Raw genomic sequence first — 57,671 nt, 5'->3', positions numbered from 1 at the left:
CGAACGCGGGGAGCGTGCCTCTTCGCGGCGCGTCAGGGTCGATCGGCGCAGCGAGTTTGGGATCGACGGCCGGTGGAACTCCGCCTCCATCGAGGACGTGTCCGTTCATGGCGCCAGGTTGAACGTCTTCAACAAGGATCTGGAACCGGTCAAGGTCGGCTCGGAAGCGATCATACGCTTCCAGCCCTATAGCGGCGCCGACATGGTGACCCTGTCGGTCGTCGTTCGCAATATCGAGCAGATGGGCGACATTACCGCCATCGGCTGCCAATATGTTCCAAGGGGTGCTGCCGACCATCGGCTGATTGCCGACCTCGTTTTCGCCAATTCCGATCAATGGACGAAGTTCCAGCAGGCACGGCGGCGCAATCCGGGCATCATCCGCGGAACCTTCTGGTTCCTGAGCATGTCGCTCTATCAGACCAGCCGCGGCCTGATCTATCTATTCAGGGGTGTTGGCTCGGAACGCACGCAGCAGCGGCAGGATGCGAAGGCGAGAAGCTGATGAACCGCGCCCTCCCTGCCCTCCTGCTTCTCCTTGTCGCCGTTACGGCACAGGCACAGACGACGCCTTTCGACATGTCCGGCGAGCGGCCGAAGGGCGAAGCGCCGACGGCGCCTCAGATCATAACTCCGCAAACTGCCGTGCCGCAGACAGAACCGCCGAAGCCAGCGGTGCCTGCGGTCACGGTTCCTCAGACCGTTGCACCACAGACCGTCACTCCTCAAGCTGCTCCGCCTTTGATCATGACGTCGCCGGCCGTTACTCCGCAAACGGCAGCGCCCCAGGTCTCACCCCCAGTCGTCCCCGCCCAGACGACGCCGCAAGTCGCGCCGAAGGCGAAACAGACAACCGCCAGCACCGACCCATCGGCATTCCGCCGCTATGTCGTTCCCTACGCGAAGCTGCGATTGGAGGGGGAAGCCGATCGCAAGTCCTGGTCTATCTATCTGACGCCGGAGCAGGCGGCGGCGCCCGCGAAACTTACCTTTGCCTACCAGAACGCAGTGGTCGTTGCCCCCGAGGCATCGCAGCTTACGGTCCTCGTGAACGACCGTGCCGTCCATCAGCAGCAGATCGGCTCCTCGGACAACGAGTCGGATATCAGCTTCGATATTCCGCGCGGGCTGCTGCAGCCCGGCGCCAATCTATTGACCTTCGAGGCGACGCAGCGCCACCGTGTCGACTGCGACATCCCGTCGACCTACGAGCTCTGGTCCGATATCGATCCCGCAAGAACTTATCTCAGCTTCGCCAGTCGCGAAGCGGAGAAACTCTCCACCACCGACGCCATTCGCGCGATCGGTGTCGACGGCACCGGCAAGACACAGTTCAATCTTGTCGTGCCGGCATTGGCTCAACCGGGAACCACCAAACCGATCCTGCGTCTCGCGCAGGGACTAGCGCTTTTGAGCGGAATGCCGAACGAAACCTTTTCGTTCGACACGGATGCCCTACCCACATCTGGCCCCGGCAAAATGACCATCGTCGTCGGCACGCCAGCGGAACTGCAGCCCGTTTTTACCGTTCCGACCGCTGCGCAAAATGGAGCCTTGGCGACGTTTGCGACGGACCCACACAGCGGTCAGCAGCTTCTCCTCATCAGCGGCCCGTCCTGGCAGGCGATCGCATCTGCGATCGACATGGTTGTTTCGCCGACCGACCGCGACCCCGATACCCGCCGCGATCTGCTGGTAACGCAACGATGGTCCGCACCCGACGCCCCGCTTATCTACTCAGGCACCAGCCTTTCCTTCGAACAGCTGGGCGTCAGGACGACGGAATTTTCCGGGCGGCGTTTCCATACAAGCTTCAACGTGGCAATCCCGTCCGATTTCTATGCCAATGCCTATGGCGAGGCCACCATCCTGCTCGATGCGGCCTATGCCAAGGATGTAAAGCCGGGCAGTCACGTCGACGTCTATGTCAACGGCAGTATCGCCACGACCAAGCCGATCACGGTGACGGGCGGCGGCATCTTCCGGCAATTGCCCATCCGCATCACCATGCGGCATTTCAAGCCGGGTCTGAACACGATCACGCTGGAAGCCATGTTGCTGGCAGAAGAAGACACTGCCTGCGCGCCGGCAGCGACCTCAAGTACGACACCCCGCTTTGCATTGTTCGATACCAGCCAGTTCACCGTTCCGGATTTTGCCAGGATCGCACAGCGGCCCAACCTCGCAGCCCTTGCCGGCACTGGCTATCCCTACAATCGCCAAACCGAGCCGACCGCACTCTTCATCGATCGGGCAGACACGGACACGCTGTCGGCGACCGCGACGCTCCTCGGCCAGATGGCACTTGTCGCCGGCCACCCTATCGCGCTCGAACCCACCGCCTCGCCGAGTACGGTCGGGAACCGCCATGCGCTGTTCATTGGTTCCGTCTCGCAGCTGCCGTCGACGATCCTTACACAAATGAACATCTCCGCCTCGAGCCAGGTGGCCTGGCGCCCGCCCGCCCCTGGCCAAGGTGGCATACCGGAGGCTTCCGTGACCATTGCCGATTGGCGCTCCCGCATCAGCGGCGGATTGCTGCAGGGACAGATACAGAGCTTCCAGCAATGGATGCACCGCAATTTCGATATCACCTTGAGCTCGCTTCGCTTCATCCCCAGTTCGGAGCAGGTGTTCACCCCATCGAATGCCAATAGCTTCCTGATCGCCCAGGAAGCAAATCCGACCAACGACGCAACCTGGACGGTTGTCACCGCGCCAAGTGCCGGAGACCTGCGCGCCGGCGCCGAGGCAATGACCGCGCAAAATACCTGGTCGCAGATCGGCGGCCGCATCACGGTCTATTCCGGCAAGACGGGGAAGATCGATACGGTGCCCGTGAGCCGGTTCACTTTTGTCGTCTCCCAACCCTGGTCATTGACGAATTATCGGCTGATCGCCGCAAATTGGCTTTCCAGCAACATACTGTCCTACGCCTTCCTGTTCGTGGTCGGTTCGTTCCTGCTTGGCGTGAGCACGGCAAGCGTTCTTTCCAAGATCGGCAGGCGCGAATGAAACTTCGGCGCCTTGTCCTTGCGGTCTGCAGTGCTGCCATCCTGGCGGCAGCGCCGCCGGCTACCGCTCAACGCGCGGCGGTCGATCCGCAGACCTGGACCGCGTACAAAGCGAAATTTCTCGATGTGAACGGGCGCATCATCGATAACGGCAATGGCGGCATCAGTCACAGCGAGGGGCAAGGCTATGGTATGCTGCTTGCCTACCTCGCTAATAATCCGGCCGATTTCGAACAGATCTGGTATTTTACCCGCACGGAACTGCTGTTGCGCGACGACGGCCTCGCCGTCTGGAAATGGGATCCGGCCGTCACCCCGCATGTGACGGACACGAACAATGCGTCCGACGGCGATCTGTTGATTGCCTACGCGCTTGCCCTGGCGGGATCAGCCTGGAACAATAAGGATTATTTGCGGGCGGCTGCGAGCATGGCCAAGTCGATCCTGTCCCATGTCGTCATCAGTTCCGCAGGGCGGACACTGCTCATTCCTGGCGTCGAGGGCTATCAGCCGCCCGGCCGCAAGGATGGACCAGTTATCAATCCCTCCTATTGGGTCTTCGAGGCGATTCCCGTCATGGCACTGCTGGTGCCTTCCGATCGCTGGCATAAGCTCAGCGACGACGGCCTTGCCCTGCTGCGCGCCCTACAATTCGGTCCGCGCAAGCTTCCCGCCGATTGGGTCAGCCTCAAAGCGAAGCCGGAACCCGCAGGCGGCTTCGAGGCGGAATTCGGTTATAATAGCGTCAGAATCCCGCTTTACCTGGCGCGCGCAGGCATCGGCGACAAGGCGCTGCTTTCGCGTCTGCAGCAGGGCATGACCGTCGAGGAGGATGAGCCTGCAACGATCGATCTGACGACGGGTAAACCCAAGGACCTGCTCCCGGATCTGGGTTATAGAATTGTTAACGATGTTGTGGCGTGTGTGGTGAGCGGAGCGAAACTGCCTGCTTCGGTTCGGCAGTTCGCCCCATCGCTTTACTATCCGGCCACCTTGCAGCTGTTGAGCCTGGCTTTCGTCACGGAGAAACATCCGGAGTGTTTATAAAGTCCACCTTGATCATGGCTTTCATGGCCGTCGCCGTAGCGGGTTTTACGCTCGCGACGAAGGATCACGATTCGCCGGAAGATAAGATCAAGCTGGCCAAGTCGGCACGCCTTGAACCGCAGACGATGCTTGCCGCCGATAACAGCTCGGCCGGCGGCAGCTCCGGACAGCCCGTCGACTTGCAGACGCTTGCCGACCATATACAGGCGGCTGCACCGTCGGCTGTTCTCTCCGACACTCCCTCGAAGTCGGCAAATACGACTGCTGCGGATTCGATCGCCCAGGCCACTCCACAGCAGGCGCAGCCGCAATCAACGCAACCGCCAATGCCCCAGCAGGCCAACCCGGCACAAGATGCGGATAACCGGCCGAAGGTCGACGAAAGCGCGTTGCGCTATTTTGCAAGCCGTGGCGACAAGGCGCGGCTCCAGGCAGAAATCTCCCGGCTGCAGACGCTCTATCCGAACTGGACGCCGCCTGCCGATCCGCTGGCCATCCCGCAAAACAGCGACAAGCAGCTCGAAGCCATGTGGCAGCTCTATTCGGAGGGCCGCTATGCCGAGGTGCGCAAGGCCATTGCCGACCGCCAGACAACCGAATCCGGCTGGCAGCCGCCCGCCGATCTGCTGGAGCGTCTCGATATCGCGGAGGCACGCACGCGGCTCGTCAACGCATCCGATCTGAAGCAATATCAGACTGTGATCGACATCGGCGCCAGAACGCCGAGCCTGCTGACCTGCAGTGATATCGACATTCTCTGGCGTGTCGCCGAAGCTTTCATCCGCACCGATCGTGCAGCCCGCGGCGAGGATGCCTACAAATATATTCTGAAGACTTGCACCAATCCGCAGGAGAGACTTGCGACCATTCAGAAGGCGGCGGCTCTGCTGCCTTATCAGCCAATGCAGAATCTATTGCCTCTGGAAAAACCAGACGGCAATGGCGGGCGGGAATTCGATAGTATCAGGACCGATCTGGCTCGCCGTTTCGTCGCGCAGGGCAATGACGATCCCAAGCTGACTGTATCGCAAGACTATTTGTCTCAGGTGGAGCGTGTCGCCCGCAGCCAGGGCCTTGCATCCGATGATGCGCTCCTCGGTTGGTACTATCTGCGCCGCAGCGATTATCCCGACGCCGAGCAATGGTTCAAAGCCGCGCATGAGAAGGAAGATTCGGCCACGATCTCGCAGGGGCTGGCCCTGGTGCTGATTGCCGACCGCAAACCGCAGGAAGCCGAAGACGCCATGTATAAATGGCGCAACGAATCCAAGGACGCGATGGCGACCTACCTTGCGGCAACCGCCAATCTGATGGCGCTGCAGCCGCCGGCCAATCTCAGCGAAGATGTTCTCGGCCGTATCGCCGCGGAGGTCGTGAAGCAGAAGTATGTCCCGACGGCCCAGCAGTTCGGGTGGTTTGCGCGCTCGATGAACCAGCCGCAGGCCGCCGCTCGCTGGTTTGAGACGGCTTTGCGCTGGAAACCCGACGACGAGCCTTCCGCCTACGGCCTTGCCATTACGCGCAACCAGTTGAACGATCGTGTGGGCGTCGCCGAAGTCCAGAGACTGTGGGCCGGTCGCTCCCAGCGGATCGCCGTGCTCGGCGAGCCGGCGCCGCGCACGCCGACGTCAGAACCGCTGCCGTCTCCCAATCAGGCACTGCAACCTGCCCCCCAAACCTTACCGCAAACGACGATGCAGCAAGGTGGGCCGCAGAATGTGCAGCCGATGGCCTCTCAGGTCGCACCCCAGTCTCCTGTAACGCAGCCTTACGTCAACGGGCAGATCCCGGTGCAACAGATAACCCCTGCCCGCCGTGCTCCTTCCCCGAATTATGCCGAGCCGGATACGCGTGCCCGGGTGGCTACCCGCTCGACACGGCAGGCGGCGGGATGCAATACCACCGTCAATGCGCAGCTGCTGACGCCTGCCAATGCTCTTTCGCGCGGCTGGTGCCTGATGAACCTCAATCGACCGATGGAAGCAGTGGAAGCCTTTGATGTCGCCTTGAGCAACACGGATCCAAAATCGCGCGAAGAAGCAGCCTACGGACAGAGCCTTGCATATCTGCGGGCCGGCCTTGCCAATAATGCCGCCGTCGCTGCGACCAAGGCGCCGATGAACCACCAGCGCGCCGCTGAATTGCAGGTTGCCATACTGGCCGACCGCGCACTCTCGGCCTTCGAGGGCAAGCGCTATCACGAGACATTGCTCTATCTCGACCAGCGCGCACAGTTGCAGCAGGAACGCGCCGATCTGATGGTGCTGCGCGGATACTGCTACCTCAATCTGAAAATGTACGACGATGCCGAACGCATCTTCACCGCCGTCGCCGCAACAGGCAGCCGCGACGGCAGCCGTGGCTTGCGCGACCTCCAGCTTACGCTACATCCGCCGCGGGGGGAGTATTGAGGTACCAGCGAGCAAAGCCGTCACGCATCTTGCAGCAAGGATGCTCGCAACGGCATTAAAATATGCCAGATGAGGCCAAGGGAGATGCGATAGTATTTCTGAAAATGCTCTATCGGTAGCAGAGACATTATTTGTCCCTCCCAAGCACTGCTTGCGCCTGCCGTCGCCTCAACTGCGGACGCTGGAGGATTGATCGCCAACAGCTTCGGCAAATACTTCATAAAAATGATCGTTGCCCGCATCATTATGGTATGATGCAAAATCTTTGCTGCTGAACGAAGCTGCGAGAGGGTTCTTTATCGCAAGATGCAGATCGTTAACGGAAATCGGCTTGCATAATTCATAGTGAAGCCTGTTTCCGGTATCATACTGGATGCAACGGCGACCCAACACAGCACCGTCAAGCAACAAGGTCGAAAGAGAAGACACAACTGTTGAAATTCCGCCCAACAGCCTCGATACCGACAAATCGATACACCCCAGCAGGATGTCGTCCAGCACAAGTGTGTTGTCTGCTCTCAATTCAGCATATTCAGGATGCCGTTCAGACGGATGAGGTTTTATAATGAATAACTTTTCCGGATTGCTTTGAATCATCCGGCGTATGCCCGCTAAAATATGCGACCTTTCATCCTGATGCTGAGGCCATTTCAGGTTCGTTCCTAGAAGAACATATTCGCTGTAGTTCGATATATCGATACCCAACCGCCATCGGAGGACATCCGAGTTCGTTTGCAGCAACGAGTCATGAAATTTCGGCGAGCCTGCCGCTTTAAAGCGACGACTGTTCAGCGCGCTATAAGATCTGGAAATCCCGGCTACAGAATGCTCGCCGCTTCTAAACCGCTCATGTTCCGCGCCCCATGCTAAAATAGTGTCGGAGGCAAAATTGATTTCGCGATCTTGCATGGGTTCAATCCATATCCCATGCTGTAGCAACACCGTTTTAATGCCCCACAACTTTGCAGCCTCGACAACCTGCGCGTTCAATGCGTGGCTGACTGCCGCCGATGATTCGGAGCCGGAAACAAGTGTGCGGACCGACAGTAATCGCCAATCGATCTCGGCAACTGTTCGATAGATTACTACCGGAATCCCATTGCGCTCGAAGTGCCCCACGATCATTGACATTTCGTCGGATTTAAGCACGTCGCGTCGAATTAACGCGGAGCATTGCCCTCTTGGAATAATGTCTAGCAGAGGACGAAGAGCCAGAAAGTCCTGGAAATGACCGATATTTAAAGCAATAGCTTGTAAACGTCGCTCATGAAAAGCAAGTCGTTTTTCCTTTCTATAGGCAATATCGAGCACTGCGTCTATTTTTATCAAGCGGCTTTCTTTGTCGGTTGGTCGCTCTGCTTTTCGCAATAGAAGATAAGTCGGCTCTCCATCAAGCCGATCCCTGAAAATATCAGCCTGTGCCCAATGAGAGACAAGTCCTAGCAGCGGATCGTTGCTCGTGAGCGGCAGAATTCTGCGACCTTCGGAACAAAAATGCGGATCGACAATCTCGAACCCGGAAAGCTCGAACAAGTATTTCCACGTTGATAGAGGCAAGACTGTCGAGTGATACTTATTTCCGCGGCTGCTCGGGCGCGTGGACACCGACACGACAGCGAGATTTCCTATTATCGTGTGCAGGTTCCAAAGAGCATTACTGACATCCTCAATATCAATATGCTCTAAAACGTCGAGACATGTCGTAATATACTCTGCAGAACCAACCCGATCACCTATTTGATTATATAGTGTGGCTGCGGCATCTGCATCTTCAAGCGAAAGATCAAAATGAAAAGCATCTTTATCTACAGGGTCAAAATCGCATGAGAAGACCGTCATCCCCGCCGATACCGCCGACTGCTTAAGCTTTCCACTTCCAGAGCCAACATCGACCAATGAATCAATATTATTGGCCTTGCAGAGATTGAAAAAAACGCGTTCAAAATCGCTGCCATTGTAGCTGGCACTCCCAGACGACTTTCCAAAGTACTCAGGCGAGTAAAGTTTCGCATAGTCTGTTTTAGAGGCCCACATACTTTTATCCATCTGCTTGGCCGGAAATCAGCCCATCATCAATTATTTTTAGAGAACCACTCAAGCTTCAGAAGAAGGGCAAGCAAACAGATGAATAGAACCTTAAGCTGCGCGATCTGTTCCGAAGTTTATCTATTTCGGCAAGACGCGCCACTAGTATCCAATAGTAGCAACCGCTTTCCTCCCAGGCCAGGCATTTAAAGCCACCGCCACCACATGGTCAAGAACCGTGGATTATGCGCTGAGAGGGAGCGAGGCGACTAATTGGAGTTTTTAATCTTAGGCTGCCACGCGGGCGATGCCAATTGTACATATGGGTCAGTTAGGCAGATGCGGGTCTGAAGATCTCAACATCGGAGCAAGACCCATCAATCGACGCCGCCTTATCTGCAACACTCCAGCCATTCAAGGCATCTGCGCTCCAGTTGCAGTAGTAAAGACACGATAAAGCGACCGCGTTGCCGCAACAAAAAGCTGGTTCCGCTTCGGGCCACCGAACGTAAGATTAGCAACCGTCTGCGGTATCTTGATCTTGCCGATCAAAGCTCCATCGGCCGCAAAACAATGAACGCCGGCGCCGGCGCTTGTCCATATGTTGCCGTCTATGTCGGCCCGGAAGCCGTCCGGAATGCCGGTGTCGATGTTGCAGAAGACCCGGCCGTTTGCGAGTTTCTTGCCGTCCACGACGTCGAAGAGGCGAATGTGACGGGGGGCGCTGACGTCGTGGCTTGCGGCGGAGTCGGCGACATAGAGTTTCGTCTCGTCCGGTGAGAAGGCCAAGCCGTTCGGCTGACGGAAATCATCCGCCACTACGTCCAACGCCCCCGTCGACGGATCGAGGCGGTAGACGTTGCGGGTCGGCTGCTCCGGCTCCGCCTTGTAACCCTCGTAATTCGAGAGAATGCCGTAAGTCGGATCGGTAAACCAGATCGTTCCGTCCGAGCGGACGATCACGTCGTTGGGTGAGTTCAGGCGCTTGCCCTTATAGCTGTCGGCAAGCACGGTAATCGAACCGTCGATCTCCGTGCGCGTCACACGACGGCCGCCATGTTCGCAGGATATCAACCGCCCCTGACGGTCGCGCGTATTGCCATTGGCGAAATTCGAGGGTGAGCGAAAGACCGAGACATGGCCGCCCGGCACCCAGCGCAGCATGCGCTCATTGGGAATGTCGCTCCAGATCAGGCATCCGGCGTCCGCAAACCAAACTGGTCCCTCTGCCCAACGGCAATCCGAGTAAAGCTCCTCCAGGCCGGCGCTCGGGACGATCAAATTGCGGAAGCGCGTGTCGTAGATTTCGTAAAGGGAAGGAGCGTCGTTGGGCATCGCAGTTTTCCTAGGGGTCTTTTGGGAGAGAGTTCAGCGCCCGCCTGCGGGGCGCCCGCCGGCAACGAGAATGACGGCAATAATGATCAGGCCGGTCAGAACAAGCCTTGGGCCTGCGCCGAAGCCATAGGTGTTGAGCATCGAGACGACGAGAAACATGAACAGCGAGGCGCCCCAGATGCCCGGCACGTTCGAGTCACCGCCGGCAACGGCCGTGCCGCCGATGATGACGACAGCGATCGACATCAGCAGATATTCCGCGCCCATGTTGAGGGCCGCACCGCCGGAGAAGCTCGCCAGCAGATAGCCGCAGATCGAGGCCAGGATGGCGCAGAGCACATAAGTCGCAAGACGCGTTCCCTCGACGGGAATGCCGGCCATGCGCGCCGCAAACATGCTCTGGCCGATCGCCGAGATCCAGCGGCCATAGATGGTCTTTTCCAGGAGAATCCAGGCAAGCGCCGATAGCAGCAGGGCGACGATGGCGACATTCGGAATGCCGAATATTCCCGATGTCGTGAATTCGGCCAGATATTCGGGCGGCTTGATCCGCAGGCCGCGATTGCTCCAGATGGCGGTCGACTGAATGATGAAACTCATGGAGAGTGTTGCGATGATCGGCGGAATGCGCAGCAGCTTGATCAGGGCATAATTGCCGATCCCGATGCCAAGACCGATGACGACCGACACTAGCAGGCCGGGCACGATCATGCCGTCGTCGACATTCATGAGTTTAAGCGCGATCGTGCCAGCAAGCGTCATCGTCGCCGGCACGGAAAGATCGATATTGCCAGGCCCGAGCGTGATGACGAACATCTGGCCAATGCCGACGATAACAGAGAATGCCGCAAAGGTGAGTGCAGCCTGCGACAGGCCGATGGAACTGGCGCCGCCGGTAAAGAGAACGGTGATGATCCACACCGCGATTGCGGCGACAAAGGACCATATCCAGGGTTTGCGGCTGAGCACGGCAAGCGCGATCATGATTGTTTCTCCCGCTTTTCGACGCGATTGAGCAAGAGCCTGAGGGCGAGCACAATAATCAGGATTGCGCCCTGCGCGCCGATCTGCCAGTCGGGCGATATCCGCAGAAACGACAGGAAGGAGCCCGCCAGGGTCAATGTCAGCGCGCCGATGACGGCACCCACCGGCGAGACGCGGCCGCCGGTAAACTCCCCGCCGCCGAGAATGACGCCAGCGATCGACAGCAATGTGTAACGCAGCGCGATATTCGCATCCGCCGAAGTGGTCAGCCCGACCAGCGCAATGCCTGCCAACACGGCAAAGAAACCCGCCAGCGCATAGGCCGCGGCACGCAGGCTGACGACGGACCAGCCGGCACGCTGCAGCGATCGCTGATTGCCGCCGACGCCGCGGATCAATACCCCGAAGGAGGAGCGCATGACGATCAGATGGGCAAACAGCGCGATGACGATGCTGGCTATGATCGCAATGGGGATTAGCGGCGGCTTCGAAGTCATCAGCCAGCGCGCCCAATGGGGCGCGGTACCGCCCGGTGCCGGCAGCAGCAGGACCGCCAGGCCACCCCAGACGAAGCTCATGCCGAGCGTAACCACGATCGACGGCAGATCCCTGATGTAGATGACGATGCCGATTGCGGCATAGACTGCAATTGCAGCCGCCAGAATGAGGATGCCGATGAGCGGAGCAGATTGCAGATAGGTCGCCGCCACACAGGCCGTGAAGCTGACGAAGGTCCCCATCGAGAGATCGAGATCGTTGACCGACATGATCATCATCTGCGCAACCGTCGCCAAAGCAATCGGCACGGCGAGGTTGAAGAGCAGATTGAGGCCGACATAGCTCATGGCACGCGGCTGCAGATAAAAGACGGCGACGAGCAGCACGGCGAGCGATAGGGCCGGGATAAGCAGGCGGAGGGTAGCAGAAGACGGACGACTCATGCGCCCTCCCCGGCAAAGGAAGCCGCCAGCACATTTTCCTCCGTGATGTCATCTCCAACCAGCTCGGCGACGATGGCGCCGTCGCGAAAGACATAGGCGCGGTCGCAGAGCCGTATCTCGTCCATCTCGGTCGAATACCAGATAAACGTCCGGCCGGACGAAGCCTCGTCGCTCAAGATCCTGTAGACCTCCTGCTTGGTGCCGATGTCGACACCGCGCATCGGATCGTCCATCAGCACGATCGGCGCGGTCGTCGCCAAAGCGCGGGCGAACAGCACCTTCTGCTGATTGCCGCCGGACAGGGACAGAATGCCATTTGCCATCGTCGGAGTCCGGATTTCGATACGGCCTTTCCAGTCTGCACCGAGGCGATCCTCGCGCCCGCGATCAACGACCGACAGACGCGAAAAATCGCCAAGCGAGGCAATGCTGAGGTTTTTCAGGATGCTCCAAAGCGGAAACGTGCCGTTCAGGCTCCGGTCGCCGGCAACAAAAGCGATATTGCCTTGCCTGCCTGGAAACCAGTTGTGCGAAAGCGAGCGATGGAGATCGAGCAGCATGTCGGTCTGGCCATGACCAGCAAGCCCGGCAAGTCCTATCACTTCGCCCTTGCGGGCATTGAAGCCAATGCCCCTGCCCCCTCGCGCCGCCAGCGCCAGTAGAGGAGACGATGCGGCGCCTTCCTCGCCCCTGCGCGAGCGGTCCTGTTCCTTGACGACACTGCCCATTGCCTGGACCAGGCTGTGGACGGTGAAATCTTGAGCGGTGCGATCGGCGACGACGCGGCCGTCCTTCATGACCAGAATTCGGCTTGCGGTCGAAAGGATCTCGCCAAGAATATGCGAGATCAGCATGACTGCGCCGCCCGCCTGCACAAAACTGCGCACATAAGTCATCAATTGCGCGGCAAGGCCTGCATCGAGCGAGGAGGTCGGCTCATCGAGAATGACCAGCTTCGGCGTCTCGCCGACGGCACAAAAGGTGATCGCGATCTCCACCATCTGCCGCTCGGCAATCGAGAGTTCACCAACCGTCCGCATGACGTCGATCCTGTGGCCGGCGAAAATTTCGTCGAGCTTGGCGCGAACGATTGCCGCCGCCTGCCGCCGCCAGTTCCAGCCGGCAAGGCCGCGATGGACCACCCGCATGTTCTCGACGACGGTGAGATTTGGGGCGAGCGACAATTCCTGAAAAACGCAGCGAATCCCGTGGGCGCGCGCCGCATTGACGCCGTGCACGCTGTCGTCTCCCTCATAGGTGACGCTGCCCTCGTGCGGGCTGAGGCCGCCATTGATGACGTTGACGATCGTCGACTTGCCGGCGCCATTGTGGCCGACGAGCCCGATACACTCGCCGGCATGAACGGTCAGATCGGCGCCATCGAGCGCTTTTACCGCGCCGAAATGCACCTTGATGCCACGGGCGGAAACGACGGCCTGCGGGCCGGCATCCTGTCTCTTCAAAGCATTGTCTTTGGCTGCAATCATGAATCGTCCGGTTCGGGCGTTGCATCGGCAGGCGCCGCCTTTTTATCTGCGGCGCTCGTCTCTACGGCTCGTAGATATCGGTTACTTCGCCGCAGCGATGACTTTCTTGGCGTCATCGAGCGTATATTCGACATTCGCGACACCGCCCGCCTGCGTGTTGGCGAGATTGGTTTCGAGATTGTCCTGATCGATGCGCAGGAACGGAACGACCAAGTCCTTCTTCACCTCTTGGCCATCCAGGATCTGCTGGGCGACCCAGAAGGCGAGCGTGGACACACCGGGGGCAATCGAGACGGACATGGTCTCGTAGCCGCTGGCATCCTTCTCCTTCTTCCACCAGGCAAGCTCATCCTGGCGGTTGCCCATGACGATGGTCGGCATTGGACGCTTGGCGGCGGCAAAGGCCTGCGCGGCCCCATAACCATCACCGCCCTGGGTCACGACCGCGGCAATATCGGGAAGGCTGGGGAGAATGCCGGCAACCGCACGCTGGGCGACATCCTGAGCCCAGTCGCCATGAACCGAACCGACGATCTTAAACTGCGGGTATTTGGCGGCAGCCTCGTGGATACCCGCCGAGATCTCGTCATCGACGGAGACGCCGGCAAGCCCGCGGATTTCGAGTACGTTGCCGCCCTTCGGCATTTTCTTGGCGAGATATTCGATCTGGCTTGCGCCCATGCCCTTGAAGTCGACGGCGATACGCCAGGCGCAAGGTTCGGTGACGATGCCGTCGAAGGAGACAACGACGATCTTGGCATCGCAGGCTTCCTTGATGGCGCCGTTCAGCGCCGTCGGCGATGCAGCATCGATGACGATCGCATCATAGCCCTGCAGGATCATGTTCTGGATTTGGGCAGCCTGCTCGGTTGCCTGGTTTTCAGCCGTCGTGAACGGATCAGCGGCGGCAACGACACCCGTCTTGACCGCTTCGCCGGTGACCTTCTGCCAGCTCGTCAACATGGCCTGGCGCCAGGAATTGCCGGCATAATTGTTCGACAAGGCAATTTTCTTGGATGACGTATCGGCAAAGGCATCACCCGGCGCGGCAACGCAAGCGATGACGGCGGACGCCATAAGCATCTTGGCAATATTCATTTTTTCCTCCCAAAGCGCCTGTACTTCATCTTCCAGGCCAAGATTTTCGAACGCGCTCCTCAACGAACGATCGAAAATAATATTTGCACTGAAGGTTGCCCTGTCAGTAGAAACAGGATGTCCGAGATTGTGACGCTTGTACAGGCGCTTAAAGGGCGGGACCTTGCGGGATCCCGCAGAAAAGATGCGCAAATCCGCAAGACGGATCGCTCGGATCGGTGCTTAATGGTGTCGGAAATTTGCATGCTGCGCGGCCGGAGGAGCAGAGGTCCGCGCATTGCCTGGGAGGGCTTGTCCTTGCGCGATCTGGCGCCGCAATCGGTCTTCGACCATTATCTCAACATATCGAGGCTTCTTGCCGGTCAGCTCGACTTTCACTCGGTCATCCAGGCCGTCGCCGCCGAAATCAGCCATGTCATCCCGCATGACCATCTCGACGTCTGCATCATCCTGACGGACGAGCAATTTCATACCGCCTATGAAAGCGGACTGGAAACGGACTGGGGTCGCCGCTTTCCCGCACCCGTGAGCAACAGCCCCATCCGCACGCTTCTCTGGGGCGAGACAGACTACCTCTTAACCGATGATGCCTGGAACGATCCGCAATTCCATTTTCAGGGCGCTTTCTCGCATCCGATCTTTCATCAATCGCTGCATAGCCGTCTGCACGTGCCGCTGAAAGTACAGGGTCATGTCATCGGCGCGCTTTCCTGCTCAAGCCATCAGACCAGCTTCTACACCATGCAGCACGTCGAAAGTGCCCGCGTGATTGCCGATCTGTTAGCACCCCATTTTTTCGCTATCCGCGCGGCCGACCAGGCTAAACGCTCGGCAATCGTGGAAGCCGAGGCCCGCGCCCGCGAAGAGGGGCTTCGTCTCGGCGCTCTGAAGCTGACCGAAGCGCTGGAAGCGGAGCGTCAGCGCATCGGCATGGACCTGCACGACCAAATTCTCGCCGATCTGACCCGCCTCTGCCGGCGGCTGGAACGGCTTGCCCGACAGCCCGATGTCACCGGCGAGGCACTTGAGCCGCTCTTTCGCGGTTTGCAGCACAGCATGCACGATCTTCGCCAGATCATCGAAGAGGCCAAGCCTTCCGTCCTTCAACTGTTCGGCTTCGCGCAGGCGATCGAAAACCATCTCGAACGGTCAATCCAGGAGAGCGGCGCGACTTTGACTTGGACACTGAACGACGAGACTGGCGGCGCGATCGACTGCCTTGAACAATCGGTGTCCATCGCTCTGTTCCGCATCGCGCAGGAGGCTATCAATAACGCCATTCGCCACGCTCAGGCTGAGAGCCTCGCGGTTCATCTGAAAGCGGCCGACGGTGCGGTCACCATCGATGTCGTCGATGACGGTGTCGGCCTTGGAAATACCCGCAGATTATCCGGCGGCGGTATCGAAAACATGCGGACGCGTGCGCGCCTGATTTCAGCGCGCTTTTCGATCAAGGCCGCTGCGGCGTCCAGTGGAACGATTGTCAGTGTCAGCCTGCCTGCCATCGCGCAAACGGCTGGAGGAGCTGCCGCATGAAGGTTCTGATCATCGAGGACGACCCGCTCCATCGCTCCTATCTCAATGAGGCGATCCGCGCTGCACTTCCCGAATGCGACGGCGTGCTGGAGGCGGAAAACGGCAATGCGGGCGAACGGCTGGCGCGGGATTTGAGGTCCTCTCATATTGTCATGGATCTGCAGATGAGCCAGCGCAATGGCATCGAGGCGGCCCGCACGATCTGGAAGGAGCGACCAGAGACGCGCATCCTGTTCTGGTCGAACTATTCGGACGAGGCCTATGTTCGCGGCGTTTCGCGCATCGTGCCTGCCGGCGCCGTCTATGGCTATGTCCTGAAATCGGCCTCGGACGACCGCCTGAAGCTGGCGCTTCGCAGCATCTTCATCGAAAGCCAGTGCGTGATCGACCGCGAAGTGCGTGGCATGCAGCAAAAGAGCCTCGGCAATGTCAACGGGTTCACCGAGGCCGAATATGAGATTCTGATCGATATCGCTCTTGGATTGACCGATCGCGCCATTTCCCAGAGGCGCAATCTCTCGGTCCGCAGCGTCCAGAACCGATTGCAGCAGCTCTATGTGAAACTCGGCGTCTATCAGCCGCTCGGCGGTCAGGATGATGATGGCCGTTTCAATTTGAGAGCGCGCGCGGTTGCCGTGGCCTTCTTAAGAAAACTTCTCAACCATAGCGCGCTCGAACGTGCGGAAGCCGATCTTTCCGCCTGGCTGGCGCGCCAACCCCGCGACTGAAAGCAAGCCCTGCCCGCTCCGTCGATCTTGCTTGACGTCTTCCCTCGAATAATTGTCTATTGCTAGCAATAGACATTAATCCAACCATACGGAACTTCCCATGTCCGCCGTTTCGCCTGTCATCCTGCTCAACTCAATCGACGATGTCGCGGTCGCTCGCGTGATGATCCGCGCCGGCAGCCCGACCGGCATCGACGGCTTGATTGCTGCAGACCAGATCCCGCGTGGCCACAAGGTGGCGGTTCGCGACATCCAGGCCGGCCAGGAGATCCGCAAATTCGGCCAGCCGATCGGCGTCGCGACACAGTTCATCCCCGCCGGCGGCCACGTCCATCTGCAGAACCTGGCGGTGATCGAATCCGATCATCCCTATCAGTTCAGCGTTGATATCGAAGAGACCGGCATGCTGCCGCGCGAGGACTGTCGGACCTTCATGGGCTTCGACCGCGGCGCAGGCGGCGTTGGGACGCGCAATTTCATCGGCATCATCACGACGGTCAATTGCTCGGCAACCGTCTCGAAATATATCGCCGAACATTTCAATCGCACCGGCGGGCTCGAGGGCTTCGACAATGTCGATGGCGTGGTGGCGCTCACTCACGGCGGCGGCTGCGCCATCAACACCCAGTCGGAGGGCTATCGCTACCTGGCCCGTACCCTGCAGGGCTATGCGCGGCATCCGAATTTCGGCGGTATCCTGATGATCGGGCTTGGCTGCGAAACCAATCAGATCGCCCCCATCCTGGAGCATTACAAGCTGGAGGAGGGAAATCGACTGCGCACCATGACGATCCAGGATCTCGGCGGCACCCGCAAGACGATCGCCGCCGCGTCGGAGATGATCAAGGACATGCTGCCGGAGGTCAATTCCGCCACGCGCACCGTCCAGTCGCTTTCCGGCATCAAGCTCGCGCTGGAATGCGGCGGCTCCGATGGCTATTCGGGCATTTCGGCCAATCCGGCGCTCGGCTATGCCTCCGATTTCCTCGTGCGAAATGGCGGCACCTCGGTTCTGGCGGAAACGCCGGAGATCTATGGCGCGGAACATCTGCTGACGCGCAGAGCGGTCACGCCCGCGGTCGCCGAAAAGCTGCTCTCCCGGATCGACTGGTGGCGCGACTATACCCGCCGCAACGGTGCGGAGCTCAACAACAACCCCTCCTACGGCAACAAGCTCGGCGGGTTGACGACCATCCTTGAGAAGTCGCTCGGGGCGGTCGCCAAGGGCGGCTCTATGCCGCTGAAGGCCGTCTACGAATATTCGGAGATTGTCGACGAACCTGGTTTCGTTTTCATGGATACGCCCGGCTATGATCCGGTTGCCGTCACCGGCCAGGTCGCCGGCGGCTGCAATGTGATCTGCTTCACGACGGGCCGAGGCTCCGTCTCCGGCTTCAAGCCGGCACCCTGCGTCAAGATCGCCACCAATACCGAGATGTACAACCATATGCGCGAGGATATGGACATCAACTGTGGCGACATCGTTAGTGGCGACGACACAATCGAGGCGGCGGGCGAACGTATCTTCGAGGAAATCATCGCTGTCGCCTCCGGCAAGAAGACGCTGAGCGAGACCTTCGACTATGGCGACAATGAATTCGTTCCCTGGCAGGTCGGCGCCATCACGTGATGCCGTAGCGCATTAGAGGATGAAACTGTATTCGTCCGGCTGATAGTGCTCGCGGATATAAGCAGCACGCGCCTGCACATTGGGCTGCGAATTGCTGATGTGATCGCGCATGGCTTTGCGAAGTCCCTCCTCGTCCCGCTTTTGCACCATCTTGAAGACACCGATATGCTCCGCAAGAAACGGCTCGTATTCCGGCCTCTTGATGCGGCTGCCGACGATGTGCTTGCTGAGGGTCAGGATGCAATGCGTCCGCTTCAGGATGCTCAGGAACTCCTTGTTCGGGCAAGCCTGCAAGCTGCGCAGATGAAGGTCCAGTTCCAGTTCGTACATGGTCGAGGCCGAGACATCGGGGTAATCCGCGAGCGCCAGTGCCAGCCGTGACAGCATCGCATCGACATGTTCTGCCGAAAGTCCGCCCAAGGCGCTTGCGAGCGCCACCGGCTCGATTTGCTCGCGCACCTCGTAGAGGTCGCGAATGCGCTGGCTATCGAGCGGTACGATCGACCAGCGGAAATTATCGTCCTTCTCCGTAATGCCGAGCGTTTCAAGTTTCAGCAACACATCGCGTGCTACCCCACGCCCGACGCCGAAATGCCGTGCGAGCTCGTTTTCATTGATGCGATAACGGCCGAAGAAGGAGCGATAGACAACGATGCTTTCGACATCTTCATAGAGCGCCTGCCAGGCGAAGACTGGCCTGTCGTCATCCTCAGCGAACAATTTGCCGAGATAGTCCGCAAGTTTGATCCGCTTCGGAAGAGTCCCCGTCTTGCCGACAATAAAACCGCGACCGTCAAACCGTGTGATCAATCCATCCTCGAAGAGGAGCTGCAGCGCCTGGCGTACCGGCGCCCGGCTGCTATCTATCAGGTCCGCAAGGGCAGCCTCGGTCAGCACTGCGCCCTCGGGCACTGCCCCATCGAGAATCTCGGCCTTCAGCCGCCCAAAGAGCTCCTCATAGAGACTGATTTTGCGCGGACTGCCATTCTCTAACCGTGATATGCCCATGTCGTCCCATGTTTCGCGTCCGAGGCTGCAACTTCTACGGAGAGCATCTCACTAACGGAAGCGCAACGATTCCAAAGCGGCTCCGATAACTGATGGAAAAATTCGATTGCCTTACTCACCCTGCTTAGAAGCATTGACGCGAATATCCATAACACGCTTTCGATCCTTCCAGGAAAATCCGATGTCGCTGGTGGGGCCGAAATTCGCTTAACAGCAATTGACGCCCGGCATTTCCCGGATTCCGGCTTCAATCGTTCAGTTGTTCTCGACCCTCTTTGGTCACGACCACCAGATTCCGCACATCCAGAGGCGTCACCGGGATATTTTCACTGAATAAGGGAAGCCAAGCCGATTCCAATCATGCAAATCAGCAGCCCCGCAGAGATGAAAAACAGGACCAAAGGTGTATAATTCGACATCAGGTCCTCCTTTCGAAGTTACTCTGCGTGTCGCCGTGGAAAGCAAATTACCCTTCCTGGGTATTGAAACGGTTCAGGGCATTCCGCTCCTCGCCAGAACCGAACGAAGGCTCGTCGTCTAAATCTACGCGAGCGTGCGCTTTTGGTTCCGATAATCGTCAGGATGTTTAGGCAAATCCATCTCACTCACCTCCGTAGCCGAAGATCCAATGCCCAGTCCTTGCCGACGGACGAAAATTCCCGTGGTCGACATATCAGCCACGGGAATGCCTCCTACCGATAGCTGAAGCCTATCATCGGGAACCCACCGATCGACCCTGCCGTCTCTCGATCATCCAATGCTTCGCTGCCTCAGGACGTATAATTTCAGGAGGATGTCGCACGGCATGATCTTTCATTGTGCAGGCGACGATTAAAACATCATTGCTCGATCTAATAATCTATTAAAAATATAGATTATAGCAATTGATGTTGCCGATGCCACATGAGGACAGATGTCTTACGCCCTGAGTTTTCTCGACAAGAGCCCGATTGACGGCGCCGAACGCGCGTCGCAAGCATTACAGCGCAGCCTGGCGCTTGCCAGACGAGCCGAAGAATTGGGCTATCGGCGCTTCTGGGTTGCCGAGCATCACAACTCCCCCAAACTTGCAAGCTCTTCCCCCGAAGTATTGATCGGCTACCTGCTGGCACATACGAGGCGCATCCGTATAGGCTCCGGCGGCGTGATGCTGCAGCATTACAGCGCCTACAAGGTTGCCGAGAACTTCAACCTGCTGGCGGCGCTAGCGCCGGAACGTGTCGACCTTGGGGTCGGCAAAGCGCCAGGCGGTCTTCCGCTTTCGACTGGTGCTCTTCAGAAAGCATATGATCCCTCGCGCAAGCCATCGTTCGAAGCGCAGCTGGCCGAACTGGATGGTTTCCTGCGCCATGAACAGGACGCCGAACGCAAAGCAGAGGACCTTGCCGCCTTTCCCGCGCCCGACGAGCCGCCCGGCCGCTTCCTGCTCGGCGCGAGCCCGGACAGCGCGAGATTGGCCGCTCGTCTCGGCTGGGGCTTTGTCTATGCGGGTCACATCCATGGTGACGACGAAGCGATCTCGCAGTCGCTGTCGGCCTACCGGCAGGCGGGTGGCAAAACTGCACTGCTCGCCGTCAGCGTCGTAACGGCGCAGACGGCCTCAGTTGCCAACAGCCTCCTAGGCGATACACGCCGGTTCCACCTGCAAATCAAGGATGGACAAAGCGTCAATGTCGGCAGCCACGAGCAGGCGCTCGAATATGTTCGCCAGGCGGGCGCGACGGATTATCGGATCGAGGAGAGAAGCCCACGGGTCATTCGAGGAACGCCGGCCGACGTCCATCTGGAACTGCAGCGCCTGCACAAGGGATTCGGCATCGAAGAATTTGTGATCGACTGCCCGGTTTCCGAAGGTGCGCACCGTCTCAGCACCATCGAATTGCTGGCCGGCACGCGCAAGGCCGCTGCGGCCTGATTGGGAGGCGGTCCAAAATGACATGGGCCAAAATGACATGGGAAAGAATACCGTGGTAACCAGAAGAGATTTTTTGAAGAGTTCAGCGATTGCTGCTCTGTCTCTGTCCACCGGACTGCAAGCGGCCGAAACGCTGGCGGATGACAAGCCGGCGCACGGCGGGTCCCTGATCTGGGGCGTCGAAACGGAACCGACCACGCTCAATCCGCATCTGAACGGCCAGGCCAAGGCGAAACTCATCCTGCGCAATGCCTACGAATGCCTTCTCGCCCGCTCCCCGGATGGCGGCTACGTGCCATGGTTGGCGAAAGACTATGCGGTATCCGAGGACGGCAGGGCCTATACCTTCAACCTCCGCGATGACGTGATCTTCAGCGACGGGGAGAAATTCGACGCTGAAGCCGTCGTAACGAACTTCCTGAAACTGAAAGAGCCGATCTATTCCGGCAGCATCAGTGCCGGTCACGTCTCCCACATTTCCGAGGCGATCGCGCTCGATCCTCACACGGTCGTACTCAAGCTTAACGATGTTTATGCGCCTTTCCTCGATGGCGCGACCAGCATCGAGATCCTCTCGCCGAAATCATTTTCCTCTTCGCAACTAAAGGCAGGCGGGCACGAAATCGCGGGCACCGGCCCTTTCATCCTCGATCGCTATGTCAAAGGTCAGGAAATCCGTTTCATTCGAAACGCGGCCTATAATTGGGCTCCCGGCAATGCGGGTCATCAGGGGCCGGCCTATCTCGATGAAGTGGTCTATCGCTTCCTACCCGAATCCGCGGTCCGCACCGGCGCGCTGACCTCGGGCCAAGTGCATGTCATCGAGGGCATTTCCGGCAATGACGCAGCACTTTTCCGCGACGATTCCGATTTCACCTATCAAAGCGCGCTAAATACCGGCACGCCCTATACGCTTTACCTGAATGTCACCAATACCCCGACGAGCGACGTCAAGATACGCAAGGCCTTTCTTGCGGCGATCGATGTCGAGCGGATCATTCAGTCCGTCTACCGCGGCGAACGCAAGCGCGCATGGGGTGTCCTGACGCCTGCCGACACGGATTTCTACGACAAGGGTATCGAAGGCAGCTACGGCTTCGATACCAATCTCGCCAACAGATTGCTCGACGAGGCCGGCTGGACGAGCAGAGACGGCGATGGCATCCGGACGAAGGACGGCAAACGGCTGACAATCGAGATCGTCCAGTCGCAGGCGACCTTGCGCGATCAGCGCGACGTTCTTCTCGAGGCCGTCCAGGCACAGGCCAGACAGAATGCCGGCATCGATGTCGCCTTGCGCTATGTCGACGCCGGAACCTATACGAACAGGCAGAACGACGGCCAATACGGCATCATTCCGAATTCGACCACGACGCAGGAAAACGGCCTCACCCTCTATTTTCATTATCTGCCTCGCGAGAAGGGTGGATCGATCAATTACAGCCGCAGCGTGGCGCCTGAAATATCCGCCTGGCTTGCCGAGGCAGCCTCCACGCTCGACGCTAGGAAGCGCTTCGGGATCTATTCGGCGCTGCAGCGTTTCGCACTCCGCGAGCAGGCGCTGGGCCTGCCGCTCTATGTTCCCGAAGATCAGATTGCAGCAACGGCTGCCGTCAAGGGAGTGGGTTTCCGTCCCTTCAAGCGCCTTCCCGAAAACGCCTACGACATTTGGCTCGATCAACCAGCCTGAGTCGCGGCTGTTCTTTCAAAGAGAATATTTCAAGGAGATACTCGGAATGCTTATGCGCAGACATTTTCTCGGCCTAACGGCAGCCATGCTGGTGACGGGGGCGCTGCCAAGCCTTGGCATGGCTGGGGACGGCACGCCGATCAGCGGCGGCAAGCTGACATGGGGCGTCGAGACGGAGCCGGCCACGCTCAATCCTCAGCTCAATGGACAGGACAAGACCAAGCTGCTGCTGCGCAACGCCTATGAGTCGCTGCTGGCGCGCACTGCAGATGGTGGCTACGTTCCCTGGCTTGCGACCGAATACAAGATCTCCGACGACGGCAAGACTTACACGTTCAAGCTTCGTGACGATGTGAGCTTCACCGATGGTCAAAAGCTCGATGCGCAGGCCGTCATCACCAATTTCACCAAGCTCAAGGACGCGGCCTATAGCGGCAGCGTGAGCGCCGGCCCGGTCTCGCGTATCGTCGAAGCGAAGGCGCTGGACGACCATACCGTTTCCTTCACCTTGAACCAGGTCTATGCCCCCTTTCTCGATTATGCCGCGAGCCTGGAGATCCTTTCGCCGGCGGCCTTCAATTCAACGCAGCTGAAATCCGGCGGACCGGAGATTGCGGGAACCGGTCCTTTTGTCCTGAAGCGCTATGCCAAGGGACAGGACATTCAGTTCGTCAAGAATCCGGCCTATCATTGGGCACCCAAGACATCAGCTCATAATGGCCCGGCCTATCTCGACGAGGTGACCTATCGCTTCCTGTCCGAGTCCTCCGTCCGCACCGGGGCGCTCACCTCCGGCCAGGTCGACGTGATCGAAGGGATCGCCGGCAACGATGCCAGCCTTTTCAAGGACAATTCGGACTTCAGCTATCAGACGGCCCTCAATACCGGCACGCCCTATTCGCTGTTCCTCAATGTCACCTGGGGACCGACCCAGGATCTCAAGGTGCGCAAGGCCCTTATCTCAGCAATCGATGTCGATGCCGTGCTGAAAGCCGTCTATCGCGGAGAACGCACCCGCGCATGGGGCATCACCTCGCCGATCGATCCGCAATTCTACGACAAGAGCATAGAGGCGACATACAAGCCCGATCCCAAGGCGGCAAATGCGCTTCTGGACGAAGCTGGCTGGACCGCCCGGGACGCCGACGGCTTCAGGACGAAAGACGGCAAACGACTGACCATCGAGGTCATCCAGGCTCAGGCGACGGTGCGCGATCAGCGTGACGTCCTGCTGCAGGCCCTGCAAGCGCAGGCGCGACAGAATGCCGGCATCGATCTCAAGATCGTCTTCGTGGATGCCGGCACTTATACCGATCGGCGCAAGACCGGCCAGTTCGGCTCGATCGCCAATTCCAATACGCCGACGGATGCGATCGACATAGAGTATCACTACCTGCCCCTCGATAAGGGCGGCAGCATCAACTACAGCCGCGCCTTCGCGCCCGAGCTGTCGCAATGGCTGAACGAGGCCGCCTCGACACTGGACCAGAAGAAACGCTTCGATCTCTATTCGAAGCTGCAGCGCTTCGCCATTCTCGACCAGGCCTATGCCCTGCCGCTCTACGAGCCCGAGGACCAGGTGGCGGCTGCAAGCTATGTGAAGGGCATCAGCTTCCGGCCCTTCAAGCAATTGCCGGAGAGCGCCTACGATATCTGGCGCAGCGAGTGAACCGTACCGTCAACACATCCCCGGCAACGCAAATGTTCTGGGACGGTGGAGGAGTGACCGAGCATGACCGCTGACAATACGACGGCTTTCGACCAGAACCCTTCGGCCTGGTTTTCGCGCAGGCGCCGGCTGAAGCGCAACAGCCTGACATCGCAGATCCTCGTGCGGATTGGATCGGCCATCGCGGTCCTATGGGCGGCGGTGACACTGAGCTTCATCAGCATTCATCTGGCGCCCGGCGATATTGTCAGCCTGTTGATCGGCGAGCAATTGCGAACGCCGGAGGTAGAAGCGGCCATCCGCCTTGAATGGGGCTTGGACAAGCCGTTGCTGACGCAATATCTGACCTATCTCCAGCGTATTCTGCATGGCGATTTCGGACGGTCCTATATCCTGCAGACGGATGTTTCCGGCCTCGTTCTATCGCAGATGCTGCCGACATTGAAGCTTACTGCGGCTGCCCTTGTCGTCGCCTTGGTCTTTGCCGTTGCCAGCGCCCTGCTGACAGCCGGCAAGCACCTGCCCCGCAGCATCGCGGGCAGTCTTGAACTGATCCTCATCTCGACGCCGTCCTTCTGGCTCGGCATCCTCTTGCTGTTCGTCTTTTCATTCACGCTGAAGATCTTTCCGGTCGCCGGTGACCGGACGTTTTCGGCGCTGGTCCTGCCGGCCCTATCGCTTGGTCTTTCGCTCGGCGCCGTCATCGGACAGGTGCTTCGCCAAGGGCTCGAACGGGCCTTGGAGGAACCCTTCATGCTGACGGTAAAGAGCTGGGGCGCCAATGACTTCGTGCTGAGGCTGCGTCACGGCTTGCGGCACGCCGCACTTCCCGCCGTGACGCTTGCCGGTTGGCTCGTCGGCAATCTGCTGTCCGGCGCCGTCATCACCGAAGCGGTGTTTGGCAGACCCGGGCTTGGGCGGATTACAGTCGACGCCGTGCTGGCGCATGACCTGCCAGTCGTGCTCGCCGTCGCCATCCTGTCGGCCTTCATCTACGTCATGCTCAGCACGCTGGTCGATGTGCTTTACCTTCTGCTCGACCCCCGCCTGCGCAATCAGAATGCGGAGGCCGGCCATTGAGCGTCTCCTCGTCTCCCGAACAGGAAACCGATCAGCGCCAACAGCGACTTTATTGGCGCGTCGCAAATCCTGGGGTTGCCCTTTCGGCGATTTTCCTGCTGTTAGTGGCGCTCGCCACCATTTGGCCGCAAGTTCTGACCGCTGCCAATCCGATCGCCGCCGATCCCTTGCAGGCGCAACTGCCGCCGTCGACGCAACATTGGTTCGGCACGGATCATCTCGGCAGAGATGTCTTCTCGCGGGTTGTTTACGGCGCGCGTTACTCCATCCTCATCGGCGTCAGCGCCGTAGCCATCGCGGCGATCGCCGGAGCCTTTCTCGGGCTTCTGTCGGGCCTTGCCCGCGGTCTCGTCGACGAGGCCATCTCGCGCTTTCTGGACGTGATTTCATCATTCCCGGACCTGCTTTTGGCTCTCGTGCTGATCTCCTTTACAGGACCCGGCACGATCAACCTCATCTTCGCGCTCGGCCTTGCCTCCGTGCCGCGTTTTGCAAGGGTCGTGCGCGCGCAGACCTTCGTGATCGCCAAAAGCGGTTATGTGGAGCAGGCAAGAACATTCGGGCTGAGACGCAGCGTGTTGGTGGCCCGCCATATCCTGCCGCATGCGCTGGCCCAGGTGCCCATCCTGGCAACGATCGGTCTCGGGACCACGATCATACAGGCCGCAGGCCTCAGTTTTCTCGGCATGGGTCCGCAGCCACCCGCCCCGGAATGGGGAGCAATGCTGGCGGAGGCACGCAATTATCTTCGCGTGGCGTGGTGGATCGGCGTTTGGCCAGGTCTCGCCATTACGCTGACGGTCATCTCCATAAGCGTGCTTGGAAGACGCTGGCAACTTGCATTTGAAGGCAGGAGGCCATCGTGACCCCGGTACTCGACATCCGCAATCTGACGATCGGCTTTCCTCGGGACGGCCGCGACAATAGGGTGGTCCACGGCATCGACCTGAGGATCGACAAGGGCGAAGCCGTCGCGCTTGTCGGAGAATCCGGCTCCGGTAAATCGGTGACGGCGCGCTCGATCATCGGCTTGGCCGGGCCGGATGCTGTTGTCGGCGCCGACCGTTTCGATATCGACGGAAACGATGTTCGCGACTTCGATGAACGGCAATGGCAGCGCCTTCGCGGCGAAAAAATCGGCTTCGTTCTTCAGGATGCCCTCATCTCCCTCGACCCGCTGAGACGGATTTCGCAGCAACTGTCCGACGCCTTCGGCGGGCGCAGTCTCTTTCGCCGCCCCGATCGACGCGAAGACAGCCGCCTGCTGCTGCAGTCGGTCGGCATCCCCGATCCGGATCGGCGGCTGCCGCAATACCCGCATCAGCTTTCGGGCGGCTTGCGCCAGCGCACTCTCATCGCCACGGCAATAGCACGCGGGCCTTCACTGCTGATCGCCGACGAGCCGACGACGGCGCTGGATGCGACGGTTCAAAAGCAGATCCTCGACCTGCTACTCGAACGGCGCAAGGCCGGCCATACGCTTCTCCTGATTAGTCATGATCTTGCCGTCGTCTCGCATCTTGCCGATCGCGTGCTCGTCATGAACAACGGCCGGATTGTCGAAGAGGGTTCAACAGAACAGATACTGAAGACCCCTCGCCATCCCTATACACGGCAATTGCTGGATGCCGTGCCTTCGGCCGCCTCCAAGGGGTTCCGGCTATCGCCGGCGTCCGTCACACAAGCGGAGAGCGAGCAGGTGCAAGCCGCGCCTAGGCCAAATGCATGGCAACGCGTCCCCCTGCCTGCAAAAGCAATCGATCGCCACGACCACATTCTGTCAGCCCGCAATCTCGTCAAACGCTATGGCGGATCGGGCGGCATCTTCGCCGTCAACGACGTCTCCTTCGACCTCGCAGCCGGCGAAGCCCTCGGCATCGTCGGTGAATCCGGTTCCGGCAAGACGACGGTCGCGAAAATCGTTCTCGGCCTGGTCGAACCGGATCACGGATCGGTTCGTCTTGACGGCGGCGGCTGGAGCAATGTCACAGAGGCCGCGCGTCGCTCCAGGCGCTCCAGCATGCAGCTCATCGCGCAGGATGCGCTCAGTTCCTTCGACCCCCGCTATACGGTCGAGAAGATCATCGGCGAAAGCCTCGATAGCGCCGGCATCTTCGGCGCAGCGCGCCGCGAACGCGTACTCGAGGTGCTTGACTCGGTTCGTCTGAGCGAGGCGTTCCTGATGCGCTATCCACGCGAGCTTTCCGGCGGCCAGCGTCAGCGCGTCGCGATCGCACGCGCCTTTGCACCGCGCCCGCGTCTTCTCGTGGCCGACGAGCCGGTCAGTGCGCTCGACGTATCGGTGCAGGCGCAGGTGCTCGATCTCCTGGCCGAACTTCAAGCGGCCTCCGGAACGTCGCTCCTCTTCATCTCCCACGATCTCGGCGTCGTCCATCACCTGACGGACCGTGTTCTCGTAATGAAGGAGGGACGGATCGTCGAAGCGGGCGCGGTGGAGGATGTCTTCACCAGGCCACATCACAGCTACACTCGCACGCTTTTGGAAGCGGTTCCGGCCCTGCCCTGAAAAGCACAATTCCAACACCGGCCGAGGCCGGAATTTCAAACGATCAAGGAAATTCGCGATGACCCACAATCGTCCCCGACGCCTGAAGACATTGACCGGAGCGAGCAGCGTCATTTCCGCCGGAAACGACACAAGCCCCGTCACCGGCATCAAGCGTGCCGTCGAGCTCGCCCGTAAGGCGGAAGCGGAAAAGATCACCGGGCTGTTCACGGCCGACCTGCTCCATATCGACCCGGCGGGACTTGCCGGAACCGCCGGCATTCAGGAGCCGATCATCGCTCTTGCCGCCTTGAGCCAGGTGACCTCACACATCGGTCTGATCGCCACCGTCTCCACCACCTTTCACTATCCCTACAATCTGGCTCGCCAGATCGGCACGCTCGACCATGCAAGCGGCGGGCGCGCCGGCTGGAATGCCGTGACCTCCTCCGTCGGCGAAGAGAATTTCGGCGAGACGTTACCAAGCCCGGAGGAACGCTATGAGCGGGCTGCTGAATTCATCGAAATCGTCAATGCGCTTTATGATGCCAATGAACGCAATGCCGCCGAACGCAAGGCGTCTGGTGCAATCGGGATCGATCCGGCAAAATTCCATCCGATTAACTATCGCGGCAAGCATTTCCAGGTCGACGGTCCCTTGAACGTGCCGCCTTTGCCGCAGGGCCGCCCCGTCCAGTTTCAGGCGGGCCAGTCGGAAGCCGGTGTCACCGTCGGCGCACGATATGCCGAGGTGGTCTATACCTCGCAGCCCAAGCTCGAGGATGCCATCGCTTTCGCCACGGAACTGCGGCGTCGCGCGACAAGCTTCGGGCGCGCAGCCGGCCTCCCCTTCATCATGAATTCCTTCCATTCGGTGATCGGCGATTCCGATGCGGATGTCGCAAGACGCCTGAAGGAGAAGCACGAGCGGATCGACTACGAACAAGGGCGCCTGAAACTGGCTGATATGCTCGGCGGCGATCTCGATCTATCCGAATTGCCTCTCGACAAGCCCCTGCCGGAAACGCTCCTGCCCGAGGTCACCAGCATCAACCGGCGGCGCGGACGCGTGGAAATTTTCCGCCGCTATGCGCGTGAGGGACTGACCCTGCGGCAGCTCATCATTCAGGCGCAGGAAACGGGCCACTGGTCGGTTGCCGGCACGCCGGAGCAGCTTGCCGATGCGATCGAGGAGCGCTATCGGAGCGGCATTCTTGATGTTCTCTCCCTGCATGGCTTCGGCAATCCGGATCAGGAGGATCTGCTGGTGAACGGGCTACTGCCCGAATTGCGGCGGCGGTCGATCATCGCCACCGATTATGTCGGAGACGATTTCCGCTCTAATCTGGAACTTCCGCCCTATGTAGCCGCAGACGGCGCGTTGAACTCGGCCAGGCGCGCCTAATCCGTTCCCGGCCATTGGTCGCAACATCTTGGGGTAAGCCTTTGGGTCGGTCGCCGCCGAATGAATCGAAGATCGTCATGCGACCAGAGCTAGCATTCTCAAATGGGGGAACAAGGGGGAGCCGACCGTGCTTTGATGGCTGGAAGCCTCACCTCGATCGGGGCTTCAGCTGAAACCAGAAGTAACCGTAGGGCTGAAACATAATCGGATAACGATGCTTGCCCACAGCCGGAAATGCCGTCTTCCCAAACAGCTCCTTGGGACGACTGCCTGAATATGGATGTAAGTCGAGCATGGCAGCCTGAGCGATATTTGACAGGTTCGCGACGCAGAGAACACATTCACCGTCATATTCTCTAACATATGCGATGACGGCCGGGTTTTCCGTACTCACAAAGCAAATCGCGCCCCTTGCGAAGGCTTGATGCGCCGATCGGATTGCCAGGATGCGACGGACCCAGTTCAGAAGCGAATGCGGGTCCTTCTCCTGTGCGGCAACATTGATCACCTGGAAGCCGAAACGGGGATTATCGATGAGCGGCAGTGCGAGGGTCTTCGGATCGCCGCCCGAAAATCCGGCATTTTTGCCGCTGGACCATTGCATCGGTGTGCGAACACCATCTCTATCTCCCAAATCGACATTGTCGCCCATGCCGATCTCATCGCCATAGTAAAGCACCGGGCTCCCGGGCAAGGAGAACAACAACATGTGGAGAAGCTCGACGCGACGCCGGTCCTGATCCATGAGCGGTGACAAGCGGCGCCGGATGCCGAGATTCAATCGGGCGCGTTCGTCGGAAGCATAGGTGTCCCAAAGAAAATTGCGCTCGGCCTCGGTGACCATTTCCAAGGTCAGCTCATCATGGTTTCTGAGGAAAATGGCCCACTGGCATTCCTCAGGGATGCCATCGGTCTGCTGCACCATGGTGATGATCGGTTGGGAATTTCCCATTGCAACCGCGGTGAATATTCGCGGCATCAGCGGGAAGTGGAAGGCCATGTGGCATTCGTCCCCTGTTCCGAAATAATCCCGCGCCTGATCTGGCCATTGGTTTGCTTCTGCAAGGAGTATGACGCCGGGGTGGCTCGCCTCAAGCGTCTTTCTGATGTGCTTCAGCAGCCTGTGCGTTTCAGGAAGATTCTCGTTATTGGTGTTTTCTCGCTCCACGAGATACGGAACGGCATCGAGGCGAAAGCCGTCCACGCCAAGATCGAGCCAGAAACGCATGATATCCAAAACCGCGTCGATGACGGCAGGATTGTGATAGTTCAGATCCGGCTGATGGGAATAGAAGCGATGCCAGAAATAGGCGTTCGCAACCGGGTCCCAGGTCCAATTGGATCTCTCGCTATCGACGAAAATGATGCGCGTTTCCGCGAACTTGTCGTCGGTCTCCGACCAGACGTAGAAATCCCGCTCCGGCGACCCGGCCGGCGCGTCTCGGGCACGCTGAAACCAGGGATGCTGATCGGAAGTATGGTTGAGGACCAGCTCCGTAATGACATGCATCCTGCGGGCATGGGCGGCCTCCACGAACCTCTTGAAATCGTCGAGCGTGCCGAATTCGGGGCTGATGCTTTCATAATCGAGCACGTCATAGCCGTCGTCACGGCGGGGAGATGGATAAAACGGCAAAAGCCAGATCGTGTTGACACCTAGCGATGCCAGGTAATCCAGTTTGCGCGTCAATCCGGCGAAATCGCCAAATCCATCTCCATTGGCGTCGAAGAACGACTTCACATGGAGTTGGTAGATGACAGCATCCTTATGCCAGGATGCATAGCGAAGCTCGCGTTCGGTTTCGCTCAATCGGCAGCTCCCTCGGCAACCATTGTTTCGGTCAGGCGCGACAGATTCTGGCCACAAAACTAATACTGCCTGTCGCCTCTTCAAGATTGCCTAGGGGAAATCTACAGCCCGATGCCGATGTTCGCCCCCATGACGGGGAACATGACGGCAGCTCGCTTGTTCGGATTCCAGCGCCGGCAAGCTCAGCCTTTCGGGGTTGCTGGCGGCACCGCGAATTTCAACGAGGAATGCAGCAATGCCCAAAGGTAAATCGAAGAAATGGTCACAGCGCGTCAATGAGACCAGTGATGCCATGGACCTGAAGAAAGGCGTATTCAACGAACGCAGCGCCAAGAAAATTGCCGATTCACTCAAAGAATCCGCTGAAAAGAGCAACCGCCGCAAATCCAGTCCGTTTCGATCCGCCATGTCGATGTTGAACTTCTATATCAATCGCGCGGGCGATCAGCTCTCGAAATCCCGGCGCGCAACGTTGGAGAAAGCAAAAACCGAACTCCGCAAGGATTTTGGCCGCGATCCCTGAGGCTCGCAATCCTTCCTTTGGCAGGCGTCGGCAGATCAATTGCCGATGCCGGGATATTGGCTTTCGTTCAACAATCGGGCGAGATGGGCGGTATTGCGTGCCAGCATGTTTACCGTGCTGGTGACCTTGTCTGGAACTGCATCCAGATCTATGAAATTGGTGCTGCCCATCGCCTCCCCCACCCAGTAGACGACAGCGTTGGCTGGGATCGTGAAACCGACATCGTTCAAGGCCTGATAGATTTCCGCGGATACATGATGAGCGCCGTCTTCGTTGCCGACGACTACCACCGCGGCGACGCGACCGTACGACACCATCCTATGCCGTTCGTCCGTTTCCGACAGAAAGGCATCCATACGTTCCAACGCGCGTTTTGCCACGCTCGATGGCTGTCCGATCCAAATCGGCGTGCCGAGGATCAGAATGTCGGCCTCAAGGATCATACGACGGATTCCTGGCCATGCATCCGCCGCACCCTCGTTCGATTTGACGCCCGGCAGAATATTATGGTCGGCGAGACGGATCGTCGCCATCTCCACCTTCTCCCTCGCGAGAGCCTCTCCCACAAGAGAAAGCATTCGATCCGTCGAGGATGGTTCACTGGAGCCGGTTTTCAAAGTTGCGTTCAGTGCTAAGGCTTTCAGAACCATGATCGCGCTCCTCGTCTAGTCCACGATCCCAACATGGGAGAAGGACTATGGTTCCCGAAGGAGCTCAGCATGCGGATTTTAATACCGCGCTTTAGCCGTTGCCTACTTTCGGCCCACCATTTCGAGCAGGATGTCCAAGCCGCGCTGATATTTTGCAGCGTCCTTGCCTATCTGCTCGCTTTGCCAAAGATTGTCCTCAAGGTCGGCACGCTTGACGGGCCAAGCCAGCACATTCGCTGCCGCACGATGGATGAATTGCTCGTCCTGCTCGTCCGGCCGCCGCGTCAAAGCATCGACGGCAGATAGAATCCTTGTCGGGAAGCCCTCCTCTTTCAGGCGATCGAGCGTCCATCCTCTTCCCTTTTCAACGACCTCATGAAGATAGGCAACAGTGCGGGCCTCATCACCGGAAACCTGGAGCGCGACGCGTTGGCAATGTTCAAAGAAAGGCCGTCCCGTCTTGTCGGTCTGCCCTTCATGAGCCTCGAGCGCGATATGGATGGCTTGATCAAGATGTTTCACGGATAAGACCTTTCCGGGTCGTTGATATCCCGTGCTGGCGGATTAGCTGAAAGACGGCTCCTCTTCCTGCTTCAATCCAAGTGGACAGCCAGAGAACCCTGTTGACCGCGGATAGTTCCTCCGTCTCGCAATAGAAAAACATCGAGCAAGCTCAATTGCCCTATCGAATTTGCGATCTTGCCATGCTGGCGCCGGATTTTTCTGATGTCTGTCCACGCCGGGTTTGGAAGGGCGCATTATGGAATTTCTCAATCGTTACATTGATCGACCGCTGCTGCGCGGCGGGTCGGCAGCCATGCTGCTGTGGCACAGGCAGACAGGCCACTCTCCACAGAAGCTCTCCCCTTTGTGGAACATCATCGTCATTCTGGCCCTTCTGTCGGCAAGCGGCCTGTTTTTAAGCGGTCCGATTTACGTTTTCGGGCTCGGCGCGCTCTTGATGCTTTCGCTTCCGTCACTGCGACTATTGGCTCTGGGCCGGGTAGAACGGATTTACGATATGCGGTCCTATCGGACGCTAGCGGCGACAGCCACCCGCAAGCGTGAAACGGAATGGGCGATACGCCTGACCGTTTTGCTCACCGCCGTCATCTTCCCCTTCTGTGTCTCTGCCGGTGATGAGGGCGCAGGCTCGTTCCTGCTTGGTGCCAGCCTTTGGTTTGTGCTGACTGCACCGGCAAAGATGTATCTGGACGCCGCCGAGCCGCCGCCGCCCGGCAGCGGCGGCGAGCAGGCTTGGTCGAGACAGGCAACCGCTGCAGCGTGACGCTCCCCGGTATCCGCCGGAACAAAGTGCTCACAATTCCGTTCTCCTTCCACCAACCAATGGAGAGCGAAATGCTTTATTATGCACTGGTATTTCTGGTCGTAGCTTTGATCGCAGGTGCCCTCGGATTCGGTGGCATAGCAGGCGCATCCGCGTCCATCGCACAGGTCCTGTTCTTTATCTTCCTCATCTTCTTCGTAGTGTCGCTGATCATGAATGTGATGAGACGCTGAGGAAGAAGGCAAAGGAGGATATGATCGTCGAGTCCAGCCGAGCCGGTCTCGGGCCGAAGCTGCAAAAGCTGCAGAAACAGTTCTGCTTTGAAAGCACAGGCCGCGAATACGACGCCTACGCTCGAACATCGCTTGCAGTTGGCTAGGCAAATGGGAAAATTTGTCCCAAGGCGCAAGGCTGGGAACGTCGCGCACGACGTCAATCCAATATCGGGCCAATAGCGGGAAAGCAGGCCAGTCATGCAGCGGCGACATCTGAAACCGCGGACAATGCCGTTTCGGCACCCTTGAATATCATCTTGAAAATGGAGCATGCCATGAGCCCGCGTGCACAATGGAAAGGATATCTCAAATTCGGGGAGGTCAGCTGCCCGGTTGCGCTCTATACGGCAGTTTCCACCTCGGAACGGATTTCCTTTCACACGCTGAACCGGGCGACCGGCAACCGGGTCAGGCGCGAATTCATCGATAGTGCGAGCGGAAAACCGGTGCCGCGCGAGGATCAGGTCAAGGGTTACGAACTCAACAAGGACGATTATATCGTCCTTGAGCCAGAGGAAATCGCCGCAGCGGTGCCGGAAAGCGATAAGGTCCTGCACGTACAAGCCTTTCTGGCATGCGATGAAATCGACGATGTCTATTTCGACCGGCCCTATTATCTAGCTCCTTCCGCTCCGGCGAGCGCAGAGGCGTTCGCGCTGATCCGGGAAGGGATGCGCAAGAAGCAGGTTGCCGCCATTGCCCGCACCGTTCTGTTTCGCCGCCTTCGGACAGTGATGATCCGCGCCCATGGCGCGGGGCTGATCGCCACGACATTGAATTTCGATTATGAGGTTCGCTCGACACAGGAAGCCTTCGCGGATGTGCCCGATATGAAGATCAAGGGCGAAATGCTCGATCTCGCCAGACATATCATCGCCACCAAGAAAGGCAGTTTCGATGCCAGTGAATTCGACGACCGCTATGAGGCCGCGCTCGCCGAATTGGTAAAAGCCAAGATCGAAGGCAAAAAGATCCCGCAACGCAAGCCGGCGAAAGTCGACAAGGTTACCGATCTTATGGAGGCTCTGCGCCAGAGCGCCGGCATGGCTGGTCAAGGCAAAGCAGGCGCCAGACATTCCGCCAAGAAATCGGGTGCGACATCCGGCAAGGCAGCAAAGTCGCATGCTGCATCTTCCTCGCGGACACAACGCAAGGCGAGCTGATCATGGCGTTGGAGATCTATAATCGCAAACGCGATTTCACCAGAACATCGGAACCAAAGGGCCGCGCGAGCAGAAAAAAGGCCGCATCGACCGGCAACAGTTTCGTCATTCAGAAGCACGATGCGCGCCGGCTCCACTATGATTTTCGCCTCGAATTGGATGGCGTGCTGAAGAGCTGGGCGGTGACCAGGGGGCCGAGTCTGGTGGCCGGCGAGAAGCGGCTCGCGGTACAGACCGAAGATCACCCCCTGGAATATGGCGGTTTCGAAGGCACGATCCCGAAGGGCGAATATGGCGGCGGAACCGTCATCGTCTGGGACAAGGGCTCGTGGACACCGCTTGGCGACCCCCACAAGGGTTTGGCGAAGGGCCATCTCGAATTCGAGCTTCACGGAAAGAAACTCGGCGGCCGGTGGCACCTGATTCGCATGGCCGGAAAACCGCGTGAGAAGCGGGAAAACTGGCTATTGATCAAAGGCGAGGACGATGCGGCCCGCCCGGAGGGTGCGCCCGATATTCTCGAGGAACGACCGGAATCGGCAAAGACGGGACGGGTCATCGATGAGGTCGCGGGCGAAAAGCCGGGCTGGTCGTCAAAAACCGGCAAGATTGATCGTAGGATAGCCCGATCCAGGGACGACAGCTTCAACGACAAGAACAAGAGTAAAGAGAGGCCGAGCAAAGCCGCATTTGAGCGGAAAGCCGATGCAACACCCATTGAGCCATCCGCCTTGAAGGGCGTCAGGAAAGCTGCTCTGCCGGCATTTGTCGAACCTGCCCTGGCGACACTGGTATCCAAGCCGCCCACGGGCAAGCGCTGGCTTCACGAGATCAAATTCGACGGCTATCGGCTTGAGGTCCGCATCGAGGCAGGCCGCGTCAAGCTGCTGACGCGCAGCGGCCTCGACTGGACGCAGAAATTCGGCAAGGAGATCATCAGCGCCTTCAAGGAGCTCCCCGTCGGCACAGCCATCATCGATGGAGAACTGGTCGTCGAGCCGGCCGCCGGCGCCTCGGATTTTTCCGCCCTGCAGGCCGACCTCAGCGAAGGGCGCAGCGACCGTTTCGTCTTCTACGCATTCGATCTCATCTACCTCGATGGCTACGATTTAACCGTCTGCCCCTTGGTCAGTCGCAAGGACTTGCTGCAGAAGATCATCCCGTCCGAAATCGGGATCCTCCGCTTCAGCAGCCATTTTGACGAAAATGGCGATCTGCTGTTGAGCCATGCCTGCCGGTTGAGCCTGGAAGGGATCGTCTCCAAGCTTGCCAGCGATCCCTATCGCTCCGGCCGCGGCAGGAGCTGGGTCAAATCGAAATGTTCGTCCCGACAGGAATTCGTCATCGGCGGTTGGGTGCCGTCGACAACATCGAGAAACGCGATCGGCTCGCTGGTTCTCGGCGTCTACGAGCATGGCAAGCTGCAGCATGTCGGCCGTGTCGGAACCGGATACACGCACACTGTCGCCGAGCAGCTCTTCAAAAGGCTCGCCCGCCTGAAAGCGGAGGAAAGCCCTTTCGCATCCAGGCTGACGGCAGAGGAACATCGCGGCGTGCGCTTCATACGGCCCGACCTAGTAGCGGAAGTCGAATTCCGGGCCTGGACGGCTGATGGCCATCTACGTCATGCGTCCTTCCGTGGCTTGAGAGAGGACAAGAACCCTCTCGACATCGTTCGCGAAACACCGAAATCAGCCGCCAAAACGTCGACTGAAAACCAGTCGCGAACCAGTATCTCCCTGACCCATGGCGATCGTCTCTATTGGCCGGACGAGGGCGTTACAAAGGCCGGACTTGCAGATTACTACACTGAAGTCTGGCGCTACATGGGACCTTTTGTCGTCGGCCGGCCGCTTGCACTCGTGCGCTGCCCGAACGGGATCGGCGGTCAGCATTTCTTCCAGAAGCACGCCTGGAAGGGCATGAACCGGAACATCGCATTGGCAAAGGACCCGCATGGCGAGGAGCCATATGTGAGCATCAATGACCTGAACGGCCTGATCGGCCTCGTACAGGCCGCTGTCCTCGAAATCCACCCCTGGGGATCGATGGTCGCCGATTGGGAAAAGCCTGACATGATCATCATGGATCTCGATCCTGGTCCGAATGTCGCATGGACAGAGGTCATCGCCGCCGCGGAAGAGACCGGCGAACGGCTGAAACGAGCGGGTCTCGTTCCCTTTGTCAAGACATCCGGCGGCAAAGGGCTGCACATCGTCTGCCCCTTGGTCGCCAAAGCCGAATGGCCTGCCGTGAAAGCCTTTACCAAGGGCATCGCCGACGCCATGGCCGCTGACAGCCCCGGCCGCTATGTTTCGACCATTACCAAATCGAAACGTCGCGGCAAGATCCTGATCGACTATTTGCGAAACCAGCGCGGCTCGACTGCGGTTGCTCCCTATTCGACCCGTGCTCGTCCGGGAGCTGCCGTCTCCATGCCTTTGTCCTGGGAGGAATTGAGCCCTGCCATCGGTCCCGACTATTTCACCGTGCTCAACGTGCCGACGCGGCTTGCCGCGCTTCGCTCCGATCCTTGGGCCGAGTTCAGGAAAGCCGCAGAGCCATTGCAGCAGCCCGACGCTAAGCGCAGGCGCGGCTCATGACGGGCTCCGTCTTCACGGCGGAAACCTCATGATGCAGACTATCTTCTCTTGGCACCCTTCTCCCGCGAAAGGCTCTTTCGAAGCGCATCCATGATGCTGATGACATTGCCCGCGGCAGGTGCCTCTTCGGGCTTTGCCCTTACGGGGCGCTTGCGACCCTTCTTCTTGGCGGCGATGATATCGAGAAGCTTGTCCTGGACGGGATCCGAAACCATGCCGGGATCCCATGATTTCGTTCGCTCGTCTATCAGCTCTCCCACGAGCTTCATCAGTTTGGTGTCGACCGATTTTGCATGGATATCTTCGAAGTAATCCCTTTCATCCCGGACCTCATCACCAAATCGCAAGGTCCACAGGACGATCCCTTTGTCTCGCGGTTCCAGCATGACGGCACGCTCGCGGCGATACATGACGAGCCGGGATATGCCGACCATGCGGCTTGCAGCCATCGCATCACGAATGACGCTGTAGGCTTCCTCGCCGACCGCATCGTTCGGCGTCAGATAATGCGGCGTATCGAACCAGATCCATTCAATGCTGTCGCGCAGTACGAACATTTCGATATCGATCGTTCTGGTACTTTCAAGAGCGACGGCATCGAGCTCTTCATCCTCAAGCATGACATAGTCATTCTCGCCGCGCTCATATCCCTTGACCTCATCGTCTTCATCCACTGCTTTACCCGTAACGGAATCGACATATTGGCTGACGATGCGGTTGCCCGTCTTTCTGTTCAGCGTATGGAACCGAACCTTCTCGTTAACGGTGGTCGCCGGAGCCATGGCGACCGGACATGTCACGAGCGACAGTTTGAGATAGCCTTTCCAGAATGATCTTGGCGCCATGGGTTTTCCTCCATTGGGAAGGGAACGGTCTTTGACAGGCATGGTTCCCCGACCATCCATGCCGTCAAATTCCGGGCTCAATGCATGCTGCCGCCCCCTATTCGCCAGGACAACAGAAGCAGCGGGAACAACGCCAATTCACCCTGATTTGAGAACGAGCAGCCAATGGAGGATCCAATCATGGCAGAGACAGAGATCCACGATATGTTTGTCATCGGCCTTCGAAACGCCTATGCGATAGAGAACCAGGCATTGGGGATGACAAGACCGCAGGTCTTCATGACGACTTCCCTGCCGACATCAGGTGCGCGTCGAGACAGGCAATCACAAAAGCTGCCCGCGACGCCTCGACGGGAATCTTGTGCGAAACCGCCGCAACGCATTTTTCCGTCGCATGCGCATAGGAACTGCTTCGTTCGCAAGGCCATCTTCGTGACAGGAAATGGATCGCGTCTTCCGGCCCCTGGATCAGACAGCCGTCTCGACTGCTGGTCGCAAGGTAGACTGGTGCGGTCCAAAGCATTTTGAATTCCACATCAATCACATTCTGCATCCAATCCTCCCATGTCGTGGATGCCCCTTCCCTGTGTTCGAACCATATGCGCGGCCGCTTGTTCCCGAAGCCGAGCCTGTTCGACCGCTTTCTCTGATTAATCGCATCTTGGTGGAGAGCCAACCGATGCAGACTTGAACTTTCCGGGTTCGTGCTATCCGAGAGGCCGGTCGCCCTCGATCATATTGCCAAGGCACTGTTCGGGATCCGCGGCAAAGATAGCTGACGCCACGCATCGGCAGCGGCATCATAGGAGCGCCCCTCTATGACCACATATTCAAGCACGACACGGTAAGGTTTCGGCAGCAGATTACAGGCCTCTTCCATTTCTTGAAGCTTCGATATTCCATGCACCTGCTAAGGGAACGGCTGCATCTTGATGCTTATTCCATGAGAATCTTAACCTCACAGCGCCGCGACGCCGCCACGGAGAGTAAGGCCGACGGCTATCGTTCGATTGTACCGTTGCGGCGAATCTTGCGCTGGAGAAGCAGAATTCCGTAAAGCAAGGCCTCTGCTGTTGGCGGGCAACCAGGCACATAAATATCGATCGGAATGATCCGATCGCATCCGCGTACCACCGAATAGGAATAGTGATAATAGCCGCCGCCATTGGCGCATGATCCCATGGAGATCACGTAACGCGGCTCGGGCATCTGGTCATAGACCTTGCGCAGCGCCGGCGCCATCTTGTTGCACACGGTACCGGCAACGATCATCAGATCCGACTGCCGCGGGCTACCTCTCGGCGCGGCGCCAATGCGTTCCACATCATAGCGCGGCATCGACATCTGCATCATCTCGATGGCGCAACAGGCAAGCCCGAACGTCATCCACATCAGCGATCCGGTGCGCGCCCAACTGACGAACTCGTCCGTGCTCGTGACGAGAAAGCCCTTGTCGGCGAGTTCATTGTTGATCGTTCCCATGAACGGGTCGCCGGTCGGCGCCTGGCCGGGATGTTGAAAATCGCTGATGACAGGGCGGTCTTTGTAGGAAGACATGGTCCGTTCTCCCGTGGAAAGCTTCCGAACTTGCGCGCAACAGGCTTGTTCCAGGCATGAGTGCCCACTTCGATACCGTCAAGGTGGAAACCAAATAAGCTGCGCGACGTTTGTTTCCGTGAGGAAATGTCATGCATTCAATCGAACAGCGCGACAGCCGGCCTTCGGAACTGCATCCTGCCCCTCTGACCATTCTCTGCCTGGGCGTGATCGTTGCGCAGGTCGACACATCGGTTGTCAATCTGGCTGTCCAACCAATCGGCAAGAGCCTTCAGGCTTCCGTGACCCAGATGCAATGGGTCGTCGACGCCTATAATCTCGTCTACGCCGCACTTCTGATCAGTGGCGGTCTGCTTGCTGATCTTTACGGACGTCGCCTGATTTTCGTCATCGGTTGCGTTATCTTCACAATCGCAAGTCTTGGATGCGCCTTGGCTCCGACGATCACGATTCTGATCGGCGCCAGAGCGATAACCGGCCTCGGATCGGCCTTTCTGATACCGGCCTCTCTCTCGCTCATTCGAGTGATCTATCCGGACGAGCGGATTCGCGGCCGAGCGCTCGGTATCTGGGCCGGCTGCAACGGCATGTCGCTTGCCATCGGACCAAGTCTTGGCGGATATCTGATCCATAATTTCGGTTGGCGGGCTGTCTTCCTCGTCGTGGTTCCCATCGGCGTGGCGGCGGCTGCCGGAGCATTGCTTTGGATCGTGGAAAGTGCAGATAAAAAGGGACGATCGTTCGACACGCTGGGTCAGCTATTGGGCATCTCGTCGCTGGCTGCCATCACTCTGGCGGCAATCGAGTCCTCGCATTTTCCGATAGTCTGGACGATCCTGCTGGCACTTTGCGGCTTCGGTTTGCTGGCGTTTTTTATCCTGGTGGAACGACGCCTCGATCAGCGGGCTCTCGTGCCGCTGTCGATGTTTTCCACCGGGCGGTTCAGCGGGGCGATGGCGGGAACGGCCGCCATGACGTTCGGCATGTACGGGACGCTCTTTCTGTTTCCCCTCGCCTCGCTCAGCCTCAATCGACTCTCTCCAATCGCGGTAGGGCTGGCACTATTGCCCATGGCACTTAGCTTCGTAGCAATCTCACCCTTTTCTGGCTTCTTCTCGGAACATCTGGGAAAACGGCACACTATCAGCATCGGGTTGGCGACGATAGGACTGGGGAACCTTGTGCTCGGCATTGCTCTTGACGGTAACCTGTTCATCGCCGAGGAATTCGGCCTGCTGCTGACCGGTATCGGGATGGGCATGGCGACCGGACCTCTCACAGCAGTCGCGGTTTCGAGTGTCGTCCGTGAGCGCGCCGGAACTGCGAGCGCACTGATCAACGTCGCACGCATGGTTGGCGCAACCATCGGCGTGGCCGCACTCGGATCCGTCTACGCGTTCTTCCCGGAGCCCGCTTTCGGGTTCATCGTCGCCATGTTTTGCGGCGGCGGTATTCAGCTCTTCGGCAGCATGGCGGCGTGGCGATATCTCAAGCGAGCGTGAATCCCACTTTTTATACGGGTGACGTTCGACAATCCGAGCGCCATCCAAGCAATCAATGAGAAGACGCGGGCGCCATCAGCGGATCCTTGCCGACTATCTCAATCAGGAAATCGAGAACCGTCCTGATGCGCAACGGCAGGTTCCGACGCGATGGGTAGACGACGCTGATGGCGACCCGGCTCGGCGGAAAGTCTGGCATGACGTTCACCAACCTGCCGTCCCCGATGTCGGACCCGACAAGAATGTGGGAAAGTACGGCAATCCCGTTGCCGGCCAGCACGGCACGGTGGACGGCAACCGCATTGCTGGCGAAGAGGCGCGGCGCGATCCGCACGGTAACGTCCTCCGCGCCATTTGAGAACGACCATGCCCGGCCGTTTCCGGCACGACTGTAACAGATGCAATCATGAGCGCTGACATCGTCGGGCGTTTTGGGTGCTGCCCGCTCTTGTAGATAGGAAGGCGCGGCAACGAGAAAGGCCGTCGTCCACCCAATTCTGCGGCACATCAGACTGCAGTCCGCAACCGTTCCAAGCCGTACCTCGAGATCGATCCCCTCTTCGACCAGGTCGGACGGTTCCTCGCGAAAGAGCAAGTCGACGGAAAGTCCCCGATGCCGTTCGAGCAGCATCCCAAGCCGGTCGCTGACGTAAAGCCCGAGCGGTGTCGGCAGCGCCAGTCGTACCTTGCCAGCTACGCGCCCGCCATCCTGACATATGGTTTCGCTAAGCGCCTCGACCGCTTCGATGACCTTGAGTGCCATCGGGATGATCTGCTCCCCCTCCGCCGTCAGCGCCAGCGCGGTGGTCGTGCGATGCAGCAGACGTGTGTTGAGATGCGCTTCCAGCGCCGAAACCTGGCGTGAAACAGCAGGCTGCGTCAGCCTGAGATCAATCGCTGCGGCGGAAAAGGAGCCAGTCTCCACCACCCGCATGAATGTTTGCAACGCGCATACGATATCCATCCCCACCCCATACTTTTCGGCATAGGCCTTATGTTCGAACCTTAGCCCGGAAGGACTTTACTGTCCAGTAATTAAGGATATTCTTTATCCATAAGGACACTTTATATCCTTAATAACGGAGGCGACCATGACCCAGCGTTTGAATTATGCCCAGCAATCACCGGAACTCTTCAGGAAACTCTCGGAACTCAGCATGGCTCTGAAGGACAGCGCCATCGAACAGAAGATCCAGGATCTCGTTCACATCCGCGCATCGCAGATCAACGGCTGCGCTTTCTGCCTGGACATGCATGTCAAGGAAGCCAAGATCCATGGCGAGAGCGAACTCCGGCTCCACCACATAGCCGTCTGGCGGGAATCCAATCTCTTCATTCCTCGGGAGCGCGCCGCGCTCGCCTGGACCGAAGCGGTGACGAAACTGCATGAAGGCGGCATTCCCGACGAGCTCTACGAGCGCGTACGCGGCCAGCTTTCCGAGAAGGAAATCTCCGATCTCACCTTCGTAGTCATGGTCATCAATGCCTGGAACCGCGCCAGCATCGCCTTCAAGACCGTGCCGGGCTCGGCCGACAAGGCCTACGGCCTCGACAGGGCCGGCCTCAACTAAGCCTCTCACAAAGGCTTCGGCAAACGATGCGCGGCCGTTCAGGCGGCCTCGACCAAGATATCTCATGACAATCGTTTCAACCGTGGAGCCGGCCAAATCGGTTCCAAGATCTCGAACAACAGGAGACAAACATGGACCTGGACACTTCTCATCCCGCTAAATCAAACCCTGACGAACTGGTCCCGTCGCGCTACGCAGTGCAGATCGGCGACATCGAGGTGCTCGTGATCAGCGACGGCGTGTTGCCGCTGCCGACCAAGATGCTGGGACATAATGCCGACCCGGCCGAGCGCGCGGCATGGCTAAACGACATGTTCCTGCCGCAGGACGCTTTCGACTGGGCGCTGAACGCGGTCGTGGTGCGCAGCGGCAAGCAGACCATCCTCATCGACGCCGGCCTGGGGCTGGACCCGGAATTGAACCTGCCGCGGGCCGGACAACTGATCAAGCGGCTGGAAGCCGCCGGCATCGATCTTGGATCCGTGACCGACGTGGTGTTGACCCACATGCATATGGATCATGTTGGCGGGCTGCTCGTCGATGGAGTGAAGGAGCGGCTGCGTCCGGACCTCAGGATCCATGTGGCGGCGGCAGAGGTCAAATTCTGGGAAGCGCCCGACTTCTCCCATGTGTCAATGCCGCCCGGCTTCCCGGATGCGCTTCGGGCGGCCGCGAAGCAGTTCAGAAAAGAGTATGAAAACCAGCTGAAACTGTTCGATGATGAATTCCAGGTGGCGCCGGGCGTGGTCGTCTCCCGAACCGGCGGCCACACACCCGGGCATAGCGTGGTCCGCGTCGCCTCCGGCAAGGACCGGCTGATGTTTGCAGGCGATGCCGTGTTCGCGGTCGGCTTCGAACATCCCGATTGGCACAACGGCTTCGAACACGATCCGGAGGAGGCTGCCCGCGTCCGTGTCCGTCTTCTGCGGGAGCTGGCCGAGACCGGCGGACTTCTGGTGGCGACCCATATGCCGTTCCCGTCGGTCGGCCACGTGGCAGCCGACGGCGATGTCTTCCGTTGGGTACCGGTATTCTGGGACTACTAACTTCCTGGTGAGCAAGTGCCGGGCCGGCGTGCAGCCGTCAGGGCCGCGCCCGGCTCAGCCGAGCGGACATAAAGCGTCGTCCGAACCGCCCGACCTGCAACCCATCATACAGAAACGAACGAACAATGCGGCGCATGACGCAGCCGCGAATGGAGAAGCTCATGAAAATCGTCATCATTGGCGGAACCGGCCTCATCGGTTCAAAGACGGCCGACCGCCTTCGCAAGCAAGGCCATGAAGTCATCGCCGCCGCTCCGAACACCGGCGTCAATACGATTACCGGCGAAGGTCTCGCCGAGGCATTGGCCGGCGCTTCCATCGTCATGGATCTCGCAAACTCGCCCTCCTTCGAGGACAAGGCGGTGCTCGAATTCTTCGAGACGTCAGGCCGCAATCTGGCGGCAGCGGAAAAGACGGCCGGCGTGAAGCATCATATCGCCCTTTCCATCATCGGTGTCGATCGCCTGCCCGAAAGCGGCTACATGCGCGCCAAGGTCGCCCAGGAAAAGATCATCCGCGACTCCGGCATTCCCTATACGATCGTCCATTCGACGCAGTTCATGGAATTCCTAAGCGGCATCGCCCAGTCCGGCACGGTCGGCGATACGGTGCGCCTGTCGCCGGCCTACGTGCAGCCGATCGCTTCCGACGACGTCGCCGACAACATGACCGTCGTCGCAAACTCCGCGGCAATCAACGGCATCGTCGAGATCTCCGGTCCAGAACGTGTCCGGCTGAATGAGCTCGTTGCCCGCTACCTCAAGGCAATGGGCGATGCCCGCAAGGTCGTGGCGGATCCGGAAGCCCGCTATTTCGGCGCAAGGCTGGAAGACGGCTCGCTCGTGTCCGACGGCAATCCGCGCCTCGGCCGCATCACCTTCGAGCAATGGTTCGCAACCTCCGCCCGCAAATAACTGTTCGACTCTTCAGAAAGGAATTCGAGATGATCAAGTCAATTCTCGGCCTCGCCCTCACCGTCCTGGTGTCCACCACCGCCGTTGCACACGCTGCAGGCGAGAAGGATGCCAAGGTCACGCTTGTCTACGAACACGAACTGCCGAACGTTCCCGGCAAGAGCATCAAGGGCGTCCTCGTGGAATACGGTCCCGGAGGCTTTTCCTCGGGCCACACCCATCCGGATTCGGCCTTCATCTATGCGACCGTCCTGGAAGGGGCGATCCGAAGCCAGGTCAACGATAGCCCGGTCAAGGTCTTCAAGGCTGGCGAGAACTTTTCCGAAATGCCGGGCGATCGCCACGGCGTCAGCGAGAATGCCAGCAAGACCAAGCCCGCCAAGCTGCTGGCCGTCTTCGTCGTCGATACCAGCCAGAAGGAGCTGACTTTCCCGATCAAGAAATAGCTGGATGAGGGACGAGTGCCGGAGGCGCCCGTCCCTTCCCGGTTTGAGGAAATCATCGTCGGTGAGCCCTATCATGTTTGGCGAACATCATTTTCTGCCGCTCGTCCTGATCAACCTGCTCGGGCTGGCCGGCATTCTCATCTGGCATATCCAGGGGCGCCGTCGTCCGACCGCCCGCCTCGTCGTGCAGATACTGTTCTTTTGCTGCATGAGCCTCGTGCTCTGGCTTGCCGGAATCTCGCCTTATCACTTTGATTACGACGAGCTTCAGGATGCCGGCATCCTGCTTGCCAAGTCCGCAAGGATCCTCTGGTGGCTGCATCTTGCCTGGACGATGATCGGCTTCCTCCATATCTATCTCACCCTCAACCGCCGGCCGCAGGAGGCGCATCTTCTTCAGGATCTGATCGTCGGCATCGTCTATCTCGGAGTCGCCCTATCCGTCATCGGCTTCGTCTTCGGCGCACCCGTTGGGCCGCTGATTGCCACTTCAGGCATCATCGTCGTCATTATCGGCCTGGCGCTGCAGAACACGCTTGCCGATGTCTTTTCCGGGATCGCGCTGGCACTCGGTCGCGCCTACGTCATCGGCGACTGGATCCAGCTCGCCGACGGCACCGAAGGTCGCGTCGTTGAAACCAACTGGCGCTCCACCAATCTGCTTTCGGGCGGACATAACGTCGTCGTCCTGCCGAACAGCGTGCTGGCGAAACAGGGCGTCACCAATCGCAGCCGCCCGGACGAATCGCACCAGATCTCGCTGACGATACGAATATCCGCCATTCACAAGCCGCGGCTCGTCGAAGAGGTCATGCTTGCTCTCCTGCAGGGCTGTGAAAGGATCGTCACGAACCCGCCGCCGGCCGTCGCGCTCAAGACGATCGACGCAATCGCCATCGAGGTCGAACTGTTCTTCCGCGTCGCGAGTGCGGCAAGCCGCATATCGGCCCAAAACGAGATCATCGATCTCATCTATGAACATTGCAGGACGAACGGAGTGTCATTGGCGATGCCGGCACATAGTCTCGTCTGCGTCCACGCAGGCGAACAGAGGGAACAGGCAGCGCTCAGGGCGATTTCATCCGGCGCGCTCTAGCACCCATTCGAAGGAGCTTTTCCAGAGTTCCGACGGTATCTCCTTCGACAGGATGCCGACGAGATCGGACAATCTGACGCCGCGCAGTTTCTCGCGCCACGCTTCGTCGGCCTCCCACATGATGCGCGCCACCGCACAAGGGCTGCTCTCGCAATAGTCCTTCGGGCGGCAAGGGTTGTTGGCGCGAATATTGGTGCAGACGAAGGTTCGCTGCCGCCCCTCGACGGCCTCCACGATCTCCAGAAAAGTGAGATCCGCAGGCGGTCTCGCCAATCGATAACCGCCGGAGGGGCCAAGTGTCGTATCGACAAGCCCGGCCTGAGATAGGCTCTGAAGAGCCTTGGAAAGATATTCCTTGGGAAGCCCATGGAATTCAGCGAGCGCTTTTGTGGAGAGATAGCGGCCATCAGGCAAACCTGCAAGAATGGCGCAACAATGGAGAGCCCATTCGACTTGGCTTTTCAAAATCATAAAATCATTCCAAGGCCCACGGCTGGCATATATCTATCAAGGATAAAGAATATCCTTATTTGACCGCCATGTAAACAAATTCCGAGATGCAGATTTGTCTCTCGCATACTGGGCATACATACGCGAAACGATCCTCAGGAGGCTGCGAGTTGCAACAAAATGGCCTATGCAATTGGCTCTTTGCGACCGACTTGCATTGCAGTTCGCGCAGGCCCACACTGTAAGCAGGTTTGGTCACGGCCGGCTCAAAATACCATTCTTCCCAGTCATTGCTTGCAGGGTGATCGTTGTCGCCGCTTTACCAGCTCAACAAAGAAGTCCTCCAATCGTACCAGAATCTACTCCGGCGCCTTTTGCTTTCCAAAGACGATGCTGAGATAGGTCTCGCCCGAGCGGACAACGTGATTGCGCATCAAGCGCTCAGCCAAGTCCGCATCGCCGGCAACGATCGCATCTGCAATGCTGGCATGTTCATCAAGGGCCTTCTGCCGCTCCGTCGGATCGAGATGAATGATGCGGCGAATGCTTGCGTCGTAAAATTGCTGACGTTCGATGAGCTTCGCGAGATAGCCACAGCGTGAACTGCGATGGATGTGGTCGTGAAACGCCTCGTTGAGTGCGATCAGCTGATCGGCATCCCCGGACTTGGTGGCCGTTTTCATCAAATCCACCGTGGCAAGAAGCTCGGCTCCCGACGGCTTGTCTGTGCGTTTAGCGGCGAGACGCGCAATCATCGATTCCAGCGCGGCGCGGGCAAGGATCATCTCTTCGGCCCATTGCATGCTGAACCTAATCGCAATGCCGCGACGCGGCAAGGTTTCGACCAAACCTTCCATTTCGATCTGGCGCAGTGCCTCCTTGATCGGCGTCGTGCTGACGCCGAACTGCTCCGCCAGCTGTCGCTCGTTAAGCCTTTCGCCGGTGGCAAAGGCGCCTGACAGGATTGCACTTCTAATCGCGCGATAGACATGGTCCCGCACGGTAAGCTGAAAAGCCGGATCAATTCGCTCAAAGGCCGCTACGCGACCCACACCCTGCTTTGCTTCGATCATTTTTGAATCTCGTTGACATGACTTCGATAGCGTGACATCTGGTATATCAGATTTCAGATTCCTGTCGACATCGCAATTCGGCAGCCGAAATCGCCAAAGAGGTTGAGGAGCCTTGAGGAGGATCTGCCATGCAAAGAGATCTGGCACGCCTGGCGGAATTGAACAGCCAGTCCCCGCCGCCGACAGGTGGTGCTCTTTAGGACGCTGATATCAAGTCATAGCCGGCTTCAGGCGCCGCCCTTTTCCCCGATTGCCCTTCAGCTGCAGAAGAAGCACCCGACTACCCGGAGAGCCCCCGATGCTCCGAAAGGTTCCTAAATGAAGACACATGCTTCCGCTCCACCTGGCACGCCCCGCGCCGGCTACCAACGGTTCATCGTGCTGGCGCTCATTACAGTGATCTTGGCGGTCAGCACCGGGGATAGAGCAACCCTTTCTGTCGCAGGCCCCGGCATTGCAAAAGATCTCGGCATCAATGCCGTGAATATGGGATGGCTCTTTTCCGCATTCTCGTGGAGCTACTTCATTGCACAGGTCCCATCGGGCTATATCGTCGACCGGACAGGCGCCAAGGCTGCCATGTTGGTTTCCCTGGCCGGATGGTCAATCGCGATCACCCTTGTCAGCGGCGTCGGATATTTTGCCTATCCGGTAGTCGCACTCTACGTTCTAAGATTCGTGCTGGGACTCCTGGAGGGACCGGTGACACCGGCCTCCGCTCGCATCATCGCCGCATGGTTTCCATCGGACGAACGTGGCGTCGCCGGCGCAATCTTCAACTCGGCTCAATATCTTTCTCTTGCAGTCTTCACGCCCCTGATGGGGGCGCTGTTCCATTATCTTGGCTGGGAACACATCTTCTCGGTCATGGGAGTGATCGGATTGGTTTTGGCGCTCGTCTGGTGGAGAGCCTATTTCACGCCGAGCCGCCATCCGCGGGTCACAAAAGCGGAGATCGCCTATATTAAAGCCGGCGGGGCGCTGACCGATGTTGGAGGAGAAAAGCCCAAAGCGAGCGAGGCGCAAACTCCCACTCGACAGATCGCTCGACAAATTCTGACAAATCGCATGTTGCTCGGGATTTTCCTTGCCCAATATTGCATCGCGACGCTTTCGACCTTCTTCATTTCCTGGTTTCCGAGCTACCTGGTTCAGGAAAGACATTTCTCGATGCTTCAGGCCGGCTTCGTGGCATCCCTGCCGGCAATCTTCGGATGCATCGGCGGCGTTTCCACCGGCTTTTTCTCCGACTGGCTGCTGCGCAAGTCCGGTTCCCTCAGTCTTGCCAGGAAAATCCCGATCACCATCGGGCTCGGCCTCAGCGCCACCATCATCCTGTGCAACTATACGGATGTGAATGCCATTGTCGTGGCGATCATGTGCGCGGCCTTTTTCGGCAAGGGCTTCGGGGCGCTCGGATGGACGGTCGTTGCCGATACGGCGCCCAAGGAGGCAATCGGCCTGACCGGCGGCTTGTTCAATGCTGCCGGCAGTATCGGCGGGGTCATTACTCCGGTCGCAATCGGCTATATTATCGAAGGGACCGGCTCCTTCCACGGCGCCCTCCTCTATGTCGGATTGCACGTCATAGGTGCGGTGGTGAGTTACTGGGTGCTGGTTGGCAAGATCGAACGGTTCGAGATTTCAAAAGCATCATTCGATCCCGTTGGCGGCGAGCTCGTACTTGCCAAAGGCGATCGCGATCATTGAGCTCTCAGATGATGGTTTGAGGAACAAACTGATTTTGGCCTTCCTGGGATGCGAGTTCGGCGTTGCATTGAGGTAGGAGGCGAAGAAATCGCTAATATCAGCATCGATCAAGAAGCGATGTTTGCGCCGAGCGGTTAGTTTTCTCGCAGCGCATTCAAGTTTCTGCGCAATCTGCCATGATGCGTTTTTTGGATATCGATGCCTGCCGGACCTAGGGGCCAGGAAGGATATATCGAAACATGGGAATGTCCCTTCTCCCTAATCGATCGGACGGCGACCGTTGCAGCCATGCCAGATGATAGCGACTGAAGTAGACTATCAACATTTTGATAGGTCGAGGCGCAATTGACCCCTCTTGGAGCACCTTTCACTTTGACTTAGATTGCCGATCAATGACGAAGCCTGTTGGATCTGGCGAATAAGGCAAGGTCAGCAATCCCCAGGACCTGATCAGGAATTATATGAAGCGGACAAGAATTGAGGATATCGCCAAAGAGGCGAAGGTAAGCAAGGCGACTGTAGATCGTGTCATTCACAAGAGGGGCTTCGTTCGCGAGGAAACGGTCCGCAAGGTCGCAGAAGCAGCGCATAAACTGGCCTATTATGCGAGTGGTTTGATTGATCGGCAGCTGACCGCACCGCTTACAAGAGTGAGATTTGGCTTTCTGCTCATAAAGGAAAGGCAGGAGTTTTATCAGTCTTTCAGCGAAGAACTGAGCCGGGCGGTGGCAGACCGTCAGGATTTTCGCGGCGAAGTGACCGTTCGATATTCTCCGTCTCAGTCGCCGGCAGACTTCGCAGCGATCATGCAGGAACTTGCCGCGCATAGCGATGCGATAGCTTGCACTGCGGTCAACCATGGCATTGTCAATGAAGCCGCCCGGAGCTTGCGGCAGAACGGAGTTCCCGTCTTCGCCCTGCTGAATGATTTCGGCCACGGCGCGCGTCAAACCTATATCGGTCTCGACAATCACAAGGCCGGATGCCTGGCGGCATGGATGATCGCCATGGCAAGTCGCCAGCCCGGAAAGGTGGCGATTTTTCTTGGCAGTAATCGCTGGCAGGGACACGAATTGAAGGAAGCCGGATTTCGTTCCTACCTGGGTCAGTTGCGCGCGGATCTCGATATCTTGGAACCGGTCATCAATCTTGAGACAAGAAAACTCACCCATGAAACCGCGGTCGCCTTGCTTGAGCGTCATCCGGACCTGAGAGGCATCTACGTCGCAGGCGGCGGGATGGAAGGCGCAATAGCGGCGCTGCGGGAAACGCGCACGCCCGGAGAGGTCGCCCTCATCGTCAACGAACTTACCTCAGTCAGCCGCGCGGCCCTTTCTGACGGCTATGCAACAATGGTCATCGGCACTCCTCTGGCGCAGCTTTGCCGGGACACCATCGAGCTGATGGCACAAAGCGTGCTTAAAGGTCATGTTCAAATGCCGGACGCGCATTTTCTGGAGCCACAAGTTTTTCTACCTCCTTCCATCTGAAAATGAGGTGAAACACCTCACGCAGAAGGCGTGAGAAACCTCAGCGATGCGCTAATCCAAATTCCACCCGATTGCGCGCCACCGAACCTTTTGGCATTGCCTAGAGACGCGTGGCACGCTCCGTCGGAGCAGCAATATCGGGATTTTGGGAGGAAACATGTTCTGGGCACTCAATCAGATTACGGCACCAAATCTTAGCTACACCGATTTTCTTGACCTATCGATTGCTCTCGGCTGCCAGGGAGTAGAGGTTCGCAACGACCTCAAGCGCCAGCTATTTGACGGCCTTTCGCCGACCGAGGCAGGCAAAATGGTTCGGGACCGAGGTCTGCGGCTCGTTGGCCTGTCCCAGGTCTATCCGTTCAATTTCTGGTCGGATGATATCGAGCGGAAGGTTCGGGACCTAATTGCAATCGCCAAGGAGGCTGGTGCTGAAACCATCAGCCTGATCCCACGAAACGAGGGGATCGGCACCGAGGCGCAGGAGCGCAAAGCCAATCTCGAAACGTCCCTTGCCGCCATCTTGCCTCTTCTTGAAGAGGCAGAGCTCGTCGCGCTGGTCGAGCCGCTAGGGTTTCAGCGTTCCTCGCTGCGCTACAAGGCGGAGCTGGTGGACGCGATCAATGCGCTCGGCGCAGCACATCGCTATAAACTCGTCCATGACACGTTCCATCACGCCCTGGCGGATGGCGGGCCAATTTTTGCCGACCATACCGGGATCGTCCACATATCGGCTGTCGTTGATCCGACGTTGCAGCTGAACCAGATGGAAGACGATCACCGGGTTCTCGTCGACGGATTGGACCGACTGGACAATGTAGGTCAGATCAAGGCTCTGCGGGCTGCCGGATATGTCGGACCGATTTCCTACGAATGCTTCTCTCCTCTGGTGCACGACCTCGCCAACCCACGAGAAGCGATCCAAGCTTCGTTTGATTTCATCGAATCGTCCCTAAAGGCCGGGTGATCGCCAAGCCGGCGATGCAAGGGAGCCTGCCGAGCTTGGCTGTGGCCGGCTCGGTCCGATCTGGTATCGATAAGATCGAGCTCCTTGTTTTAGCCCTTTGGCGTGGGTAGCGGCACTGCCAACGCGGCCCTGCCATCGCCGGCTTTCCTTCATTCAAATATTCTCGGAGATATAGATCTCGAACGGGAAAAAAGTCTGGCGCGCGGTCGTTTGCGCGCTTCCTTCGACTGAACTCACCATTTGCGTGATGAGCTCTCTGCACAGAAGAGGCAGCGGAGTGCAAATCGCCATTGCAACGGTTCCATCCATCAGTGCACCCTTACTCTCGGGAACAAGCTCGTTAACGATGAGGGTCACGTCGCCTGCGCGGTTTTCCTCCCGGAGTGCGGCGATCGCCCCCTCCATTCCGCCGCCGGCGACATAAAGACCGATAAGGTCTTTATGCTTCTGCAGAAGATCGAGCGTCGCCTCATGCGTGACGTCGACGGCGTCGAAATTGATAAGCGTTTCCAGCACTTCGAATTCCGGCGCATTCTCGCGGAAATAGGAGCGAAAACCCAGCTCTCGCAACTCGTGGCCGTGAAAACGGTGGCTGCCCACGAAACACGCCACTTTGCCCGGCTTACGAGCCGTGCGCGCGATCGTCCAGGCAGCAGATCTCCCGACCTTTCTGTTGTCGAGGCCGAGATATCCCTCCCGAACGCCCGCGGCAAAGTCGGAAAGTACGGAAAAGACCGGAATCCCCTTTTCCTTGAGCTCGTCGACGATCGCCTCGACAGCTGGATAATCAGGGGCGACGACGGCCACGGCCTGATTACGCGCTGCCAGCGCTCGCATTTTCTCCGCGATCACGCTCGGTGTCGAGACAGCCGGATAGTCGATTTGCACCTGCAGCTTCGCTGTCGTCGTCGCCGCCGCAGCGGCTTCGATCTCTTTGGCAAAGGCTTGATAAAATGATTGCGTAGGCTTCTGCAACAGGAATGCGAGCTGATAGCGTGGCACGTCTTCGAAGACGCGCTGACGCAGGAGGCCGACGGCATGATAACCGATGTCCTGCGCCGCTTCATAGACGCGCCGTGCCGTCTGCTCGCGGACCGGAAGGCGGCCGTTCAGCACACGATCGATGGTGGCGACACTGACGCCGGACGCCTTGGCGAGATCCGATATGGTGGGGCGACGCATGGCTGCTCCTGATGGAATTCATCATTTCTGCGTTATCTTGATGATAGATTTTGATAGATTCCATCATTCCTGCATTGAGGCAAGCAAAAAGTCGATCTATCGTTCCGGCATTGAGGACGAGGCGCTCTGCGCATCGCGGGAGGCAGGGATGACGACGATAATCAGGCGTGACTATGATCTGCTCGGCGCAAGCGGCAGACTGGCGGTGGAAACGGGGCTGGCCGCCGCCGAATGGTATCATACAAATGTTGCGCGCAAGGATATGAAGGCGCTGATGCAGCGCTCGGATGCGCCAGCGATCCGCGACACCATCATCTGGCTTGGCAGCATGGCGGTCTTCGCAACACTTGGCGTCTACTTCTGGGGGTCGTGGATCTGCGTTCCTTTCTTCCTGGCCTATGGCGTGCTCTACGGCTCGGCCTCGGACAGCCGCTGGCATGAATGCGGTCACGGCACAGCATTCAAGACACGCTGGATGAACGACACGGTCTATCAGATCGCCTGCTTCATGATCATGCGCAATCCGGTGACATGGCGCTGGAGCCACGCGCGCCATCACACCGATACCGTCATCGTCGGTCGCGACCCGGAAATTGCCGTCATGAGGCCGCCGGATCTTCTCCGCCTCGTTCTGAATTTCTTCGGCATCCTCGATGCCTGGTACGCCATGATCGACATGCTGCGCAATTCTGCCGGCTTCGTCAGTGCTGCGGAAAAGACCTTCATTCCCGAGATGGAGCAGCCGAAAGCGATCCGCATCGCCCGAATCTGGCTTGCGATCTATGTCGTGACGATTGCGACGGCGGTCGCCATGGGCTCGATCCTGCCCCTGATGCTGATCGGCCTTCCCCGGCTTTATGGCGCCTGGCACCACGTTCTGACCGGCCTGCTGCAGCATGGCGGCCTCGCCGATAATGTCATCGATCATCGCCTGAACAGCCGCACCGTCATGATGAACCCGGTCAGCCGCTTCATCTACTGGAACATGAACTACCATGTCGAACATCACATGTTCCCGATGGTGCCCTATCATGCGCTGCCGAAGCTGCATGCGATGATCAAGCATGATCTGCCGGCCGCCAATCCGTCCATCTGGTCCGGCTATCGCGAGATGATCCCGGCATTCCTGCGGCAATTGCGCAACGAGGACTATTTCCTGAAGCGCGAGCTGCCGTCAACGGCGCGGCCCTATCGCGAGGAATTCCACGGCGAGCTACCGGCCGCGGCTCAATAACATCGACATTGCAAGGGAGGAAAACATGAGCAACTGGATCGAAGTCTGCGCCGCTGATGCAATCGACGAGGAGGATGTCATCCGTTTCGATCATGACGGACGGACCTTCGCCGTCTATCGCAGCCCCGAGGATGATTATTTCGCGACCGACGGCTTATGCACGCACGAGAAAATCCATCTCGCCGATGGCCTTGTCATGGACAACATCATCGAATGTCCCAAGCACAATGGCCGCTTCGACTACCGTACCGGCGAAGCCAAAGGTGCTCCGGTCTGCGTCAATCTGCAGACTTATCCGGTCAAGGTCGAAAACGGCACCGTCTTTATCGAGCTCTGAGGAGACTATCGTGGCGCATTTCGTCATTGTCGGAGCCGGAGAATGCGGCGCCCGCGCTGCCTTCGCACTTCGCGAAAAGGGATTTGAGGGCGACATCACCCTCATCGGCGCCGAGCCGCTGGCCCCATACGAACGCCCACCGCTTTCGAAGGGCGGATCGGATGCGGCGCCTGAGCCAAAATTCGTTGCAGCATTGGAGTATTACCAGGAGCAATCGATCGACCTTCGGCTGGATACCACAGTGACGGCAATCGATCCCGCTGCGAAGACGATTGGGCTCTCGGATGGACAGACACTTGCCTACGACAAGCTTCTGCTTGCGACTGGAGCATCTGCGCGCAACCTTCCCGGCACCGATGGCACCTCCCACCGGATCCGCGTGCTGCGAACCCATGCGGATGCGGTGGCCTTGCATGCCGTCTTCCACCCCGGACGACACATCGCCATCATTGGCGGCGGCTTTATCGGTCTTGAACTTGCGGCAACCGCACGCATGCGCGGCGCCGACATCACCGTTATCGAAGGTCTGCCCCGGGTCTTGAAGCGGGGTGTTCCTGAGGCAATCGCCGAAGCAATCACTGAACGGCACCGTCTGGAAGGAGTGGATATACGCTGCGGGCAGGCCATTAAAGCCGTGCAGGAAGACGCCGACAAGGCAATCGTTCGCCTGGCGGGTGGCGAAGTCATCAGCGCCGATCTGCTGCTCGTTGGCATCGGCGCCCTGCCGAATGTCGCGCTCGCCGCAGAAGCAGGTCTTGCGATCGACAACGGCATCGCCGTCAGCGAACGACTGGAGACCTCGATTGCCGACATCTATGCGGCGGGCGATTGCTGCTCCTTTCCCCTTGCGCTCTATGGCGGAAGGCGTGTTCGCCTCGAATCCTGGCGCAATGCGCAGGAGCAGGCCACTCTCGCCGCCGCCAACATGCTGGAAGGAGCCGCGGAAATATCCGCGGTGCCGTGGTTCTGGTCCGATCAATATGACCTGACATTGCAGATCGCCGGCCTTGCAGAAGAAGCGGTCGCCCATGTGCGGCGCGACCTCGACGACGGGGCGTTCATCCTCTTTCATCTCGGCGCGGACGGAAGGCTGCTCGCCGCCAGCGGTATCGGACGCGGCAATGCCATCGCGCGTGATATTCGCCTCGCCGAAATGCTGATCGCCGCCCGCGCGCATCCGGAGCAGGCTGCTCTGGCGGCAAGCACGGTCAAGCTGAAGTCGCTGCTTGCGGCGTAACCATCCATATCGAGGAACATCCAATGCAAAAGCACAATCGTCCGACGGTTGCCGATCTCCTGTCGCTCAAAGGAAAGCGACAATTGACAATGCTGCGCGTCACCTCGCTTGAAGAAGCGGAAGCCGCCGAGAGAGCCGGCATCGACATGCTTTCCGTTCCTCCGGCGCTTTTAGGCCCTGCATTTCGTGAAGCCGCACCAAGCCCCTTTGCAATACCGGGCCTGGAATATGGCGACTATGTTTCGGCGGAAGAATATATGCGGGAGGCATTCAAGGCACTGAAAGCCGGAGGTGATGCCGTTTATTGCGCCGCAAGCCTCGCGATTATTCGACGAATGCGGGATGAGGGAATTCCCGTCTGTAGCCACGTTGGCCTCATTCCTTCGAAAGCGACATGGACGGGCGGCTTCCGTGCCGTCGGAAAAACGTCGATCAGCGCTTTTGAAATCTGGCGCCAGACCAAGGCGTTGGAAGAAGCCGGCGCTTTTGCCGTCGAAATCGAGGTTGTGCCTGGTGACGTTGCGGCCGCCATCAGCCAAAGGACATCGATGCTGATGATTTCGATGGGTGCGGGAACAGGATGTGACGCGCAATATCTGTTTGCCGATGATGTCCTTGGCAGCAATCGCGGCCATCGCCCCCGCCATGCGAAGGTCTACCGCGATTTCGCGGCAGAGTTCGATCGGCTGCAGAATGAGCGCGTTGCCGCTTTTGCCGAATTTGCCGGGGACGTTCGTTCCGGCGTCTATCCGGAGAAGGGACATCAGATCGCAATCGATAGGCAAGAGCTTGAGGCGTTCCTGCACATGCTCGCTGCGCAAACCCTTTAATCGCACCCTGGACTTCGGGTGAAGCATCTATCACAAAATTGGGCTATTTCGAATGAAAACCTATGTATTGACAGTTGCGTGCAAATCGATGCGCGGCATCGTTGCGGCGATCTCGAACTATCTGGCCGGAGAGGGCTGCAACATCGTCGACTCCAGCCAGTTCGACGATCTCGACACCGGCATGTTCTTCATGCGCGTCTCCTTCATCTCGGAAGAAGGTGTGGGCGGGCCGGCGCTTGCCGAAGGCTTCAAGCCGATCGCCGAGAAGTTCGCCATGGACGTCGAGATCCACGATGCCAAGAAGCGCATGAAGGTGCTGCTGATGGTGTCGCGCTTCGGCCATTGCCTCAACGACCTGCTCTA

At 58.7% G+C, this 57,671-nt stretch carries 48 protein-coding genes and 3 pseudogenes (1 of these 51 running past the window's edge); 33 read left to right on the top strand and 18 right to left on the bottom strand.

The window, feature by feature from the left end; genetic code table 11:
- The 4 genes in view from bcsA to PH562_RS19690 are tightly spaced (each overlapping or abutting the next) and all read left to right on the top strand, a layout consistent with a single transcriptional unit that may run on beyond the window.
- On the top strand, positions 1 to 505 hold the end of the coding sequence (bcsA, locus tag PH562_RS19705) for a UDP-forming cellulose synthase catalytic subunit (protein WP_285175008.1). 1,685 nt of this gene lie to the left of the window's left edge; 505 of the gene's 2,190 nt are visible here — the last part of the coding sequence; its start codon lies off the left edge, out of view; it ends in the stop codon at positions 503 to 505.
- Positions 505 to 3,015: a cellulose biosynthesis cyclic di-GMP-binding regulatory protein BcsB gene (locus PH562_RS19700; RefSeq protein WP_285175006.1), complete on the top strand. Its 2,511-nt coding sequence runs from the start codon at positions 505 to 507 to the stop codon at positions 3,013 to 3,015. Before bcsA ends, PH562_RS19700 begins: the two co-directional genes overlap by 1 nt.
- Complete coding sequence (locus PH562_RS19695) at positions 3,012 to 4,061, top strand: family 8 glycosyl hydrolase (RefSeq protein ID WP_285175004.1); 1,050 nt, start codon at positions 3,012 to 3,014, stop codon at positions 4,059 to 4,061. Before PH562_RS19700 ends, PH562_RS19695 begins: the two co-directional genes overlap by 4 nt.
- Complete coding sequence (locus PH562_RS19690) at positions 4,052 to 6,472, top strand: cellulose synthase (RefSeq protein WP_285175002.1); 2,421 nt, start codon at positions 4,052 to 4,054, stop codon at positions 6,470 to 6,472. The genes PH562_RS19695 and PH562_RS19690 overlap by 10 nt, the downstream gene beginning before the upstream one ends.
- 168 nt (positions 6,473 to 6,640) lie before the next feature.
- Here the strand turns inward: PH562_RS19690 and PH562_RS19685 are convergent, their stop codons facing one another.
- The 7 genes and pseudogenes from PH562_RS19685 to PH562_RS19660 all read right to left on the bottom strand — a co-directional run bounded on the left by PH562_RS19685 (position 6,641) and on the right by PH562_RS19660 (position 14,342).
- Complete coding sequence (locus tag PH562_RS19685; protein ID WP_285175000.1) at positions 6,641 to 8,506, bottom strand: hypothetical protein; 1,866 nt, start codon at positions 8,504 to 8,506, stop codon at positions 6,641 to 6,643.
- A 220-nt stretch (positions 8,507 to 8,726) separates the two neighbouring features.
- A pseudogene (locus PH562_RS30820) lies at positions 8,727 to 8,839 on the bottom strand (IS481 family transposase); the annotation flags it as partial.
- 72 nt (positions 8,840 to 8,911) lie between these two features.
- Entirely contained in the window at positions 8,912 to 9,832 is a 921-nt protein-coding gene (locus tag PH562_RS19680; RefSeq protein ID WP_285174998.1) for an SMP-30/gluconolactonase/LRE family protein, read from the bottom strand.
- 33 nt (positions 9,833 to 9,865) lie between these two features.
- A complete protein-coding gene (locus PH562_RS19675; protein WP_285174996.1) occupies positions 9,866 to 10,816 on the bottom strand; it encodes an ABC transporter permease in 951 nt (316 codons plus the stop codon).
- A complete protein-coding gene (locus tag PH562_RS19670; RefSeq protein WP_285174994.1) occupies positions 10,813 to 11,757 on the bottom strand; it encodes an ABC transporter permease in 945 nt (314 codons plus the stop codon). Before PH562_RS19670 ends, PH562_RS19675 begins: the two co-directional genes overlap by 4 nt.
- On the bottom strand, positions 11,754 to 13,244 hold the full coding sequence (locus PH562_RS19665; protein WP_285174992.1) for a sugar ABC transporter ATP-binding protein: 1,491 nt from the start codon (positions 13,242 to 13,244) through the stop codon (positions 11,754 to 11,756). The genes PH562_RS19670 and PH562_RS19665 overlap by 4 nt, the downstream gene beginning before the upstream one ends.
- 81 nt (positions 13,245 to 13,325) lie before the next feature.
- Complete coding sequence (locus PH562_RS19660) at positions 13,326 to 14,342, bottom strand: ABC transporter substrate-binding protein (RefSeq protein WP_285174990.1); 1,017 nt, start codon at positions 14,340 to 14,342, stop codon at positions 13,326 to 13,328.
- Positions 14,343 to 14,639: 297 nt separating this feature from the next.
- On the opposite strand from PH562_RS19660, the gene PH562_RS19655 reads away from it, so the two are divergent.
- The 3 genes from PH562_RS19655 (at position 14,640) to PH562_RS19645 (ending at position 18,236) form a co-directional block, all read left to right on the top strand.
- Positions 14,640 to 15,878: a GAF domain-containing sensor histidine kinase gene (locus PH562_RS19655; protein WP_285175256.1), complete on the top strand. Its 1,239-nt coding sequence runs from the start codon at positions 14,640 to 14,642 to the stop codon at positions 15,876 to 15,878.
- On the top strand, positions 15,875 to 16,606 hold the full coding sequence (locus tag PH562_RS19650) for a response regulator transcription factor (RefSeq protein ID WP_285174987.1): 732 nt from the start codon (positions 15,875 to 15,877) through the stop codon (positions 16,604 to 16,606). The genes PH562_RS19655 and PH562_RS19650 overlap by 4 nt, the downstream gene beginning before the upstream one ends.
- Before the next feature lie 100 nt (positions 16,607 to 16,706).
- The gene (locus tag PH562_RS19645) at positions 16,707 to 18,236 is read left to right on the top strand and encodes a UxaA family hydrolase (RefSeq protein ID WP_285174986.1); all 1,530 of its coding nucleotides are present in this window, start codon (positions 16,707 to 16,709) and stop codon (positions 18,234 to 18,236) included.
- A gap of 12 nt (positions 18,237 to 18,248) precedes the next feature.
- Here the strand turns inward: PH562_RS19645 and PH562_RS19640 are convergent, their stop codons facing one another.
- On the bottom strand, positions 18,249 to 19,244 hold the full coding sequence (locus tag PH562_RS19640) for a GntR family transcriptional regulator (RefSeq protein ID WP_285174984.1): 996 nt from the start codon (positions 19,242 to 19,244) through the stop codon (positions 18,249 to 18,251).
- 913 nt (positions 19,245 to 20,157) lie between these two features.
- Between PH562_RS19640 and PH562_RS19635 the strand changes: the two genes are divergently transcribed.
- The 7 genes from PH562_RS19635 (at position 20,158) to PH562_RS19605 (ending at position 29,509) form a co-directional block, all read left to right on the top strand.
- Complete coding sequence (locus PH562_RS19635) at positions 20,158 to 21,159, top strand: MsnO8 family LLM class oxidoreductase (protein ID WP_285174982.1); 1,002 nt, start codon at positions 20,158 to 20,160, stop codon at positions 21,157 to 21,159.
- Between the two features lie 37 nt (positions 21,160 to 21,196).
- Positions 21,197 to 22,849 carry an ABC transporter substrate-binding protein gene (locus tag PH562_RS19630; RefSeq protein WP_483315364.1) on the top strand — a complete coding sequence of 551 codons (1,653 nt, stop codon included), beginning with the start codon at positions 21,197 to 21,199 and terminating at the stop codon, positions 22,847 to 22,849.
- Between the two features lie 46 nt (positions 22,850 to 22,895).
- Complete coding sequence (locus PH562_RS19625) at positions 22,896 to 24,518, top strand: ABC transporter substrate-binding protein (protein WP_285174979.1); 1,623 nt, start codon at positions 22,896 to 22,898, stop codon at positions 24,516 to 24,518.
- A gap of 63 nt (positions 24,519 to 24,581) precedes the next feature.
- Positions 24,582 to 25,598, top strand: coding sequence for an ABC transporter permease (locus PH562_RS19620; protein ID WP_285174977.1), 1,017 nt, complete (start codon positions 24,582 to 24,584; stop codon positions 25,596 to 25,598).
- Complete coding sequence (locus tag PH562_RS19615) at positions 25,595 to 26,464, top strand: ABC transporter permease (RefSeq protein ID WP_285174975.1); 870 nt, start codon at positions 25,595 to 25,597, stop codon at positions 26,462 to 26,464. Before PH562_RS19620 ends, PH562_RS19615 begins: the two co-directional genes overlap by 4 nt.
- Complete coding sequence (locus tag PH562_RS19610) at positions 26,461 to 28,125, top strand: dipeptide ABC transporter ATP-binding protein (protein ID WP_285174973.1); 1,665 nt, start codon at positions 26,461 to 26,463, stop codon at positions 28,123 to 28,125. The genes PH562_RS19615 and PH562_RS19610 overlap by 4 nt, the downstream gene beginning before the upstream one ends.
- A gap of 58 nt (positions 28,126 to 28,183) precedes the next feature.
- Entirely contained in the window at positions 28,184 to 29,509 is a 1,326-nt protein-coding gene (locus PH562_RS19605; RefSeq protein ID WP_285174971.1) for an NtaA/DmoA family FMN-dependent monooxygenase, read from the top strand.
- A gap of 163 nt (positions 29,510 to 29,672) precedes the next feature.
- On the opposite strand, the pseudogene treS reads toward PH562_RS19605, so the two are convergent.
- Positions 29,673 to 31,319, bottom strand: a pseudogene (treS, locus tag PH562_RS19600) (maltose alpha-D-glucosyltransferase); the annotation flags it as partial.
- 235 nt (positions 31,320 to 31,554) lie between these two features.
- On the opposite strand from treS, the gene PH562_RS19595 reads away from it, so the two are divergent.
- The gene (locus PH562_RS19595) at positions 31,555 to 31,842 is read left to right on the top strand and encodes a DUF3175 domain-containing protein (RefSeq protein WP_113228829.1); all 288 of its coding nucleotides are present in this window, start codon (positions 31,555 to 31,557) and stop codon (positions 31,840 to 31,842) included.
- Between the two features lie 35 nt (positions 31,843 to 31,877).
- Here the strand turns inward: PH562_RS19595 and PH562_RS19590 are convergent, their stop codons facing one another.
- Positions 31,878 to 32,492 carry a flavodoxin family protein gene (locus PH562_RS19590; protein WP_285174967.1) on the bottom strand — a complete coding sequence of 205 codons (615 nt, stop codon included), beginning with the start codon at positions 32,490 to 32,492 and terminating at the stop codon, positions 31,878 to 31,880.
- Positions 32,493 to 32,594: 102 nt separating this feature from the next.
- A complete protein-coding gene (locus PH562_RS19585) occupies positions 32,595 to 33,014 on the bottom strand; it encodes a metal-dependent phosphohydrolase (protein WP_285174965.1) in 420 nt (139 codons plus the stop codon).
- 238 nt (positions 33,015 to 33,252) lie between these two features.
- Between PH562_RS19585 and PH562_RS19580 the strand changes: the two genes are divergently transcribed.
- The 4 genes from PH562_RS19580 (at position 33,253) to ligD (ending at position 37,821) form a co-directional block, all read left to right on the top strand.
- Complete coding sequence (locus PH562_RS19580; RefSeq protein ID WP_113228826.1) at positions 33,253 to 33,780, top strand: hypothetical protein; 528 nt, start codon at positions 33,253 to 33,255, stop codon at positions 33,778 to 33,780.
- A gap of 71 nt (positions 33,781 to 33,851) precedes the next feature.
- Positions 33,852 to 34,013, top strand: coding sequence for a DUF1328 domain-containing protein (locus PH562_RS19575; protein ID WP_069615659.1), 162 nt, complete (start codon positions 33,852 to 33,854; stop codon positions 34,011 to 34,013).
- Between the two features lie 317 nt (positions 34,014 to 34,330).
- Positions 34,331 to 35,218, top strand: coding sequence for a non-homologous end joining protein Ku (gene ku / locus PH562_RS19570; protein ID WP_285174963.1), 888 nt, complete (start codon positions 34,331 to 34,333; stop codon positions 35,216 to 35,218).
- 2 nt (positions 35,219 to 35,220) lie between these two features.
- Complete coding sequence (gene ligD, locus PH562_RS19565) at positions 35,221 to 37,821, top strand: DNA ligase D (protein WP_285174962.1); 2,601 nt, start codon at positions 35,221 to 35,223, stop codon at positions 37,819 to 37,821.
- Between the two features lie 38 nt (positions 37,822 to 37,859).
- Here the strand turns inward: ligD and ku (PH562_RS19560) are convergent, their stop codons facing one another.
- From ku (PH562_RS19560) to PH562_RS19550, 3 genes are all read right to left on the bottom strand, one after another.
- Entirely contained in the window at positions 37,860 to 38,666 is an 807-nt protein-coding gene (gene ku / locus PH562_RS19560; RefSeq protein ID WP_285174959.1) for a non-homologous end joining protein Ku, read from the bottom strand.
- A 277-nt stretch (positions 38,667 to 38,943) separates the two neighbouring features.
- Positions 38,944 to 39,219, bottom strand: coding sequence for a DUF982 domain-containing protein (locus tag PH562_RS19555; RefSeq protein WP_285174958.1), 276 nt, complete (start codon positions 39,217 to 39,219; stop codon positions 38,944 to 38,946).
- 446 nt (positions 39,220 to 39,665) lie between these two features.
- The gene (locus PH562_RS19550; protein WP_069615666.1) at positions 39,666 to 40,223 is read right to left on the bottom strand and encodes a NuoB/complex I 20 kDa subunit family protein; all 558 of its coding nucleotides are present in this window, start codon (positions 40,221 to 40,223) and stop codon (positions 39,666 to 39,668) included.
- A gap of 131 nt (positions 40,224 to 40,354) precedes the next feature.
- Between PH562_RS19550 and PH562_RS19545 the strand changes: the two genes are divergently transcribed.
- The gene (locus PH562_RS19545) at positions 40,355 to 41,725 is read left to right on the top strand and encodes an MFS transporter (protein ID WP_285174949.1); all 1,371 of its coding nucleotides are present in this window, start codon (positions 40,355 to 40,357) and stop codon (positions 41,723 to 41,725) included.
- Positions 41,726 to 41,777: 52 nt separating this feature from the next.
- On the opposite strand, the gene PH562_RS19540 is transcribed toward PH562_RS19545, so the two are convergent.
- Positions 41,778 to 42,689 carry a LysR family transcriptional regulator gene (locus PH562_RS19540; protein WP_285174946.1) on the bottom strand — a complete coding sequence of 304 codons (912 nt, stop codon included), beginning with the start codon at positions 42,687 to 42,689 and terminating at the stop codon, positions 41,778 to 41,780.
- A 127-nt stretch (positions 42,690 to 42,816) separates the two neighbouring features.
- Between PH562_RS19540 and PH562_RS19535 the strand changes: the two genes are divergently transcribed.
- From PH562_RS19535 to PH562_RS19515, 5 genes are all read left to right on the top strand, one after another.
- A complete protein-coding gene (locus PH562_RS19535) occupies positions 42,817 to 43,296 on the top strand; it encodes a carboxymuconolactone decarboxylase family protein (RefSeq protein WP_285174944.1) in 480 nt (159 codons plus the stop codon).
- Between the two features lie 131 nt (positions 43,297 to 43,427).
- Positions 43,428 to 44,342, top strand: a complete 915-nt coding sequence (locus PH562_RS19530) for an MBL fold metallo-hydrolase (RefSeq protein WP_285174942.1) — start codon at positions 43,428 to 43,430, stop codon at positions 44,340 to 44,342.
- Between the two features lie 161 nt (positions 44,343 to 44,503).
- Entirely contained in the window at positions 44,504 to 45,256 is a 753-nt protein-coding gene (locus PH562_RS19525) for an SDR family oxidoreductase (RefSeq protein WP_095437568.1), read from the top strand.
- A 29-nt stretch (positions 45,257 to 45,285) separates the two neighbouring features.
- Complete coding sequence (locus tag PH562_RS19520) at positions 45,286 to 45,702, top strand: cupin domain-containing protein (protein ID WP_285174941.1); 417 nt, start codon at positions 45,286 to 45,288, stop codon at positions 45,700 to 45,702.
- Positions 45,703 to 45,775: 73 nt separating this feature from the next.
- Positions 45,776 to 46,798 carry a mechanosensitive ion channel family protein gene (locus PH562_RS19515; protein ID WP_285174939.1) on the top strand — a complete coding sequence of 341 codons (1,023 nt, stop codon included), beginning with the start codon at positions 45,776 to 45,778 and terminating at the stop codon, positions 46,796 to 46,798.
- On the opposite strand, the gene PH562_RS19510 is transcribed toward PH562_RS19515, so the two are convergent.
- Complete coding sequence (locus PH562_RS19510) at positions 46,781 to 47,269, bottom strand: RrF2 family transcriptional regulator (RefSeq protein ID WP_113228817.1); 489 nt, start codon at positions 47,267 to 47,269, stop codon at positions 46,781 to 46,783. The two genes, PH562_RS19515 and PH562_RS19510, sit on opposite strands and share 18 nt — an antisense overlap.
- 338 nt (positions 47,270 to 47,607) lie before the next feature.
- Complete coding sequence (locus tag PH562_RS19505; protein ID WP_285174936.1) at positions 47,608 to 48,321, bottom strand: GntR family transcriptional regulator; 714 nt, start codon at positions 48,319 to 48,321, stop codon at positions 47,608 to 47,610.
- Between the two features lie 318 nt (positions 48,322 to 48,639).
- Between PH562_RS19505 and PH562_RS19500 the strand changes: the two genes are divergently transcribed.
- The 3 genes from PH562_RS19500 (at position 48,640) to PH562_RS19490 (ending at position 52,488) form a co-directional block, all read left to right on the top strand.
- Positions 48,640 to 50,031 carry an MFS transporter gene (locus tag PH562_RS19500; protein WP_285174934.1) on the top strand — a complete coding sequence of 464 codons (1,392 nt, stop codon included), beginning with the start codon at positions 48,640 to 48,642 and terminating at the stop codon, positions 50,029 to 50,031.
- 461 nt (positions 50,032 to 50,492) lie between these two features.
- The gene (locus PH562_RS19495; protein ID WP_285174932.1) at positions 50,493 to 51,521 is read left to right on the top strand and encodes a LacI family DNA-binding transcriptional regulator; all 1,029 of its coding nucleotides are present in this window, start codon (positions 50,493 to 50,495) and stop codon (positions 51,519 to 51,521) included.
- A gap of 157 nt (positions 51,522 to 51,678) precedes the next feature.
- A complete protein-coding gene (locus PH562_RS19490) occupies positions 51,679 to 52,488 on the top strand; it encodes a TIM barrel protein (RefSeq protein WP_285174930.1) in 810 nt (269 codons plus the stop codon).
- Positions 52,489 to 52,641: 153 nt separating this feature from the next.
- On the opposite strand, the gene PH562_RS19485 is transcribed toward PH562_RS19490, so the two are convergent.
- Positions 52,642 to 53,670 (bottom strand): LacI family DNA-binding transcriptional regulator, encoded by a 1,029-nt coding sequence (locus tag PH562_RS19485; protein ID WP_285174928.1) that lies wholly within the window; start codon positions 53,668 to 53,670, stop codon positions 52,642 to 52,644.
- 148 nt (positions 53,671 to 53,818) lie between these two features.
- On the opposite strand from PH562_RS19485, the gene PH562_RS19480 reads away from it, so the two are divergent.
- The 5 genes and pseudogenes from PH562_RS19480 to purU all read left to right on the top strand — a co-directional run.
- Positions 53,819 to 54,904: a fatty acid desaturase family protein gene (locus PH562_RS19480; RefSeq protein ID WP_285174927.1), complete on the top strand. Its 1,086-nt coding sequence runs from the start codon at positions 53,819 to 53,821 to the stop codon at positions 54,902 to 54,904.
- Between the two features lie 25 nt (positions 54,905 to 54,929).
- On the top strand, positions 54,930 to 55,241 hold the full coding sequence (locus PH562_RS19475) for a MocE family 2Fe-2S type ferredoxin (RefSeq protein ID WP_285174926.1): 312 nt from the start codon (positions 54,930 to 54,932) through the stop codon (positions 55,239 to 55,241).
- Positions 55,242 to 55,251: 10 nt separating this feature from the next.
- Positions 55,252 to 56,478: an NAD(P)/FAD-dependent oxidoreductase gene (locus PH562_RS19470; RefSeq protein WP_285174924.1), complete on the top strand. Its 1,227-nt coding sequence runs from the start codon at positions 55,252 to 55,254 to the stop codon at positions 56,476 to 56,478.
- Positions 56,479 to 56,501: 23 nt separating this feature from the next.
- On the top strand, positions 56,502 to 57,308 hold the full coding sequence (locus PH562_RS19465; protein ID WP_285174922.1) for a 3-methyl-2-oxobutanoate hydroxymethyltransferase: 807 nt from the start codon (positions 56,502 to 56,504) through the stop codon (positions 57,306 to 57,308).
- Positions 57,309 to 57,360: 52 nt separating this feature from the next.
- Positions 57,361 to 57,671, top strand: a pseudogene (purU, locus tag PH562_RS19460) (formyltetrahydrofolate deformylase); the annotation flags it as partial.

The organism is Rhizobium centroccidentale, assembly GCF_030182565.1.
In the GTDB taxonomy this organism is placed as follows: Bacteria; Pseudomonadota; Alphaproteobacteria; order Rhizobiales; family Rhizobiaceae; genus Rhizobium.
The sequence above is the reverse complement of the archived record's forward strand: the minus strand, read 5'-3'. Positions and strand labels throughout refer to the sequence as shown.

Excerpts from the sequence above, each read along its gene's own strand:
- PH562_RS19650 (WP_285174987.1), top strand. The coding sequence starts at position 15,875 with ATGAAGGTTCTGATCATCGAGGACGACCCGCTCCATCGCTCCTATCTC.
- PH562_RS19480 (WP_285174927.1), top strand. The coding sequence starts at position 53,819 with ATGACGACGATAATCAGGCGTGACTATGATCTGCTCGGCGCAAGCGGC.
- PH562_RS19700 (WP_285175006.1), top strand. The coding sequence starts at position 505 with ATGAACCGCGCCCTCCCTGCCCTCCTGCTTCTCCTTGTCGCCGTTACG.
- PH562_RS19550 (WP_069615666.1), bottom strand. The coding sequence starts at position 40,223 with ATGTCTTCCTACAAAGACCGCCCTGTCATCAGCGATTTTCAACATCCC.
- PH562_RS19520 (WP_285174941.1), top strand. The coding sequence starts at position 45,286 with ATGATCAAGTCAATTCTCGGCCTCGCCCTCACCGTCCTGGTGTCCACC.
- ku (WP_285174963.1), top strand. The coding sequence starts at position 34,331 with ATGAGCCCGCGTGCACAATGGAAAGGATATCTCAAATTCGGGGAGGTC.
- ku (WP_285174959.1), bottom strand. The coding sequence starts at position 38,666 with ATGGCGCCAAGATCATTCTGGAAAGGCTATCTCAAACTGTCGCTCGTG.
- PH562_RS19635 (WP_285174982.1), top strand. The coding sequence starts at position 20,158 with ATGTCTTACGCCCTGAGTTTTCTCGACAAGAGCCCGATTGACGGCGCC.
- PH562_RS19465 (WP_285174922.1), top strand. The coding sequence starts at position 56,502 with ATGCAAAAGCACAATCGTCCGACGGTTGCCGATCTCCTGTCGCTCAAA.
- PH562_RS19670 (WP_285174994.1), bottom strand. The coding sequence starts at position 11,757 with ATGAGTCGTCCGTCTTCTGCTACCCTCCGCCTGCTTATCCCGGCCCTA.
- PH562_RS19510 (WP_113228817.1), bottom strand. The coding sequence starts at position 47,269 with ATGATTTTGAAAAGCCAAGTCGAATGGGCTCTCCATTGTTGCGCCATT.
- PH562_RS19475 (WP_285174926.1), top strand. The coding sequence starts at position 54,930 with ATGAGCAACTGGATCGAAGTCTGCGCCGCTGATGCAATCGACGAGGAG.
- PH562_RS19505 (WP_285174936.1), bottom strand. The coding sequence starts at position 48,321 with ATGATCGAAGCAAAGCAGGGTGTGGGTCGCGTAGCGGCCTTTGAGCGA.
- PH562_RS19605 (WP_285174971.1), top strand. The coding sequence starts at position 28,184 with ATGACCCACAATCGTCCCCGACGCCTGAAGACATTGACCGGAGCGAGC.
- PH562_RS19485 (WP_285174928.1), bottom strand. The coding sequence starts at position 53,670 with ATGCGTCGCCCCACCATATCGGATCTCGCCAAGGCGTCCGGCGTCAGT.
- PH562_RS19625 (WP_285174979.1), top strand. The coding sequence starts at position 22,896 with ATGCTTATGCGCAGACATTTTCTCGGCCTAACGGCAGCCATGCTGGTG.
- PH562_RS19620 (WP_285174977.1), top strand. The coding sequence starts at position 24,582 with ATGACCGCTGACAATACGACGGCTTTCGACCAGAACCCTTCGGCCTGG.
- PH562_RS19660 (WP_285174990.1), bottom strand. The coding sequence starts at position 14,342 with ATGAATATTGCCAAGATGCTTATGGCGTCCGCCGTCATCGCTTGCGTT.
- PH562_RS19545 (WP_285174949.1), top strand. The coding sequence starts at position 40,355 with ATGCATTCAATCGAACAGCGCGACAGCCGGCCTTCGGAACTGCATCCT.
- PH562_RS19555 (WP_285174958.1), bottom strand. The coding sequence starts at position 39,219 with ATGCAGAATGTGATTGATGTGGAATTCAAAATGCTTTGGACCGCACCA.
- PH562_RS19645 (WP_285174986.1), top strand. The coding sequence starts at position 16,707 with ATGTCCGCCGTTTCGCCTGTCATCCTGCTCAACTCAATCGACGATGTC.
- ligD (WP_285174962.1), top strand. The coding sequence starts at position 35,221 with ATGGCGTTGGAGATCTATAATCGCAAACGCGATTTCACCAGAACATCG.
- PH562_RS19525 (WP_095437568.1), top strand. The coding sequence starts at position 44,504 with ATGAAAATCGTCATCATTGGCGGAACCGGCCTCATCGGTTCAAAGACG.
- PH562_RS19695 (WP_285175004.1), top strand. The coding sequence starts at position 3,012 with ATGAAACTTCGGCGCCTTGTCCTTGCGGTCTGCAGTGCTGCCATCCTG.
- PH562_RS19665 (WP_285174992.1), bottom strand. The coding sequence starts at position 13,244 with ATGATTGCAGCCAAAGACAATGCTTTGAAGAGACAGGATGCCGGCCCG.
- PH562_RS19680 (WP_285174998.1), bottom strand. The coding sequence starts at position 9,832 with ATGCCCAACGACGCTCCTTCCCTTTACGAAATCTACGACACGCGCTTC.
- PH562_RS19685 (WP_285175000.1), bottom strand. The coding sequence starts at position 8,506 with ATGTGGGCCTCTAAAACAGACTATGCGAAACTTTACTCGCCTGAGTAC.
- PH562_RS19675 (WP_285174996.1), bottom strand. The coding sequence starts at position 10,816 with ATGATCGCGCTTGCCGTGCTCAGCCGCAAACCCTGGATATGGTCCTTT.
- PH562_RS19495 (WP_285174932.1), top strand. The coding sequence starts at position 50,493 with ATGAAGCGGACAAGAATTGAGGATATCGCCAAAGAGGCGAAGGTAAGC.
- PH562_RS19530 (WP_285174942.1), top strand. The coding sequence starts at position 43,428 with ATGGACCTGGACACTTCTCATCCCGCTAAATCAAACCCTGACGAACTG.
- PH562_RS19640 (WP_285174984.1), bottom strand. The coding sequence starts at position 19,244 with ATGGGCATATCACGGTTAGAGAATGGCAGTCCGCGCAAAATCAGTCTC.
- PH562_RS19535 (WP_285174944.1), top strand. The coding sequence starts at position 42,817 with ATGACCCAGCGTTTGAATTATGCCCAGCAATCACCGGAACTCTTCAGG.
- PH562_RS19590 (WP_285174967.1), bottom strand. The coding sequence starts at position 32,492 with ATGGTTCTGAAAGCCTTAGCACTGAACGCAACTTTGAAAACCGGCTCC.
- PH562_RS19630 (WP_483315364.1), top strand. The coding sequence starts at position 21,197 with ATGGGAAAGAATACCGTGGTAACCAGAAGAGATTTTTTGAAGAGTTCA.
- PH562_RS19595 (WP_113228829.1), top strand. The coding sequence starts at position 31,555 with ATGCCCAAAGGTAAATCGAAGAAATGGTCACAGCGCGTCAATGAGACC.
- PH562_RS19515 (WP_285174939.1), top strand. The coding sequence starts at position 45,776 with ATGTTTGGCGAACATCATTTTCTGCCGCTCGTCCTGATCAACCTGCTC.
- PH562_RS19500 (WP_285174934.1), top strand. The coding sequence starts at position 48,640 with ATGAAGACACATGCTTCCGCTCCACCTGGCACGCCCCGCGCCGGCTAC.
- PH562_RS19540 (WP_285174946.1), bottom strand. The coding sequence starts at position 42,689 with ATGGATATCGTATGCGCGTTGCAAACATTCATGCGGGTGGTGGAGACT.
- PH562_RS19580 (WP_113228826.1), top strand. The coding sequence starts at position 33,253 with ATGGAATTTCTCAATCGTTACATTGATCGACCGCTGCTGCGCGGCGGG.
- PH562_RS19490 (WP_285174930.1), top strand. The coding sequence starts at position 51,679 with ATGTTCTGGGCACTCAATCAGATTACGGCACCAAATCTTAGCTACACC.
- PH562_RS19575 (WP_069615659.1), top strand. The coding sequence starts at position 33,852 with ATGCTTTATTATGCACTGGTATTTCTGGTCGTAGCTTTGATCGCAGGT.